Here is a 57,671-nt window from a genome sequence, read left to right as displayed (position 1 = left end):
TGTTACGCCTCATCTGAGAGCATATTATAGTTTTCATTCGCGGGTATGACGGACTCCAGAGTCGTTATTTGGGCTATTTCGAGTCCAATTTCGATTTATCGGACTCCATGTACGTTATTAGCTGCAAATGTTCTCCAAAAGGTGGTTTTTTAAGTGAATAAGGTCTTTATAGTCCGCCTAACCCAATAAGATGTGCAATTTGCTTAAATAAGGTCATTTCAGTCCGCGCCTTCGCTTCCGGCCACGTTCACTTATAGAACGTTAGCTCGGGGCGTTTTTTAATTATGGGATGAAGTATTAATTGTGTGAAATAGACAGGGGATTAAGTATCGTATTGATTTATGAAATCAAATAATTTCACTTAATTTTATTTTCAGTAAATTCATGTTTGTTTTCAGTGTTTTCAACGATGTATCCGCTTTATTTGGGCTCTAAATCTCTAATTTTCACCTGATTTTAGGTCGAATTTATAGGGTACTGCAATCGCTTACAGAGATTTAGAATATAGACATAGAGAGGAGGGGCTTTATGAAAGCGGACACAGTAACTTCTCAAATCCCGCCGGATACCCGAACACGCAACAAAAAGCCTGCTTCAGGAGGACGGTTTTGGAGAAGCTTTAAGAATCAAAAGTACTTATGGTTGATGTCGATACCTTTTGTGATCTGGGCATTCGTCTTCAGTTATCTCCCGTTATGGGGCTGGACGATGGCTTTTCAAAAGTACAAGCCCGCACGTGGCTTTTTTGAACAAGAATGGGTAGGTTTTGAACACTTTAAGACACTGTTCAGTGACTCGCAATTCCTTCTGGCGCTGCGTAATACGCTGGCGATGAGTGGAATGGGCTTAGTCGCAGGATTTATCTTTCCAATAACGTTTGCAATATTGCTCAATGAAGTGCGTCTTGGCTTCTTTAAAAGATTTGCTCAAACAGTCTCGTATTTGCCCCACTTTGTATCATGGGTGGTTGCAGCGGGGATTGTAACTAAAATGTTATCTGGTGAAAATGGTCTTGTAAACGATATCTTGTTAGGAATAGGATTCATAGACGCACCTATCCAGTTTATGGCCCAGGGCCATCTCTTCTGGGGAATCGTTACCTTATCGGATGTCTGGAAAGAGACCGGATGGAACGCCATCATCTACCTTGCAGCTATCGCAGGTATTGGGCCTGAATTGTACGAAGCGGCCCGGGTAGACGGTGCCAGCAGGCTTCGTCAGGTATGGCATATTACACTTCCGGGTATTCGCCCAACAATTACTGTACTACTCATTATGTCGGTGGGTAATTTGCTCAATATCGGCTTTGAGAAGCAATTCTTGCTCGGAAACAACCTCGTTACCGACTATTCTCAAGTGCTAGACTTGTATTCACTGAAATACGGACTGGGCATGGCGAGATATTCCTACGGTACTGCGATCAATATATTCAACTCAGTAATCAGTGTAATTCTACTGTTTACGATTAATGGAATCTTCAAACGTACAACAAAAGAGAGCCTTCTGTAGCACAGAAAGCCCTTCTACCCAATCGTGGCAGTAAATTGCCCTTTTCATGAAAGGAGAGCGTTACAGTGGGAAATTCAGCTATCACCGGAAAGTCATGGTCAGACCGGATCTTTGATTTCTTTGTATATTTTGTAGTACTGTTCGTGGTTGTAATCACGATTTATCCGTTTTTGAACGTGCTTGCCATCTCACTGAATGATTCAGTGGACAGTGTGCGCGGTGGAGTGACCATCTATCCCCGGGATTTTACCTGGGACAATTACCTAAAGATCTTCACTTTCTCCGGATTAATCACCGGGTTTAAAATATCCGCTTTGCGGACAATTATCGGTACTTTGTTCGGACTGATCAGTGCCTCGATGCTGGCGTTTACGATCAGCCGCCCTGACTTTGCAGGTCGCAAGTTTGTCTCCACATTCTTGGCAATGACCATGTATATCTCAGGAGGAATGATTCCAATCTATATGCTGATCAAGGATCTGCATATGATGAACAGCTTTGCAGTCTATGTATTGCCTGGACTGGTTAGTGCCTTTAACGTCTTCGTTATCCGCTCCTTCATCGACGGCCTGCCGTATGCGCTGCAGGAATCGGCGAAGCTGGATGGAGCCAATGACTTTACTATCTACTTCCGCGTTATTCTGCCATTGATGAAGCCAGCGCTAGCAACGATCGCGCTATTCCTAGCAGTAGGTCAATGGAATGCTTGGTTTGATACTTATCTGTACAATGGTTCAAGCCCTAACTTGACCACATTGCAATATGAATTGATGAAGGTTCTACAGACCACAACCAGTGGTAACGGAGGCGACTACCGCTCCAACATTGCTTCGCTGGCTTCCAATCAGGTCTCGCCGGAGTCGCTCAAAATGGCGATTACGATTGTCGTAACCGTACCGATCCTGTTGGTTTATCCGTTCATTCAGAAGTATTTTGTTAAAGGTATGACACTTGGTGCTGTGAAGAGCTAATCACAGTTTAACGGGGGAGCTTAGTCTCCCCTATGCTTAAAACCTATTGTGTATCCGTTTTCTTTTGGCAAGCTGGGTAAAGTATTAACAGGTCTTCACCTGTGATACGATAGATAAACAATTTTAAGGAGGGTTTATTTAATGGGAAGTAATAGAAAGATAAAAGCCAAAGCTACGGCATTAACGCTCACTTCTATTATGCTGCTCGGTGTGCTTGCAGGCTGCGGCGGTAACAATGGCAACAATGGTAATGCTGCAGCTGGAAATACAGGCGGCAACGCAACTAATGCTGGAAATGCGACCAATGCGGCTGAGGATATTTCCCCGCTCACGATGACCTTCTTCAGTGCAGACCCTAACCCGAACTGGACAGGTATGCAAGATGAAGTTGGTAAAGTGATTACGGAAAAAACGGGAGTAACCCTAAATGCTGAATATGCAGTTGGTGATCCTCAACAAAAAGTAGCCTTGATCGCAGCGAGCGGCGAATATCCGGATTTGATCAGTGCTAAGACTGATGTCAGTAAGCTGGTGGATGCAGGCGCAATGCTTGATCTAACAGACCTGATTGAAAAATATGCTCCGAATATCAAAAAAGTATTGGGCGAAGAAGGCATGAAACGTTCACGTTACAGTGACGATGATCATGCGATTTATGCCATCCCTACTTATGCAGGTGTGGACAACAAATATTTTGATGCTGGTGGCGGATTTGAACTACAGCACCGTGCTGTTAAAGAAGCTGGATATCCTGCAATCAAAACTGTTCAAGATTATGAGAACGTAATCAAGGCTTACCTGGAAAAACATCCTACGGATGAAAATGGTAACAAAAACATCGGCCTGACTCTGAATGCAGATGATTGGTACATGTACATTACAGTAACTAACCCAGCATTTATTACTACTGGTTCTCCTGACGATGGTGAATATGCGATTGATATCGACACCCAAGAAGTAACTTATCACTTCCGTCGTCCGGCTGAAAAAGAATATTTCCGCTGGCTCAACCACATGAACGATATCGGATTGCTTGATCCAGAAAGTTTCGTTCAAAAGTATGATCAGTACAAAGCTAAAATCGCTACCGGCCGCGTTATTGGTTTGATTGACCAAGACTGGGGTTATGGCGATGGAGAAAGAGCATTGAAAGCTGAAGGCAAGCTGGATCAAGGCTATGGACACTATCCTGTAACCTTGTCTGAGGAGTACAAAGAAACCTCCTTCTGGCCTACAGGCTTCATGGGTGGTAACGGAATTGGGATCAGCGTAGATGCTAAAGATCCAGTTCGTGCGATTAAATTCCTGGACTACCTAGCTTCCGACGAAGGTCAAGTATTGGTTAACTGGGGTATTGAAGGCAAACACTACAATGTTGTTGATGGCAAACGTGTCATTCCTGAAGATGTGAACGACCGTAAATATAATGACACTACCAACTTCCAAAAAGAAACTGGTTTGGGTAATGTCGGATCAAACTATGCATTGCTGAGCGCTCACTATGGCGACGGTGTATTGGATCCATCTGGTAACTACTACACAACTCGTTTCCCTGAGCAAGTAACCGTAGGTTACAATGCGGTTGAAAAAGAAACACTTGCTGCTTACAAAGCAACAACTTGGAAAGACCTTTTCCCAAGTGAAGATGAGTTCAAAGTTAAACCTTGGGGCGCAGCATGGAACATCACGATTCCTGGGGATAGCGAAATTGTCGTTCTTGACAACAAGCTGAAGGATATCAGTTGGAAACGGATCCCAGAAGCAATCTTGTCTAAACCAGCTGATTTCGATAAAGTTTGGGATGCTTACATGGCTGAGCTTGATAAAGCTGGTGTAACGAAAGCTGAAGATTTGCGTGAAGAGCTGGTTAAACAACGCGTGAAACTTTGGAATGATTAATTATTAATTTTCGTCTAATCCAATAAAAGCATGAAGATGGCGGGAAGTCCGAACGAAAGTCCGGGCCTCCCGCTGATTGCTTTTCACCGGTAATAACAGGACAGGAGGAATATACATGGGAGAGAGCAAGAACTCCGGACGGCATGAGTTATGGTACAAGCAGCCGGCGGCTGTATGGGAAGAGGCGCTGCCCGTAGGTAACGGGAGGCTGGGCGGCATGGTCTTTGGTGGAATCGAAGAAGAACGGATTCAATTAAATGAAGACACTCTATGGTCAGGTTTCCCGCGGGATAAAGCCAACTATGAGGCACTGCGGCATTTGGCTCCAGCTAAACAGCTAGTTGCAGAGGGGAAATACAAGGAAGCAGAAGCACTGGTGGACGCCAAAATGTTAGGCAGCCGGACGGAATCCTATCAACCGCTTGGAGATTTGCGATTGAAGTTTAATTTTGCAGGTCCTGTAGAGGATTACCGAAGAGAGCTTGATCTGGATCAGGCGTTGGCTACGGTATCCTATACTGCCGGTGGTGTAAGGATCGTACGTGAAGTATTGGCCAGCAGACCGGATGACATTATAGCTCTCCATATCCGTGCTGAGGGGGGGGAGGGCCAAGCTACTCTGCCAGATTTCTGGGCGGATCTGGCATCACCACATCCTTTCAACTCGGAGATTACTCCGGATGGCATGCTGATTATGACTGGCCGTGCCCCGTCGCATGTGGCTGATAACTACGTAGGGGATCACCCGCGTGCAGTATTATATGAAGAGGGGCTTGGCATAAGTTTTGCTGCGGTTATGGAGATCCAGACGGAAGGTGGGACTTGTGTAGCGGAGAACGGCTCGCTGTTGATTTCTGGCGCGCACTCCATTACCCTTCGTCTGGCTGCGGCAACCGATTATGCCGGGTATGACCGGATGCCGGGAAGCGGTGGCAAGCTGCCAGCGGAGTTGTGCCTAGTGCAGTTAGCTTCAGCCTCTAAAGGATACGCAGAGCTTAAGCAGCGCCACTTAGAGGATCATCAATCCTTGTTCCACCGTGTGGAGTTGACGCTTGCATCTGCTGCTTCCCGAGGAGAGCTTCCGACTGATGAGCGCCTGGTACAATACCGCGAAGGACAGGCAGATCCTGAACTGGAAGCGTTGCTGTTCCAGTATGGCCGCTACCTGATGATTGCTGGCTCACGGCCGGGGACGCAAGCTCTGAATCTGCAGGGCATTTGGAATCCCTATATTCAGCCACCATGGAACAGCAATTATACGACAAATATAAACACCGAAATGAATTATTGGCCAGCCGAGTTATGCGGATTGGGTGAATGCCATGAACCTTTAATAGATTTTATCACGGAGCTTAGCGTGGCTGGCAGCCGTACAGCGAGTATTCATTATGCCGCACGTGGCTGGACAGTACACCATAATACCGATTTGTGGCGGATGACTTCTCCATCAGACGGTAAGGCGATGTGGGCTTTTTGGCCGATGGGCGGGGTATGGCTCTCTCGCCATCTATGGGAGCGTTACGCTTTTCGTCCAGATGAGGACTATTTGCGCACAGCTTATCCCATATTAAAGGGAGCCGCATTGTTTTGTCTGGATTGGCTAGTAGAGCTGCCTGATGGAAGATGGACCACAGGTCTGTCTACCTCGCCAGAGAATGTATTTCTGACTGCTGACGGCACACCATGCAGTGTCTCGGCTGGCTCAGCTATGGATTTATCGCTTATCGCTGAGTTGTTCAAGCACTGCATTCAGGCTGCTGATATTTTAAATACCGATGTAGAGCTGCGTCAGGAGCTTATGCAGAAACAGAAACAGCTTGCCCACCAAGGGATCGCACCGGACGGAACTGTCCGCGAATGGAATGAGGATTTTGCTGAACAAGAGCCTGGGCATCGTCATGTTTCTCATTTGTATGACCTGTATCCTGGGAACGTAATTAGCCCTTCCTCCACACCAGAGCTAGCGGAGGCGGCAGCCTTAACACTGAAGAAACGTATAGAACATGGAGGTGGCCATACAGGCTGGAGCGCAGCTTGGTTGCTTAATCTTTATGCGCGTCTGAAGGATGGCGAGAGTGCGGTTAGCTGTCTACGTCGCATTTTGCAAGATTCCAGTTTGCCGAACCTGTTCGGTAATCATCCTCCGTTTCAGATTGATGGAAACTTCGGAACTACAGCCGGAATAGCAGAAATGCTTTTGCAGAGTCATCAGGAGGGTCTGGAACTATTACCTGCTCTTCCAGAGGAATGGTCTGAAGGCAGCGTGAAAGGGTTGGTGGCACGTGGTGGCTTTGTCATGACTATAGAATGGAGCGGGGGCTGTTTAACAAGGGCAGAGGTTACCTCGACTCATGGCCGATCCTGCAGAATTGTTCAACACCAGCCTTTGCTCATTCAAAAACCTGATGGTACACAGATTGAAGGAGCGGGGCTGGAATTTGAAACAGTAATAGGAGAGACCTATCTCATTACACCCCTAAAGAAATAATTCATATTGATCTGGCTTAGAGGCTGTTCTCAGAGTAGAATTATTCTACAGAGAACAGTCTTTTTTTGCCCAAGTCTTCATTATCTATTAAATGGAGGGTTTTGAATAAGTCTGTAGGAGCCGGAGGATCAGAATAATTATGTGGAAAAAACGCTTCACGTTGGCAAAAGTCATTCTTGGAGGAGTGATTATTTGCGCAGCCATTCCCCCGACATTGTATTGGACCTGGGGGCATGCTTATGCGGCCACGACTTCACCGACCGTTCGTTCTGTGAGTGAGATTGCCCAGAAGCTAACCGGTGCGATGAATAATCGTAGAGAGACTATCACTTTTACTTATGAGGGGAAAACCTCGAATTTAAAAACACAGATACAAACGGGTCTAGATCAAGCGATGAATAGCGATCCCTATTTGTATTACATCATAGACAGCTACGGATACACTTATCGAGGGAGCAAAAGCTCTGTAAAGGTTACGGTAGAAGTGAAATACTTGGAAACGCTGGAGCAGACCGCTTTTGTGAACAAAGAAGTAAAGGCAACGCTCAAGAAGATCATTACACCGGGCATGAATAATCATCAGAAGGTTAAGGCTATCCACGACTGGGTGGTGCTGCGTCTGAAGTATGATACCTCTTATCGTAAATATACGGCTTATGAAGGCCTGAAGAGTGGCAGTGCCGTTTGCCAAGGGTATTCGCTGTTGACCTATAAGCTGCTCAAGGAAGCGGGATTCAGTAATAAAATCGTCGAGGGCACTGCAAAACAGCCGGGAGGACGCAGCCAGTCTCATGCTTGGAATCTAGTGCTGCTCGAAGGGAGATGGTATCATCTCGACACAACTTGGGATGACCCGACACCTGATAAAGCCGGCGTGGTAAGCACCGCGTATTACTTGAAGACGGATGCACAAATGCGTCAGGACCATAGCTGGACGAAGTCTTATCCGGCAGCTTCGGTTGCCTATTATAAGACCTTGTCAGCACTTGTAGAGCGTGGAGGACAGAACGCCGGGGTGTATAAGCAGCTTCAGAAGGACCTTAATTATGAGCTGTATGCCGAGGAACGGATTGTACGTTCAGCAGCAGATTTAATTCAGCTGGCGAATAAGGCTGTCGCTTCAGGAGAGGGATCTTTATTATTCCGTTATCACGGTAGTGGAACCCAGCTGAAGAATGATCTACAGGAGTTATATAAACTTGGACTAGAGGAAGTGTCTTATTCTAGCACTTCTTTTGATAATACGGGTGATCTAAAAGTGTATGTGACTTGGGAATAGGCAAAGGGCTAAGTAAAATCAGGAGTTGAATATACTAGATTGATTTATATAAAAAGGGATATCCCGCAGCCTTTCAGGCTTCTGGATATCCCTTTTTTGCGGAGTCTATTTATTCTGGGTGAGTACTAAGATCGCATTTTTCCAAAGGAATAATATTACTCTTGCGGAAGAAGCGATAGCCGGCCCAAATCAAGACGAATAATGGCAGGCTGATATAGGAAACGGCAATACCGTACCAGTCGATGTTTCCACCTGAGAAGGCACCCATATTCTGGCCAAGGATGGCTACCGTACAAAGTACTAAGGCAAATATAGGCCCAAACGGGAACCATCTAGCCCGGTAAGGCAGCTCATCAAGGGAATGACCTTGAGCTATAAAGGCGCGTCTGAAACGATAATGGCAGACAGCGATGCCGAGCCAGTTAATAAATCCACACATACCGGAAGCATTAAGCAACCAGTTGTATACAGCACCATCACCAAAGAATGATGCTAAAAAGGCTAACATACCAACGGCTGTGGTCACGAGCAAAGCGCCAACAGGAACACCGCGGCGATTAAGCTTGCCTAGAGCACGTGGAGCCATTCCATCCTTAGCCATAGCGTACAGGACGCGGGTGGAGGCGTACATTCCCGAGTTCCCGGCTGACAATACGGAGCTGAGAATGACAGCATTCATGACGGATGCGGCAATAGCAAGTCCTGCTTTATTAAATACGATCGTAAACGGACTGACTCCGATATCATCAATACCACCGCGCAGCAGATCTGGATTCGTGTAAGGAATCAGCATTCCGATTACTAGTATAGCGAGGATATAAAAGATTAATATACGCCAGAAGACTTGGCGAATAGCAATAGGTACGTTACGGCGAGGGTTCTCACTCTCACCTGCTGCAACACCGATTAGCTCGGTGCCTTGGAAGGAGAATCCCGCAGCCATAAAGACACCGACGAAAGCGAAGAAGCCACCGTGGAACGAGCTGCCCCCGATCTGGAAATTGCTGAAGCCTACGGCTTTTCCGCCCATGATTCCGAAAATCATCAAAACTCCGACAATAAGGAAGGCGATAACAGTAATAATTTTGATAATGGCAAACCAATATTCTGATTCTCCGTATCCACGAGCAGATAGGAAATTAAGACCGAACATCAGCAGCAGGAACACGAGACTCCAGAGAAAGGAGGGACTGTCCGGGAACCAATATTTAATAATGACGGTGGCGGCAGACAATTCTGCTGCAATCGTAACCGCCCAGTTATACCAGAAGTTCCAGCCGATGGCGAACCCAAAAGCGGGGCTGACGAAACGCGTGCCGTAAGTGCTGAATGAGCCCGAATCCGGCAAATAGGTAGCGAGCTCTCCCAGACTGGTCATGAGGAAATAAACCATAACACCAACAGCCGTATAGGCTAGAAGTGCTCCACCGGGTCCGGCTGAAGCGATAGCGCCACCACTGGCCAGGAAGAGTCCAGTACCAATAGATCCTCCAAGCGCAATCATGGTCAAATGCCTTGCTTTAAATGATTTTTTTAGCTCAGGCGGGTTACCTACGTTGCCTTGTGCTAGATTTTGCTGCTTGCCCTGCATGATTTGACACTCCTTATGATCTAATCTTTCAATTCATGAACGGGGAGTGCTGAGCTGCTTCCTCCCGCAGAGCGGGAGAGTGTATTTGGTGGTCTCCATAAGGTTATGGACAAACACTAAATATACAAATTCTGTAAACGCAAAGAAACCGCAGACTATATCTGCGGTTTCCATCTATACAGCTCCGCATCATACTCCCTGTGAAGATAGCGCAACACATTATGACCTGCTGCTATGCAGGTTATACAATGTGACAGTTCCGTGCCTTTCGGCAACGGCCCCAGCCTGCACCGCTGTAAGAGCGACAGTGCAGACTTCGGCAGATATTCCTTTCGACGCGATTCATAGACGGCTCTAACGTCTCCACGCGCGTACTCTTTATATCCGCGACCTCTACCTCATCTTAGTATGACGAGGCTATCTTTACTTCATTCATTTATAAACAACAGGAATTAGTATAAAGCAAGTTCGCAAGTCAAGCAATGACAAAATCCGGTAGGGAATGTTAGCTGCGACGACGCTCTGACATTTGCTGCCAAACGGTACCCGCCGCTGCTTCACCGGAAGCGATACGTTCCAAAGCCATTTTGGCCTGAAGTCCAACCTCGAATTCCGGATCTTCCGCCGCAACTGACAGCGCTTCTTGGGCATCGGATGTGCCCACCTCATAGAGGAAACGAGCTGCGCGCCAGCGGACAAGCTTGCTCTTATCTGTCAGTGCCGCCGTCATCACTGGCGTGGCGGCAGGATCGCCGATGTCGGACAGCGTATCGCCTGCCGTACGTCTCACGGCTGGCGCGCTGTCTGCCATCGCCTCATAGAGCAGCTCCATCGCTTCAGGCGTGCGAAGGTCGCCTAGATACACGACCGCAAGCCTGCGAATATGCAGCTTGGGATCGTGCAGCGCCGCCTTAAGCTCCGGCAGGAGCTCCGCCGTCGGCGTAAGATCCTCCAGCGCGGCGTAGCGCACGCGCCAATCCTCATGCTTCAGGTCTCGCAGCAGCTCATCCTGACTGCGGGTTCGTCTCTGCTCGACGAACTCGCCTTCGGCGCCGTGCGCAATGGCTTGCTGCACGAGAGAGTCGAGGCGTTCCTGCGGATACGCCGCTTCGACCTCTTGCTCCACCTCGCGTGCAATCTCCGCGGGCTCGCCATAACGCACGCCGTAATCAGTGAGCTTACGCTCTTTAATCATCACGGCGCTAGCCACATCCATAACCGCCTTCGTGAAGCGGTTTGCTAAGGAGATGCGCTCTTCATTCGCGCCGGTCTTAACGCGGATTTGCAGCGGAATTCCGCGGAACATCTGGACGAAGACTTGAGCTTCGCCGAAATGAGCGCCAGCGTTCTCATCGGCAAGATTCCAATCGTCATTTAAGCCTTCGCTGTTGCCGAAGCGGTTCTGAACTTCTCTTAGAATCGCTGCCCAATCCGCATTGCCCTTGCGTTCGAGCGCTGCAAAGTCAGCAGCATGATAGATGCTAATAACGCCCGGTATCGTTAACATTTCGCGTGCCCAGGCCGGTGCGGAACGTTCACTTTCTGGTGTATAGGTTCTGCGAATTCCAGGTTCCAGACTTTCGTCCAAATGAAGCTTCATCGTATTTGGACTTGGAGTCGGTTCAATAAAAGTAATCTTCATACGTAGCTCCCCCTTGAACGGTATATGCACCGCCATACTTTATACACATATTATCTCATTTCTGGCGTGAAACACAAAAGGGTACTTAGATATTTTGCGGAAAAAGGGCGCACCATTACCAAGTAACTTGTATATTTTGCAAAATACTCTGCCGTTCAATATAGTTGTATTATATTCGCTAAAGTAAAGCATGCTCTGCAAACTTCTAAAGATGAGGTGCTCTATGGCTAAATTTCGCTACAATAACCTCGACAATGTGAGTACCGATAAAACACTTAAAGAGTTTCGTAAGTGGCGGGAGGAACGTCGACGGAAGAAAAAAGATTATTCATATGTAGTGCCAAGTACGCCGCCGAGGTTAGCTTATCTGGCGGAGAATCGCCTGGAGACCACCATTACGTGGATTGGGCATTCAACGTTTTTCCTTCAATATGAAGGGATGAATATCATTACTGATCCAATCTGGGCGAGAAGACTAGGCTTTGAGAAAAGATTGGGGCAACCCGGGATTCCGCTCAGCGAAGTGCCTCCCATTGACCTGATTCTGATCTCGCACTCTCATTATGACCACTTGCATATGGCTTCTATCCGTAAATTATATAGAGCAGGGACAACCCTTGTTGTTCCTATAGGCTTGAAACGAAAGATGCTCCGCAAAGGATTTCATAACTGCATAGAAATGGAATGGTGGCAGGAAAATACGCTAGGTAAAATTAAGCTTACCTTCGTGCCGACTCAGCACTGGACGCGGAGAACGCCTTGGGACACGAATACTTCTCATTGGGGAGGATACATTCTGCAGCCGATCGAATCGGATAGCGACAAGCTGCCTCCTAACCTGTATTTCGCAGGAGATAGCGGTTATTTTCCGGGTTTTAAGGAGATTGGGAGCCGCTATAAGCTTCATGTTGCACTCATGCCGATTGGAGCTTATGAACCGGAGTGGTTCATGACCTCGCAGCATGTAACCCCTGAAGAGGCTATACAAGCATTTGTAGATGTTGGAGCGGAGACCATGATTCCGATGCATTACGGCACCTATAGACTTGCTGATGATACGGCCCGGGAAGCGCTGGATCGGATGGAAAGTGCCCGGCTTAAACAGGGTATTTCTGAAGAACGAATCCGTACGCTCAGCTATGGCGAAACGCTTATTATACAACCCAAGAATCGCATAACTGGACAATAATTGAAAAAATTCCTCCTAACTGGCGACCTCTGTACAGCAGCTGGAATAACTTTAGTATTGGAGAGAACAGCTGAAAAGGCTATTTTACGGGCTTTTTGCTCTCTATTTATGCTATAATGAGCCGAAACCCTAAGTGAAAAGGATGGTAATGCGTAATGATTAGCACAAGCGGCGTAACACTCCGCTACGGAAAACGCGCTCTCTTTGAAGATGTAAACATAAAATTCACCCCTGGTAACTGCTACGGTTTGATTGGTGCCAATGGTGCCGGTAAATCAACCTTTCTGAAAATTCTGTCTGGTGAGATCGAAGCAAATACCGGTGAGGTACATGTTACACCGGGCGAACGTCTCGCAGTACTCAAACAGAACCATTTTGAGTATGATGAATTCCCAGTACTTGAGACCGTAATTATGGGTCATACACGTCTTTATGAAATTATGAAAGAAAAGGATGCGCTTTATGCGAAGTCCGATTTCACAGAAGCGGATGGCCTGCGTGCAGGGGAGCTTGAAGGTGAGTTCGCTGAGCTTAACGGCTGGGATGCTGAGCCAGATGCAGCTGCCATGCTGATTGGTCTCGGAATTATGCGTGAACTGCATGACAAAAAAATGGCCGAACTGAGCGGCAATGAAAAGGTACGGGTACTCTTGGCGCAAGCCTTGTTTGGCCGTCCAAATAACCTGCTGCTAGATGAGCCTACCAACCACTTGGATCTCGAATCTATTGGCTGGTTAGAGAACTTCCTCATGGACTATGAAGGTACTGTTATCGTCGTATCCCATGACCGTCACTTCCTGAATAAAGTATGTACGCATATTGCGGATATTGATTTTGGCAAAATCCAGATGTACGTCGGCAACTACGACTTCTGGTATGAGTCCAGTCAGCTTGCGCAAGCTTTGCAGCGTGATTCGAACAAGAAGAAGGAAGATAAAATCAAGGAATTGCAGGCATTTATCCAGCGTTTCTCGGCCAATGCTTCCAAGTCTAAACAAGCGACATCACGTAAGAAGCAACTTGAGAAAATTACACTGGACGATATTCGTCCGTCCAACCGTAAATATCCGTTCCTAAACTTCAAACCTGAACGTGAAGCGGGTAAACAATTGCTGACAGTCAGCGGATTGTCCAAAGCGGTTGAAGGTGAAAAGCTTCTTGATGAAATTAGCTTTGTAGTAAATAAAGGGGATAAGATTGCGTTTGTAGGCCCTTACTCCCAGCCTAAATCACTGCTGTTTGATGTGATCATGGGTGAGCAAGAAGCGGATGCGGGCGAATATACATGGGGAGTAACTACAACTCAAGCGTATTTCCCGAAAGACAACTCCAGCTATTTCGATGGTGTGGAAATGAATCTTGTAGAATGGCTACGCCAGTATTCTAAAGATCAGGACGAAACTTTCCTGCGTGGATTCTTGGGCCGTATGTTGTTCGCCGGAGAAGAAGCACTGAAGAAAGCAAGTGTGCTGTCCGGGGGCGAGAAGGTTCGCTGTATGCTGGCCAAAATGATGCTCAACGGCGCGAACGTGCTTGTGTTCGATGAACCAACCAATCACTTGGATCTGGAATCCATCACGGCACTGAATAACGGGCTGATCGATTTCGATGGCACGATTCTATTCACTTCCCATGACCATCAGTTCATCCAAACCATTGCTAACCGCATCATCGAGATTACACCTACAGGTGTAATTGATCGCTCCATGAGCTACGATGAATATTTGGAGAATCCAGAAATTAAGGAAATGCGCCAGCGCATGTATCCTGTAGAAGTATAATATTTAATTTCCGCTATGCGGAAGGAATCCATGAAGCAGCTACACTAATCCTTTTAGGATCAGGGTAGCTGTCTTTATAATTTCAATTTTGAAAAGTTATTAACAAGTAGAATTCTACGGGGTGTATGCGGGTTACCAAGACAGGAGTCTTTAGCCCTTGAGGTTTCCCAAAGCGCATGTTTTCAGCTGGCTAATCGTACATTAAAGAGAAGCAATTATGAATTTGAAGAGTTCTAATCCATCCTATCAGGCAGGACGAACGTATAAACGGCTGCGTTTCCCCGAGGGATTCGCAGCCGTTTATGTTTAAGTATAAGTAAATACTAAGATCCGCCAGTACGACGGCGTTGGTTGTTAGGCTTTTTGTTATTTTGGCTTTTTAGCGGTTTGGCGGAACCGGCCTGAAATGTGGATCCAGGCTTGGAGGAAGATTGTTGCTTCTTCTGTTCCAGTTTTTTACGGATAGCTTCCGCTAAGTTGATTTTTCCTTTATCGTTGCTTTCGCTCATTATGATAACCTCCTTCGAAGCAAGTCCTTACACTTTATTCTAATTGTTTTTAAATGCTGCCACAAGGGCAAGAATAATTGAAAGAATTCTTTTCCGTATTTTAAATAATCGGGGAAAAGAGGGGGAGCCAAGAATGACTGATATTTACGAAGATATACGTAAAGGTGAACGAGGAGCTTGGGTGAGCATAGCGGCTTACCTCATCCTATCATCATTCAAGCTGGTTTGTGGTTATTTATTTGCATCTAGCGCACTCGTTGCGGACGGGGTCAACAATTTAACAGATATCGTAGCATCCATAGCTGTACTGGTGGGGTTACGGATTTCGCGGAAGCCACCTGACTCTGACCACGCTTATGGGCACTTCCGGGCAGAGACCGTAGCGGCGTTGTTGGCTTCTTTTATCATGGCGGTAGTGGGCCTTCAAGTGATTGTGGAGGCGGTGCGTTCCTTTTTCGATCGTACAAAAGAAACGCCGCAGCTCTGGTCGGCAGGGGTGGCTATTGTATGTGCAGTAGCTATGATGGGGGTATACATATATAACAAAAGACTGGCCAAACAAATTAACAGTGGGGCACTTATGGCAGCGGCTAAGGATAATTTTTCTGATGCAATGGTCAGTGTTGGAGCCGCAGTTGGGATTGTGGGTGCACAGTTTGGTTTGCCATGGATTGATTCCGCAGCAGCTGTTCTTGTCGGACTCATTATCTCCAAGACCGCTTGGGATATTTTTCGTGATTCGACCTATCGGCTTACCGATGGCTTTGATCAAGATAAATTGATGGATCTACGCAGTACGATTGCTCGAACGCCGGGAGTAGAAGAGATTAAAGATGTGAAGGCACGGGTTCATGGTAATCATGTGCATGTGGATGTTGTAGTGGAAGTGGATGCGAATATTTCTGTGACGGAAGGTCATGAAATAAGTGATTCCATCGAAGAAAGAATGAGCAAAATGCATAATATTATGAATGTGCAGGTGCACGTGGAACCTAAAAAATAAATCGCGAAATGCTATATTAAGGAAAAATAACACATATTCAAGGAGAAATCGAGACTTTAGACCTGTATGTTACCATAAAGTGGCATGATTATATGTGAAATTTGGAGCATGTTCCAAATCCCGGGCAAGCCTATAATGAGGGCATAAAGGAATAATGTAGCACAATCCTTTATTGAAATCTCATCATGGAATTTGGGGGAACGTATGATCAAATCACATAAGCAAATTACAGCATCTTTGTTAGTATCTGCTGCAATTGTTGCAGGTTTAGGAGTATCTGCTCCTGGACAAGCAGCGGCAGCCTCAAGTTCATCTAATTCAGTTACAGCAGCTTCAGCCATTCAAACAGGTGTGATTGAGGCTAGTGTTCGCCTTCGCAGCACCCCTTCTACTGACGGAGAAATAGTGAAGTACTTGCAAAAGGGAGATCAAGTGCAGATCCTTTCGCAGCCTAACAGCTATTGGTATCAAGTAAAAACGGCTGATGGTTCAGTGGGTTATACAAGTGCAGGAGATAAGTATATCAGCGTATCCTCTGCTTCAGTAACGACACCATCGGCACAAACTGGCACCATTAAGTATGGTGTGAATCTTCGGGTTTCACCTTCAACAAGCGGAAAAGTAATGAAGCTTTTGAATAAGGGAGAAAAAGTAGAAGTTCTGGCACAGTCTAACAGTTACTGGTATCAAGTTAAAGCGGCGGATGGTAGCATCGGATATATAAGTTCAAGTGAACAATATAGTACACTTTCAGGAAACGGTGGGGGGTCTGGAACACCTACACCTACACCTACACCCAATCCACCTATAACAACACCGGGGGCTTCAGCCCAAATCGAACGGGTGATTGCTGCAGGCATGGGATATCTAGGAACGCCTTATGAGTATGGCTCCAGCAGAAATGATACAAGCACCTTTGATTGCTCGGACTTCATCCGGCAAATTTTTATGGATGCAGCCAATCTCAAACTGCCGGCGGATTCCCGTCAACAGGGAGATTGGGTGAAGTCGAATAGTACGGTGGTTACGTCTATTTCCAATTTGAAGCGCGGCGACTTAATGTTCTTTATGGATTATAAGGGGAATTCTGCTTCTGCTTATGAGGGAATCGACAAATCTACAGCTAGAATATCGCATGTTGCAATGTATCTAGGAGATGGACAAGTTCTACAAACTTATTCCGTAGCTTCAGGCGGGGTAAGAGTAGATAAACTAAGCGCTTCTTGGATGAATCGTTTTCTCTACGGAGGTTCGGTCATTCGCTAAATATATGAAAATGCAGGAAGCGACAGCATCGCATGTTTGTGACGGGTGAACGATGGCGGGCGTACGCGCAAGAGGGCTATCCTTTTAGTAGAATTCTCTACTGAAGGGGTAGCTCTTCCTGTTTATCTGTTCAGAATATGTACTCTCCACATAAAAAAAGGGCAGTACCATCGGCCATTTTCTTGGCTCTTGGGACACCCCTTCTTCGCTTATTGATTAATTATGGCAAAATCACATTGGCTGATACAGGAACCTTAACCCATGCTTTTCCTAGCCAAGTGTAAATTTCTCTCCATTCATTACCCCAAGTATCCGAAATGACTTCACCTGTTGTATCAAGAGTCTGAACGCCAAGCCAGCCTGCTGGAATTATACCTCCGACTGAAAAGTAGAAAGGTGTTTTCTCAGTCAGCACTATTTGCGGTGTAGCTGGACTCATATCCGCTGGAGTAATAATGGTTTCAAAAGAATTGCTGTAAGTGCTTCCAGTTACGGTTGCAGGAGCCGTAGTAGTTCCTGTTACTTCAGCTGCTGAAGCTGTAGCTGCAATGGAAGCCATAAGTCCTAAGGCTACTGTAAGGCTGGCGATTTTTTTCATGTTTGGTTCCTCCTGTGGGGGTTGGATGTATTTTTTTCCAAAAGCGCTGTTTGTTAATAAGCTAGTAAACGTAATTGATGCGTGATGAACCACCCATTCAACATTTCTTATTTTCTCAAGTGACATCTGTGCAGGAATGACCTATACTTTCTGCATGATGAATAAGATATATGGATAGATATGGGAGGGATACAACAGTCACACCATTAATAAGAGGGGCTACATAGATCTGCCTCTGCGTCCCGTGAAGAGAGAAATTACAAACAGAACCAGGAAGACGAAGAACAGGATCTTAGCAAGACCAGCAGCGGCAGCTACTAGGTTGAAGAAACCAAAGATTCCGGCGATTACTGCGACTACAAGTAGTATTGCGGACCATTTTAACATTACATATCACCTATCCTTTTTTGATTAATGTAGTCATTGTATAAACGGGGACTTTGATTTTGAAACAAAAGGGAAGAGGGACTCTTGACAACGCTCGACAAGATGTTTCGGCTTATGGGACCAGGGGTAACTATGCAGTATACAAGGCTGATTAGCCGATATTTATGAGATATGGAAGGGGTTATGAATATGATCATTGAACTTAGTGTAGCACTCGTCGCAATTGCATTCGCAGTACTTGTTTTCTTTTTAATTAAAACTTTAAAGTCGGCAAAGGATTCACTCGACAAAGTCAGCCAAACCTTGGTGGAAGTACAGAAGACGATGGATGAGCTTACTTATGAAGTGAAAACGACGGTCAGACACGCAAATGAAATCACTGCCGATGTACAGCATAAGATTCAGAAGATTGACCCAGTCATCGATTCTGTCAAGAATCTGGGTGATGTTATGAATGAGCTAACCTTAACAGTCAAACAAGTGTCAGTCACAGTGATCGAGAAATATCGTAAATCGCGTGAGCTGAAGGAGAAAAGTAAGGAAGTCTCTATAAAAGAAGCTCCGCTAACTCCTGCTGAAGAACGTACTGTTAACTCCTATGATGCCATTTATGCTGAGAAGTCACCGGGAAAAATAGCTACAGTGCTAAAAGGTGTAGACGTAGCTGCAACTCTTTGGAAGAAATTTCGTCATTAAGCATAAGATAGTAAGGCTTCTGTAATCGGTGGCTGCAGATAAGAAAGGTGGGACACAACATGAACATGATGATCCTTTTATTTGGTCTTCTTTTCCCATACTTTGATGCGTCTCCACAGTTGGTGCCTATCTCTACTTTTATTGAACAACCTAAGTCGGTTCTCGCATTTGAACATGCTTCAGAATCCAGCCCATATATAAATCACTTTGATTCTCTGCAAGGTGTCGCTTTATACACCACAAAGGAAGAACTGCTTCTGACCAAAGGCAATCCGCTTGCGGTGACAAATGATCCATTGCTAGAGACAGTGGAGTACCATTACGCAGATGTGACAGTGGGTGTGGGCGAGGGTGTTGTACTTTATGTACATGTTGCACCTCCGCAAGCACAGCAGTTCGGTTTACATGTAGATGGCGTAGAAATCGATCCTTTAACAGATAATCTGCAAGATACTCTGGGCAAACCGTATTTTATAGCCGAAGATGGGGATGTATACCTGAGAGGGAATAACGCACTCAAAATATATCGAAATTTGGCGGGTGAATTTGAAGGAATTGATTTATTTGATAGTATTTCTTCCTAATCTGTTTCATATTTGAGCAAATTGGTTAATAAACATAGGCTGTCTTTAGAATAGAGTAACCTCCAGCCCCACTAGGTATAGTGGGGCTGGAGGTTACTTTGCTGAATACGTAAATTGATCCTATGACTATATTTACATATTATGAAAATAGAAATAACACTGTGAAATAGCGTATGATATAGTTAGTAGGTTTGCAGAATTTTACGGTCGTAATACTACTCGTGTGAGGTGAAGATGATGAGAATCTTAATCGTGGATGACAATCCGACTAATGTTATCATTATCCGTGAAATCCTGAAAAAAGAAGATTACCGAAATTTCGTAACCGCATCCTCTGCCAAAGAGATGCTGGAACGGCTTGGAATCGGTTCGGGGAGTGAAGATGGACGTCCCCGGATGTCAGATATTGATCTGATTTTACTGGATATGATGATGCCAGAAATGGATGGGATCGAAGCATGTCGTGTTGTGCAGCAATACGAACATCTTAAGGATATTCCAATAATAATGGTTACAGCTGTAGGTGATTCAAAGAAATTGGCCGAAGCGTTGGATGCAGGTGCAGTAGATTATGTTACGAAACCTATTAATAAAGTGGAGCTAATGGCCCGGATTCGGCTTGCTCTGCGGTTGAAACGTGAGAAAGATTGGCATAAGGAACGGGATCAGCGGATTCAGGAGGAATTGAGACTGGCTGCACTCGTGCAGAATGCTGTACTCAGCCTACCCCTCCAGGAAGAGAATTTCGAGGTGCATGCTATCTATCAGCCTTCCTCTGAATTGGCGGGTGATTTATATGCCTGGTATCCCCTTGGGGATGGCCGATATGGCGTAATCCTCCTGGACATTATGGGACACGGTATATCGTCCTCTCTTTTTTGCATGTTCCTTGCGTCAGTATTAAAGGATACGGTAACTACCTATGTAGAGCCGGAAAAGGTAATTCAGGAACTCAATCGAAGGTTTAACCAACTTTATATTGAGAAAAAGCTGATTCAATATTATTTTACGACGATTTATCTTGTGATCGACACTCGTATAAAGCGTATTGACTACGTTAACGCCGGGCATCCACCTGCGCTATTTTTTGAGGGCGCAGCTAAGACTCCGGTCTTGCTGGAAAGTAATTGTCACCCTGTAGGCCTGTTTGAACGGATTGATATTCAGCCTCAGAGCTTGACCTACGAAGATGAAGGGCATTTGGTTCTCTATACAGATGGTCTGCTGGAGCTGGTTGAGGGTGAACAGGAAGAGCAGCTGAAGTTTATGATTAAGCATTTAAATGTTGAGCATGAATGGAAGGAAGAAACTATACGGGCTGCTTTTTTCAATGCTGATGTTCCTAAAGAGCGTGACGATGACAAATGTATAGTGTGGATCTCACTGAAGAAGGGAACAGAATGAGGATGAAAATAAAGGCTAAACTCTTAATTGGTTTTAGTGCGATGCTGGCAATTATGCTGGCACTTACTATGATTGGATACGATCGTTTGGATTATATGAATGGTCAGCTTGAGGGTTACCAGGATAGATATATGAAGGGTCGCTCTTCTTCAGGTATGCGTGGAGAAGTGAATGATATGGCGCGCATATTAACGACGACCATGTTAAGCGCGGATACATCAACGGTAGAATCACAAAAAAAAGAGATTGATAAAAAAATAGCTAAGGCGAATGAGCACTACGACAAAATAAAAGAATCAATGACTAGCGCTGAAGAGATGCAGATCGTTAATCAAATTGATGATTCTTATACGATCTATCTAAATTATCAGGAAAAAATATTGAAGCTGCTATCAGCTGGTTATTTCCAGAATGCCAGCACGTATTCTAACACAGAGGGACAAGCGATTCAGAATGCCGTGTTAAATGCTCTGAACAGTCTCTCTGATTATAATGCCTTTATTATGAATGAAGAGAGCGCAAAAGCTAAAGATGCCTATCAAAGCTCTACTCAGATGGTCATCTTGATGATGATTGTGGGCCTGCTACTTGGACTTGGAGTTGTTTTATGGATCATTCCAAGCATTACGCGGGGGCTTAATGTCGTTTCGATGATGATTACCAGCTTTGGCAACGGCAGAATTCGGGCCATAAGGCGCATAAAGGTTACTTCGAAAGATGAGATTGGTGAGGTTGCCCTTGTCTTTAAGAAAATGGCGTTAGATCTTGAAGAGAAACAGCAAATGGAACAGGCTTATGCACAGGCACAGAATGATCAATCCTGGCTGAATGCAAATGTTGCTCAGGTGACAGAACTTCTCCGGGGGGTTAGCTCATTGGATCAGGTCTCACAGACCTTTATCAACGAGTTCACCCCTGTGCTCGGAGCCCAGTTTGGAGCTGTGTATTTGAAGGATGCTAATCGTCCCGATTTTTTACGAAGCAGTGGTTATTATGCAGTAGATAACGATAAGAAACCAAAGGAAGGTTTTTTGATTGGAGAAGGGCTTGTAGGACAAAGTGCGCTTGATATGCACCCAATCAGATTGGAGCGGGCTCCTGAAGATTATATCTCCGTGAAATCCGGCTTTGTGGATTCACAGCCAGGTTATATTTCCATTCATCCGCTTATTTTTGAAGACGAGCTGCTCGGTGTAGTAGAATTCGCTTCATTCCAGCCATTTAGCAGTCTGAAAAATGATTTGCTGCAACAACTTGCGAATAATTTAAGCATTATTTTCAATAATATTAGTCGTCGTCTGATTGTAGAGAAATTACTGCGTGAGTCACAAGCACTTACGGAAGAACTGCAATGTCAGTCAGAGGAGCTGCAGACTCAGCAAGAAGAACTGCGTCGTTCTAATGAGAACTTGGAAGAGCAGACAGATGCGCTTAAACGTTCAGAAGAACTGCTGCAACGTCAGCAGGAGGAACTGGAGCATTACAATACGGAACTCGTCGCCAAGACTCGTGCACTAGAGGAGCAAGTGCAGGAGGTTGAGGAGAAAAAAGATGAAATTGAGCATGCTAAGGTTCAGCTAGAGAAACAGGCTATGCAATTATCCGTGACTAGTAAGTATAAATCGGAATTTATGGCGAACATGTCCCATGAATTGCGGACGCCGCTCAACAGTCTGCTGATCTTGTCCCAGCTGCTTACCGAGAACAAGGATGGTAATTTAACGGAGAAGCAGGTTGAATTTGCCCATACGATTTATATGTCAGGTGCTGACCTGCTTAAGATGATTGATGAAATTTTAGATCTGTCCAAGGTTGATGCAGGAAAAATGGAACTGAATCATGAAGAAATTAAACTGACTGAGCTGAAAAGCTTTGTGAAGCAGAATTTTGCTCCGCAGGCGATCAAAAAAGGACTCTCCTTACGGATAGCCTTTAACGAGCCGCTGCCAGATAGCGTAATTGCCGATAGTCACCGGTTGAAGCAGGTTTTAAGAAACCTGCTTTCCAATGCCTTTAAATTTACAACCGAAGGTTTTATCGAGTTTTCAGTTAGCCCGGCAGATAATAATCTCTTGCCACTAAATCTGCCGAGTGATAATGAATATATTGCTATTGCTGTGAAGGACAGTGGCATTGGTATTCCGGCTGACAAAACAGATATTGTATTCGAAGCCTTCCAGCAGGTAGACGGAACAACCAGCCGTAAATATGGAGGCACGGGGTTGGGATTGTCGATCAGCCGTGAATTGGTTCGTATAATGGGTGGAGCTATTGTGCTCGAATCCCGTGAGGGACAAGGCAGTACCTTCACTTTATATTTGCCGGTGAAGGCAAATTACAGTAAACAACGTGCAGAAATAGAAGCTGCGGTGTCCAAAGAGGATTCCACATATGATGAATATATTGGAGACATGCTTCCAACCTTAGTGCCAGCAGCAGTTAACGTACCCCTTCCACAACTGACAATTGAGGATGACCGTGACAATTTGACGGCGAATGACAAAGTCCTGCTTATTATTGAAGATGATGAAAGCTTTGCGAAAATCTTGTTAGACATGGCTCGTGGGCGCAGATTTAAAGGTTTAGTAGCGCTTCAAGGCGATATAGGACTGCAGATGGCAAAAACTTATTTGCCAGATGCGATCATTCTCGATATACAGCTGCCTGTAATGGACGGCTGGACCATCCTTAGAGAGCTGAAAAGTGCATCTCAGACCCGTCACATTCCTGTTCATGTTATCTCAGTGAACGATGAAGTGAAGCAAGGATTAATGATGGGAGCTATGGCGTATCTTAGAAAACCATCTTCAAGAGAAGCATTGGAGCGGGCTTTCTCACAAATTGAGAACTATACGTCCAGCACAGTGAAGTACCTTCTGATTGTTGAAGATGATGAGATTCAACGTCGTTCCATTATGGAATTGATCGGTCACGATGATGTAGCTATCACCGCGGTATCAACCGGCAATGAGGCACTGATGGAGCTGCGCAAGCAGAGATATGATTGTATGGTTCTGGATCTTATGCTTGGGGATATGAACGGCTTTGAATTGCTGGATCAGATTCGTGATGATGAAGAATTAAATGATCTTCCTATTATTATTTATACAGGTAAGGATTTAGATAGCAAAGAGGAGACACAGCTCCGCAAGTATGCTGAATCCATAATTATTAAGGATGTTCGTTCTCCGGAACGACTACTGGATGAAACAACGTTGTTCTTGCACCGGGTAGAAGCCAATCTTCCGGAAGATAAACGTAAAATTTTGCAGAAGCTGCATAACAAAGAAGAGTTATTCGAAGGGAAGAAAATACTGCTCGTCGATGATGATATTCGTAATGTTTTTGCACTCTCTAGTGTACTGGAAGAATACCACATGGAAGTGAAGTTTGCGGAGAATGGACGTGAAGCGCTGGAAATGCTGGTAGAGCAAGAAGATTTTGATCTCGTGCTTATGGATATGATGATGCCGGAAATGGACGGATATGAAGCTATGCGCCGAATCCGTGAAATGCCGCAATATCAGAAACTGCCTATTATTGCGCTTACCGCCAAAGCAATGAAAGAGGATCGCGCCAAATGTATTGAAGCGGGAGCTTCTGATTATATGAAGAAACCGATCGCAACAGGTCAACTTCTTTCGTTAATGCGTGTCTGGTTGTATTCGTAAACTCAAATTTGGGGTAATACCTTTTTAAGAACTAACATGACTAGAATTACGGTGTGTTAATAAGGGAGTCGGGATAACAATGAAAGCGATAGAACACGGATATGAGGAGCAGCCCGTTATGGTAGGAAGTGACGAGTTGGAGCAAATTGAGATCGAGCTGCTCCTTGATGGAGTACACCGTTTATATGGATATGATTTCCGGAATTATGCGTTGCCTTCTTTGAAGCGACGTATCTGGCATCATGTGCATGCGGAGAATGTACACAGCATATCCGCGCTGCAAGAAAAGGTGCTGCATGATCGTGCCTGTTTTGAACGATTTGTCTATAGTCTCTCCATTCCGGTTACCGAAATGTTTAGGGACCCGGGGTTATTTTTAACGTTTCGCCAGAAGGTAGTTCCGTTGTTGAGGACTTATCCCTATATTCGTATCTGGCATGCTGGATGCTCCACTGGTGAAGAAGTATACTCTATGGCCATCCTGCTTCATGAAGAAGGGCTTTACGATAAGGCTCGGATTTATGCCACAGATATGAATGAGCGTTCTTTACAGCAGGCTAAGGAAGGCGTCTATGATATTAGCAGAATGAAGCAATACACTAAGAATTATTTGGAGGCGGGAGGTACCCGGGCATTCTCTGAATACTATACAGCGAAGTATAACTCGGTTATTTTACAGCCATATTTACGCAAAAACATTATATTCGCTGAGCATAACTTGGCTACAGATACTTCTTTTAATGAGTTTAATGTTATTTTCTGCCGCAATGTGATGATCTATTTCAATGATGAGCTGCGGGATCATGTTCACGGCTTATTTCATGAAAGTTTAAGTCGTTTTGGAATACTTGTTCTAGGCTCTAAAGAATCCATTCACTTTACGAAGTACAGCGATTGTTATGAGTCTTTGGACAGAGTAGAAAAAATATACCGTAACATAAAATAACGCATGAAGGAGGGTGGTCCTATGGGGTTTCAAGAACCAATTCATATACTACTAGTAGATGACCGTCCTGAAAATCTGCTGGCGCTGGAGGCGGTACTTGAAAGCCAGCATTATGAGCTAGTCAAAGCCACCTCCGGCGAAGAAGCGCTGCGGTGTTTGTTAAGGTATGATTTTGCTGTCATCGTACTGGACGTGCAGATGCCAGGTATGGATGGGATCGAGACCGCAAAGTTGATTAAAGCCAGAGAAAAAACAAAGGAAATTCCGATTATCTTTATCTCTGCGAATAGTAAGGAAGCGGAGCATTTATTCGCGGGCTATTCTGCAGGGGCTATTGATTATATGGTCAAGCCCTTCATTCCACAAATTCTGAAGTCTAAGATACAAGGTTTTGTCGAGATGTATATTACGAGCAAGAAGCATCAGACTCAGACCATGCTGCTGCAGCAAAAGACGAAAGAACTGGAAATCATAAATAGTGAGCTCGTAAAGGCTAAGGAAGAGGCGGAGATCGCCTCCAAAGCGAAGTCGGAATTTCTGGCTATGATGAGTCATGAGATTCGTACACCAATGAATGGCGTAGTGGGTATGATTGATTTATTAATGGAGACTGACCTTGCTCCTGAGCAGAAGGAGTATTCCGAGATCATTCGGAAAAGTGCAGACACGTTGATTACGGTGATAAACGATATTCTTGATTTCACCAAAATGGAATCCGGTAAAATGGAAATCGAAGAGCAGCTGTTCGAACTTCGCACATGTATTCAAGAGGTGTTCAGCCTCTTTTCGGTGGAAGCGGGAAAAAAGAACCTGGAGCTTGCTTATTTTATCGATCAGAAGTTGCCTAGACTTTTATATGGAGATATGGCCCGTTTACGCCAAGTATTAATTAATCTGATTGCTAACGCAGTTAAATTTACGAATCAAGGCGGTGTCTATTTAGTCGCTTCCATCAAAGAAACATCTGGGAACAAGGTAGAAGTCGAGTTCACGATCATGGATACAGGGATTGGTATTTCTCCAGAGAAATGCGACCGATTGTTCCAACCGTTCTCACAGCTGGATTCTTCAATGACACGGAAATACGGGGGAACAGGGCTTGGTTTAGCCATATGTAAATCCCTTGTAGGCATGATGGGCGGAGAAATACGGGTAGAATCCATGGAGCAAAAAGGAGCTACCTTTATTTTTACGATACAAGCATCCGTACCTGGAGAAGATTTGACAGGAGGTTATCAAGAAGAGGAATCGCCTCATCTTCTTCTTAATCAGGAGAGCAGAAGCCGAATCCTTGTTGTAGATGACCATCCTATCAATCAGCGTCTGATGGTTAGCATGCTAGATAAGCTCGGCTATGAAGCTGATATGGCTGAGGACGGGAAACAGGCTGTGCAAATGGCGCTTAAGCAGCCCTATGATTTTATCTTTATGGATCTCCAAATGCCAGTAATGGATGGCCTGGAGGCAACCGCTCAAATCCGTCGAGAAGGCGGTCCGGCGGCTGAGAAGACTATTATTATTGCAATGACTGCGAATGTCATGGATGGCATCCAGAATCGCTGTAAAGCCTCAGGAATGGATGACTATATCAGCAAGCCACTTAAGATGAGTAGTATTAAGCAGATTATCTCTCGGTATTCTAGCAGCGATAATCGGATGGTTGAAACAGATACATCTATTTTTCAGGCGTAACCCAAGATTTACTAGTTTATATTTTAATGTTATTTGTTTCAAAGGTAGGACTATGAGGTTATTAATATAGAAAATATTTATCAGGAGAGATCGTCTATGAACACGCATAAAAGTAATAAGTTTCACGCTAAGACAGAGACAAAAGAAAGTGTATGTACGGTTTTCCTGAATGGTGAACTTGATCTATCCGTGGCTTCCGATTTCCGTTTGGTAATGGAGCCGCTTGTAGGTGATACGAAGCATGATTTAGTAATAAATCTTAAAGAATTAAAATACATCGATAGCACGGGTATTGGTATTCTACTTTCGATCCTGAAATCAAGACAAGGTATGGACGTTAAGTTTATGGTTGAGGATGTTCCTCCCCAAATTCAGAAGCTGTTTGACATGACTGGTATTACCAAGTTTTTTGCCTCCCAAGAGAATTCCCACTAGGAAAGGATAGAACAAAGAATGAGTGATGATGTGCAAAAAGTAATTCTTCAGCTGCCGGCTAGCGCAGAGTATGTGGATATTGTTAGGTTGAATTTATATGGTATTGCTTCAAAAATGGGCTTCACCTACGAAGATATTGAAGATATGAAGGTAGCTGTATCAGAGGCGTGTAACAACTCAGTATTGTACGCCTATGGACAACAAGACGGAATGGTTGATGTAATCTTTGAGGTGGGTGAAAGTGCCCTATCCATTACAGTCAAAGACGAGGGGGAGAGCTTTGACGGTTTGGAAGACTCGTCCAGTGAGCGTATGACACTGCATGATAAAGAGTTAAGTGACGTTCAGGTCGGCGGTTTAGGGTTCTACTTAATGCAAGCGTTGATGGATGACGTGAGCGTCGTAAGTGAGGCCGGAAGAGGGACGGTAGTAACTTTGAAGAAGCACCTTAACTTTAGCGAGGAAAAGGTATGAGTGATAAGGTGACTCCCCCCGAGTCCATGAATGAAGCAGTCACCCAAATTTGGGAATATCAGCAGACTAAGGATAATGAACGCGCAACAGTGCTGATTAAGAAATATGAGCCTATGGTAAAAATGGCTGCTGGAAAAATTTCTCGCAACCGCCCCGACTTGTATGAGGATTTATATCAGGTCGGGCAAATGGCGCTCATCCGGTTATTACAGCAATATGATATTAGCCTTGGAATCCCTTTTGAGCCCTATGCGATGAAAAGCATGATTGGACATATGAAGAATTTCCTACGTGATAAATCTTGGTACATACAGGTACCTAGACGGATTAAAGAAAAGGGAGCACTTGTTCAACACGCGATTGACGAACTAACAGTGAAGCTGGAACGTTCGCCTGCGGTGGATGAGATTGCTCATTATCTTGATTTGTCTGTTGAAGAAACTGTAGAAGTACTGGCGGGCAGAGAATGTTATCATTACGTCTCCCTAGACTCGCCCCTTTCTCAAGAGGAGACAGGAGCCACACTAGGCGAGCTGATCAGCTCTGACGCAAATGATTACGAGACCGTAGAGAAACGTATGGATTTGCAACAAGCACTAGGTCAATTGAAGGAACAGGAGCAGCAGGTGCTGCTGTTAGCGTTCCAAGATGGACAATCCCAGCGGGCGATCGCCCAGAAGCTGGGGGTATCACAGATGAGCGTTTCACGCATACAGAAGCGGGCCACTGAGAAGTTAAAGCAGATTATGGCCAACTCTTCCTATTGAGTTCCTGTATGGGTAATATACATTTTCGACGATAAGGACATGCCTCTCTCCGCTGACTGGAGACCCGCATGTCCTTTATTTGTATACTGTTGTAGACTTATTCCCCCGCTTGTCCGTCCAACCTAGAGGATTAGACGGACAAGCGGGGGAAGCGGTCGATAGTTGGGGAATAGATTGATAGTCTTGCGGTTAGCTATTAGCATCAATGTATTTTTTAATTTCGCCAAGATACTCTCCGATTACTGGAACATTAAGAAAAAGACTAAGAATGTAGCCTAATAAACCAAGGACTACAAATGTTCCGAGAGATAGTCCAAGTCCCCGAGATATACCGGCCATCAGGTTTGTGATGATTCTTTTTTTCGGATCTGAATAGTTGTCGAGAATGTCTTTGAATTCTGATTTTTCCAGTGAGTGAGCGATCTTATCAAGACGACTGTTTAAGCGTTTTACTTCATGTCGCAACTCGAAAGGATGTTCATCAATTTCATAAGGTTTTGTTTGGTTATTTGAATCTGCCATGCGCCATCCCTGCTTTCTATAGCCCGAACGGGCATTAATTAAATGTCTAGTTGTATCTGCTGATGTGAATAAAGGTGTAACTAAACAACAGCCAGCTGCGGTCAGCTGGCTGTTGTTTGTTAAAGTGATAGCTGTATGATGCCGCAGATTAGTAATTGGATTTATAGGAGGATTTTACATCCTCTTTCGCATCCTTAGCCTGATTGGCAACCTCTTTAGAGGATGCTTTAGCTTCATCAGCTACGTCTTTAGAGGCGTCTTTAACATCCGAGCTTACATTGCTTGAGGCTTCACTTACAGTGTCACCAATTTTACTCCCAGCCTCTTGAAGAGTGGCGGCAATTTGTTGTTTGCTGTCACTGACAGTGGTATAGATATCAGAAGCTTTATCTGACACCGTACTAGCCAAATCGGTTGCTTTTTCGCCAACGGTTGTCGCAATAGCTTTGGTTTTGTCAGTTACGGCACCAGCAACTTCTTTGGTCTTGTCTGTAGCTTGAGAAAGTTTATCTGACAGATCACTGCGCATTTCACGACCAGGCTTTGGTGCAAATAGCAGGGCTGCTGCGGCACCAATTAAGCTACCAATAAAGATACCTTTTAATAAGCTGCTTCCGTTCTCTACTTCATGTTCTACGTTACTCATCACCAATCACTCCTTATAATTTATCTTACTTCGTATATAAACTTTGGCGTATGGGCTGAAACAGTTGAAGAGCAAGGGAGAGATTACGGGAGTTTAAGGGAGGATACGGTAACCTAGAGGGCTTTAGGTCATATAAACCGCGTTTTTAAGGCTTTATCAACATTTGTTTATGCGCAAAAAGAAGGCGAAGACAGGCTGTGATATGCAGCATATGTCTCCATCCTTCCACGATTGAATTTATAATGTTACGGATTAATCATTAACGGCTTGGAGTACCGCATAGCCGAATTCAGGCAGATTCAGATGCAGCTGGGATGTGGAGGTTTCAGTCCGCTTCTGCGTCTTTAGGTTTACCCATATCGTGTCTGCTCCGGTTACAGGAATGATGACTTCGGCCATAACATCTTCATTGTTCAATGCGATTATGAACCGGCTTTGTTTGTCCCACCGCTCATATACAAGCAACTTTGGATAACCCGGAATCTCCAGCGCTTTAAATCCACTGCTCCGGAATGCGGGATGAGATTTACGAAGGCTGATCGTCCAGCGATAGTATTCGAACAATTCTTGATTCTGTTTCTGGGAGTCCCACTCCATACATTTTCGGTTGTCCGGATCGTATCCGCCATCCATGCCGATTTCATCGCCATAATAAACACAGGGTGCTCCTTGAAAGGTCATCTGGAACAAAACGGCCAGCTTTAACTTCCTGATGTCACCGCCACAAAGTGTCAGGAAACGAACTGTATCATGGCTGTCTAGCAGATTAAAGGCGGCTTCCGTAATTTGCTGCGGATAATTCGCTAGCATAGTAGCAACCGACTGAGAGAATTGTGCAGCATTGATCTGTCCGTGAGCGAAAAAATTAATTTGAATATTCGTTAGCGGGTAATTCATAACGGCGTCAAATTGATCGCCAAGCAGCCACGGCAAGGAATCATGCATGATTTCTCCTACGAGATAGGCTTCTGGATTAATGCTTTTGATCGTACTGCAGAATTGCCGCCAGAACGAATGGGAGACTTCATTTGCGACATCAAGCCGCCAGCCGTCTATACCGATTTCCTCGATCCAATAGCGGCCTGCATTCAGTAGATATTCTATGACTTCAGGATTCTCAGTGTTGAACTTAGGCATGATAGGCTCAAATGCAAAGGTGTCATAGGTGGGAATTCCGTCGATGACCTGTGGCGGCCACTCGCGTACATGGAACCAATCCGCATAACGTGAAGATTGCCCGTTCGCGAGCAGATCAACAAATGGCGGGAAGGTATGACCGCAATGATTAAAGACACCGTCCAGGATGACACGGATGCCTTTGGAATGACAGGAGTCCACAAGCTCTTTCAGCAATGTATTAGTGCCAAAATTAGGATCGACCAAGTAATAATCTTTTGTATCGTATTTATGATTGGTGGTTGCCGCAAATAAAGGATTAAAATATATAGCATTGATGCCCAATTCACAGAGATAATCCAAATGATCTAGTACACCCTGTAAGTCCCCTCCGAAGAAATTCCGAGGACTCGGCGTGCCGCCCCATTCCAATACATCTGTCGGATCGTTGGTGGCATCCCCATTCGCGAAACGCTCCGGGAATATTTGATAAAATACTGCATCTTTCACCCACGATGGAGGGGAGTGGACATCTTCACGATTCAAAAATGGAAAGTCGAACAAGCCTTCATATACAACAGCAGGTGGCTCTGGATAAAAACCTTTTTCCAAAAAATAAAGAACTTCGTCTTTGTCATAAAGCGCAAAGTAATACGCGAGTCTGCGGTAAACAGGACGGACGGAGGCTTGCCAGTAATCGAACAAGCCGTCAGAAGCGAGGCGCTGCATTGGAATGACCTCATGCGTTTTGTCCCAGCCAAATTTATCTCCACAGAAAAGATCGATCTGTGATACGTTGTCCCGCTTAGTTCTTATGCGAATATGAAGTGTAGACTCATCGTAGGCATATGACCAATTTTGTCCCATACGGTGATAAACGGCTTCCGGTTGAATCATACTCATTTTCCATCCCTTCGGGCATGTAAACGCAAAAAAGGGCCAACCTCATGATTTTCAGAGGTTGAACCCTTGGCGGTTTCATTGCCTTTAAATTTGTCTGCATCTTACCATAACCCTCAAGAGCAAAGCAAGAGGTTATTTCACAAGAAATTACAATATGGAATATTTAGTATGTGGTAGGGATAAAGAGAAAATAAAAGAAAAGAAAAGATAAACTTTGTTAAACCGTCTTTTTTGGACTTATACTCTGATTGCAATCAAAATTATGGATATTATAGAATGAGGGCGAACGAACTTGATTTTTCATAACACGCATTCAAATTAAAGGCACTGTTACCTGGAAAGGTACAACCTCGGCACTTTGTGCAAATGAGGTTGTACCTTTTTTATATGCTTTTTTTCAATGCGGGTTAAGTTTAATCACTCATGAACGAAGGGGAGATGAGCAAATGAAGAAGAGTAAACGTTCCAAAATGCAAGCGGTAACATTTAGTTTAGTCCTATGCCTGCTGTTAACTTTGACGGTCACCGCATGCGGTTCAGGCAATGGGAACTCCGCATCAAAGCCGAATTCGAGTCCGAATTCCGCAGTGAACGAGCCGGGGGGAACCACAAATGAGACAAATACTTCCGGAGAGAATACCACCGATGAGGAAATGAAACCAGAAGCAGGGGCCAAACTGATGGTCTGGGAAGCCAAGGAGCAGCTTGAGTACATGAAGCAGGTTGCTGCTGATTTCGAAAAAGAATATGGTGTTCCCGTCACAGTTGAGGAAATGGCAGGTGGTGATCAAGGCGCAAGACTGGCGACGGATGGTCCGTCTAAACTTGCTGCAGATGTGTTGACTCTGCCCCATGACCAGATCGGGCAAGCCGTAAAAGCAGGGCTGCTTTTGCCAAATGATGTTTTTGAGGAAGAAACCAAATCAACGATGGTGGCAACAGCCGTTCAGGCATCGTCTTATGATGGCATTCTTTACGGTTATCCTAAATCGGTAGAAACCTATGCGCTGTTCTACAACAAGGACCTGATTCCTGACGCTCCTAAAACGTGGGATGATGTGATTGCTTTTGCAGATACTTACAACAATCCGAAGGAAAACAAATTTGCAATCATGTGGGAATTCGTCGGATATTACAGCTATCCGTTTATTGGCAGCTTCGGCGGATATATTTACGGAGACAACAATACGAATTTCAAGGATATTGGATTGAACAATGAGGGCACTATCAAAGGGTTTACGTTTCTGCAGAGCCTCAAAAAAATTCTGCCTTTGAATGCAGGAGATATCACTTATGACGTGAAAACACAGTTGTTCCAGGAAGGTAAGCTGGCGATGAATATCGACGGGCCGTGGTCCATAGCGGCGTTTAAGGAAAATGTTAACCTGGGTGTGGCTCCTCTTCCAAAGGGACCTGACGGTCAAGACAGTCTTTCTTTCTCCGGGGTCAAATCGTATTATGTCAACTCATATACGGAATATCCGGTCGCAGGCCGTTTGTTCGCACATTTTGCAAGCAACAAGGAGAATCAGCTTAAGAATTTTGAGATGACGGGAGCGATTCCTGCGAGTATAGAGGCTGGAGAAGCGCCGGAAATCAAAGATGACCCTATTATTGGCGGATTCTTCGAGCAATTCCAAAATTCCGTTCCAATGCCTTCCGTTTCAGAAATTAAATCGGTCTGGGAACCCCTAAAAGCAGCGTTTGTGTCCCTGTGGAACGACTCAAATCTTGATGTTAAACAGACGCTGGATCAGACTGTAACCACGATTCAGGCCGATCTGGAGTCGAAGTAAAGGGCAGGTGATTTAACCATGAGGAAAAAAACAGGCGCAGCGCTACTCTCGGCTATTATTCCGGGACTGGGCCAGTTCTACAACCGGCAGTGGCTGAAAGGATTGGTATTCCTGCTGGTGGGGTCTGCTGGAATCTACTATATTGCTCATGATCTGATGGGACATTTGCATGGCTTAATTACGCTTGGTGAATTTCCAAGCCGTATGGTCAAGGTAGGCAAATTAACCCGGATGGTGGAAGGCGACCACTCCATTTTTATGATGATCAATGGTCTAATGGCATTGCTGGCGCTGCTCTTTTATACAGCTTTTCATTTACTGAACATCAGAGATGCATTCCTAGTTGGAGCTGCACGGGACCGGAAAGAGCCCATTCATTCATTCGCTGAATCGCTCAGAGCTATGGGGCGGAGGAATTTTGCCTATCTTGTCCTCGCGATTCCCTTTGTGGCCGTGGTTTTTCTGACGATATTACCACTTGTTTTTTCGGTGCTACTGGCGTTTACGAACTATGCCGACCCGATTTTACCGCCAGCACATCTGGTAGACTGGGTGGGTTTCGGTAATTTTAATAAAATGCTTAGTCTGGATGTCTGGAGTTCCACCTTTGGTGGAGTGCTGACTTGGACCTTGATCTGGGCGGTTATTGCTACTGCGACGACTTACATTGGAGGTGTGCTTATTGCAGTACTTATTCACCAGCCCCGTGTCCGCTGCAAAAAGCTTTGGCGCACACTTCTGATCGTTCCTTTCGCTATTCCCAATATGATTTCTCTGCTCGTCATGCGCAATATGTTCAATAATCAATTCGGACCGATCAATAGTTATTTAAGAGCCTTGGGACTGGAGGGTGTGGCCTGGCTAACCAATCCTTTCTGGGCTAAGGTCACTGTAATCCTGGCTAATATGTGGATCGGCATTCCGGTGACCATGATTCTGGCCTTTGGGGTGCTGACAACAATTCCGAAGGATATGTATGAAGCGGCAGAAGTAGACGGTGCTGGGTCATTTTATAAATTCCGCATGATTACGCTGCCCATGGTATTGTTCGCAACCGCACCTATCCTGATTATGCAGTTTGCCGGCAACATTAACAGCTTTAATGTCATTTATCTAATGACTAACGGAGAACCGGTTAATCCTAACTACCAGTACGCGGGCCACACTGACCTGCTGGTGACTTGGCTTTATAAACTGGCGCTGAACCAGTCACAGTACAGCTTTGCTTCTGTCATCGGGATTGTCATCTTCCTGATGGTCGCGACATTCTCCATCTGGAGCTACCGGCGGACGCGATCCTTTAAAGAGGAGGATATGATTGCATGAAGCTAAGACTGACGGAAGCGTTAAAAACGTTTGGAAGCCATTTATTGCTGATTGTGCTCAGTTTTATTAGTCTTTTCCCAGCTTTCTGGATTATTATGTCTTCTTTCAAAACAGGAAACAGTTTGTTCAGTGACTCATTGATTCCTAAGAATTTCACCTTTGTTCATTACAAGGAACTGTTTGAGCAAACTAAATATTTGCTATGGTTCATGAATACGCTAAAGATTGCGGCGTTGTCTACGCTGCTCGGCACCTTTTTGCTGCTGCTGACTTCGTACGCCATTTCTCGTTATCGATTTACGGGCAGAAAAACTACACTAACCACGCTCCTAGTTCTGCAGATGTTTCCGGGATTTATGGCTATGATTGCAGTTTACGTGCTGCTGAACACACTTGGGCTACTGAATTCTCATTGGGCACTTGTGCTCGTGTACAGCAGCGGTGCTATTATCACGAATGTTTTTGTGGCTAAAGGTTTTTTTGATACGATTCCTAAAAGCTTGGAAGATGCTGCGCGAATGGATGGGGCGAGTCATATGAAAGTATTTCTTTCTATCATGATCCCGTTATCTAAGCCGATGCTCACCTATGCCAGCCTTATGATTTTCAACGGCTGCTTTGTGGATTTTATATTCGCCGACCTTGTATTGCGCACGGAGGATACAAGAACGCTCGCCGTTGGGCTTTACCGGATGGTGAACCAAAGTAACTCAACCGAGTTTACGTTGTTCGCTGCCGGAGCGGTATTGGTCGCTCTCCCAGTCACGCTGCTGTTCATTTTCCTACAGCGTTTCTTGGTGGATGGCCTGACCGCAGGTGCAAGCAAAGGATAAGACGAACTGCGCTACCCTTGTGAGGCTACGCTGAATTCCATAAAAACCGCTTTCTACTCAGAGATCAAGGTTCTGAGAAGGAAGCGGTTTTTTATATTTTATCCGGTTTCTAAAATCTTCTTGGTGGGGACAGGATTGAAGAATAATGAAAATAGGAGTAGAATTCCTCATGGAACCAACACTTAAGGGAGTTTGTAGAGTACTCAAAAATCCCGGAGCACGGGGTTATTTTCTAGCATTTATTAAATGTGAATACTAATAAGTCCTTGTGAGTTATAGAGCATCTAGTTAAAGAGGAGAGAAATCATGGAAACCGTATTAGTACGAGAGTATCGGGCGGATTTGCTGGAATGTGTCCATAGTGGGCATATTGCCATCGTAGGAGAGAACGGAAATTTAAAGGGGTATGCAGGTGATCCGGAATTTGTATCGTTCACCCGTTCAGCTGCTAAACCCCTTCAGGCTATTCCAGGCGTACGTGGGGGGATTGTGGAGCATTACGGCTTTACACCCGCAGAGGTTGCCCTGATGACCGCCTCTCATCGGGGAGAGAGCTACCATGTAGCTGCGCTAGAGAGCATATCCTCCAAGATTGGCATCGATGAGCAACAAATGATCTGTGCAACGAGTTACCCGCTGGATTATTCCAGCAGGGAGAACGCCATCCGTGGTGCGGGCAAAAGAAAGTTCTATCATAACTGTGCGGGCAAGCACATGGGTATCTTATCTTACAGTAAGCTCAAAGGTTTGCCGCTTGAAGAATACTCACAGCCGGAGCAAACGGTGCAGCGTGAGATTATCGACACCATTGCTTATATGGCCGGTGTGGCCCCAGACAGTATCGGTTTAGGTACGGACGGATGCGGGCTGCCGGTATTTGCTCTGCCTCTGACCGCCTTGGCGACGGCCTATTTGAAATTAGCCAATCCGGATTTGATTGCAGATGAAGCTACTCGCAAAGCGGTTACTACTATTACAACGGCAATGAATGCTTATCCGGAGATGGTTTCTGGATCTGGTCGCCTTGATTCTATTCTTTTGGAAGATGATAATATTATTGCTAAGGGTGGATTTAAGGGTGTCTATTGCTTCGGCTTACGCCGTGAGCGACTGGGGATTGCCTTCAAGATTCTGGACGGATCGGAAGAAGAGTGGGGACTTATTGTACAGGGAATTTTAAATCAAATTGGTTATAGTCAGAAAAATACCTTGGAAAAGCTGCGCAATGCATTTTCAGGCGTGATTTACAATGACGGGGGTACACGAGTAGGCCATGCGGATACCGAGTTCAAGCTTAATTTCATAAAGTAGGATCATATAAAAAGAGCCCTTCGACTACGAATCCATCTTCTGGATACGCAGCAAAGGGCTTTTTTCTACGAGAAGCGGTAGTCATCTTTAAAGGACGGCAACATCGGTTCTTCTTGTAATAGGGAGACCTATTATTTATGACGTAGACGGCCGAGTTCGGAGACGAGTGCTTCCACCTGAGAAATACTTAGTCTGTCGCTGCCCATGGCTACCTCATAAACATCATAGATATCTTCATAATGATCTACTGAAAAAGCGGAGGCTTGCATCGCCGCGGCACTGGCCATTTTTAATTTGTTTTTGATAGCCTCGATCATATACTCAACATTTTCCTGACTAGGCTTTGTTAAATCCATTAGGTTAAAACATCCTCTCTGTATACTGATTCATGTATTTTACCATGTTTGGCAGCTTGACCACCATTTTTTTGTCGGGTTCCCTGAAATCATGTTAAATTAAAGGCATGAGATCAAAAATATCATCGAAGGGAGGAAATGTATTGGCAATCAGAGAACAGGGAAGCGGAAAACGCATTAAAATGGACGATGCTGGATTAGTGTCCTTTTTCATGGAAATAGCTACTCTGCATTCCTCCGAGGAAGTCACGTTCCTGTGCATTGGAACAGATCGATCTACAGGAGATGCACTCGGTCCGCTGACGGGCAGCAAACTTGTGGAACATGGCTTCCGACATGTAATCGGTACGTTGCCGTCTCCTTGCGATGCAGATAATTTGGTGGCCAGAGTGGCTGAGATTCCCTCCGGACATATTGTAGTTGCGGTAGATGCTTGTCTGGGCCCTCCGATCGCGCTTGGATATTACTTCGTTTCGAGTGAGCCACTGCAGCCTGCACAGTCGGTGGGGGCAAATCTTCCGGCCGTAGGTCACTATAGTTTGGCGGCCGTTGTAGATATGAATGGCCCGAAACCCTATAGAACGTTGCAGACCACTCCACTGCATAGAGTGATGGTTATGGCAGAACATATCGCTATAGCGGCAGCAAAAGGATTCCGACTCCAGTAGTACCCATTGGGCACTTAAAAATAAGTTGTCCGTTTCAAGGCGGGCTGTTTTGCTTAATAATAGATATTAGACACATTATCTTAGTATTCTAGAAAGAGGGAAGCAGCCATGGAAAGAGTTCGTTGTGACGGAAGCAATATATGCTACAGTGATCAGGGGAAAGGCGAAGTTATTGTATTGCTGCATGGCTTTTGTGGAAGCGCTGAATATTGGGAACAAGTCATTCCTGTCTTAAGCAGCGGCTACCGAGTGATTGCTCCCGATTTACGTGGTCACGGAGCTTCGGAAGCTCCATTAGGACCTTATAGTATTGAACAAATGGCAGATGATGTTCTGGGTCTGTTAGATTCGCTGGAGATTGCTGAATGCATCATGCTTGGTCATTCGCTTGGCGGATATATTACGCTATCGTTTGCTCAGCGTTATGCCTCTCGATTGAAAGGCTTTGGATTAATTCATTCTACTGCTTATCCAGATAGTGAAGAAGCTAAGGAAAAACGACTGAAGAGTGTCAGCGCGATTCAAAATGAAGGGATTACTCCTTTCGTAGACAGCTTCGTACCAGGATTGTTTGCTGAAGCAACCGCTTCTGCATCTCCACAGCTGCTGGAGCGCGCTAAAGAAATCGGCTACAAAACGCCTCCACAAGGAGCGGCAGGAGCTGCACTGGCGATGCGTGAGCGTCCAGATCGACGGGATGTAATTACGGCCACTACGTTGCCGGTATTGCTTGTTGCTGGCGAGCAGGATGGATTGATTCCTGCTGAACGAACCTTTACTGCGGATAAACCGAATATAACGCAAGCAACGATATCGGGTGCAGGCCACATGAGTCTTTTTGAAGCTCCTGAACGGTTAGCCGAGATCATAAAGGATTTTGTTCAGGCTTCCGTTTTAGACAATAGCCGCGTATAAAAAATCATCTACAAAGAGGCAGCACGGCGCCATTATGGCGTGTGCTGCCTCTTTTTTTAAGGGCTAACTAATGATCTGGTATTCTCCTTAACTGGCATAGAATTCGGCAATGGTTTAAGATAAATCAATAGAATAACTTAAGTGGTCTGAGTCCTGAATTTTTTGCTACCACAGTACGGAAAAGGAGGAATTGCATGTTTCGAAGAGACTATATTGTCCGGATGATCGAAGATATGACGGCGATGGTTGCCAAGGTATTTTCTCTGAAGCAGGAACGGAAGACGACAGAAGCTTTATGGGAAATCGATGAGCTGTTGAACCGGCATTTTCCGCTGAATTCACGTCTTTTAAATTCACTATCTGTAGAAGATATCATAGATATGTCTCGTTTTGGCGGTGTGGTTGAGTCCGATAAGCTTCAAGGTCTGGCCAAACTGCTGAAGGAAGAAGGCAGCATTTATGCGGCAAATGGCGATAAGGATGCAGCATTATTTAGAAGTATGAGAGCTTTACACTTATATTTGTACGCGGATCTTCATGGAGCAGACAGGGAGCTGCTGCATATGACTCAGGAAATTGATGAACTCTTGCAGGATGTGCAGGCCTATCGTCTCCCGTCTAAAACGGAGCGGCTACTGTTGGAGTATATGGAGTCGGTAGGACGATATAGTAAAGCGGAGGACAGCCTCTACCGGCTGTGGGAGCAAGGAGAAGATGTTGTAATAGAAGGGGATAAGCTGTACAATCGGCTGCTGCTCAAATCATCTGCAGAATTGGAACAAGGTGCCCTTCCTCTGGAGGAAGTAGAGCAGGGGTTAAAAGAGTGGGGCAGGGTAACAGCGATACGAAAGGAAGCAGGAACCTGATGAATACGATGAATATCCCTTTATATATTATCGATGCTTTTGCAGAACAGGCTTATTCAGGCAATCCTGCGGCGGTATGTTTACTGGAGCATCCCGTCGATGAAGGTTATATGCAGAAGACAGCAGCGGAAATGAACTTGTCAGAGACAGCTTTTCTCTGGCCAGAGGAAGATGGATATCGCTTGCGATGGTTTACACCTAAAGTTGAGGTCAAGCTGTGTGGGCATGGGACTCTAGCAAGTGCGCATGTACTATGGGAGAGCGGATTGCTAGCGCCTGACATGGAAGCTAGGTTCTATACACGCAGTGGGTTGCTTAGAGCTTCTCGTTCAGGAGATTTGATCTCTCTGTACTTCCCGCCTTATCAGCTTCAACCCTCTCCTCTAATTTCAGGTCTCGCAGCAGCGCTTGGTATTGCAGAAGCGAATGTGGTGGAAACTATGCGATATGCTGACAATGTGCTTGTACGACTGGATCAAGAAGCCCGGGTTCGCGAACTTAGCCCTGACTTCGGAGCTTTATCCGGGCTTGAAGGGAGAGGCTTCGCGGTTACCGCAGAAAGCTCTATCGAAGGTATTGATTGTGTATCACGTTTTTTTGCGCCGAAGGTAGGAGTGAATGAGGATCCGGTAACAGGCTCAGCGCATACTGCATTGGCACCTTTTTGGGCGGATAGACTCAATCGTACGCAGTTGACCGCTTATCAAGCTTCGAAACGTGGAGGTTTGCTTCAGTTAGAGGTAAGTAAAGACGAGATTAAGTTGTCTGGGCGAGCATTAACTATAGTTAGTGGTGAGCTGCATGTTAAGCCCTGCTAGAACAAGGAACGCCCCTTGTTAACACGTGATATAATGAACGATGATGGTTAGGAGACATAGATTCTCCATTTTTAATCCCGAAAGTGAGATGTGCGTTGTGGAATCTTTAACAGCTCTAATTGAACAACTAATTAATGACCGTACTTTGATTACGGCTACCCTAAGTCAAGTACGTTATAAAGGCGAAAATTGTACCAAAGTGCAGGTTAAACCTGTTGAACTAAAGGGGAAGCTGCATTATCAGTTTGCGTCCTATATTGGTACAAAGGTAGAACATCGCAACGTACCCGCAGAGTTAGCGGCGGAAGAAATATCTCTTTTATTTAGAGAAACGTATCGGCAAGGTTTGTTGTGTACAGTAGAAGCCGATTATCAGGTGCTTATTAGTAAGAAATTCAAAGTATCAATCCTAACCAAGTCTCCAAGTAAAAAGGAAGAGCCGGATCTAGCTCACAACCGTCGCAAACGTTATGTGCTGGAGGATGGAGAGCCTGTGCCATTTCTGGTGGAGCTTGGAATCATGAATAAAGAAGGTAAAGTGCTGGCCAAAAGATATGATAAGTTTCGGCAGATCAATCGTTTTCTGGAGATGGTAGAGGACGTGCTTGCCGATCTGCCAACAGGCCGACCGTTGACGATTGTGGATTTTGGCTGTGGAAAATCATATTTGACCTTTGCGCTGTATCACTATCTGACCGTTCGCAAGAAGCGGGAGCTTAATATCATTGGGTTAGATTTAAAAGCAGATGTGATTGAGCATTGTAACGAACTTGCTGCCAAAATCGGTTATGATCACTTGAAGTTCTTCGTGGGTGACATTGCCGAGTATAATGAGCTGGAGCAAGTGGACATGGTGATCACACTTCATGCTTGCGACACAGCTACCGATGCTGCCCTTGAAAAAGCAGTACGTTGGGGAGCGTCTGTTATTTTGTCCGTGCCTTGCTGCCAGCATGAATTATTCGCACAAATCGAAAATGAAGTAATGAGCCCTATGCTTTCGCATGGCATATTGAAAGAGCGTTTTTCCGCCTTGGCTACAGACGCCATTCGCGCCAAATTGCTCGATATGATGGGCTATAGCAGCCAGCTGCTGGAATTCATCGATCTGGAGAATACACCGAAGAACATTTTGATTCGTGCCGTTAAGAGCTCAGCCGGGGACAACTCCGTCAAATGGCGCGAATACACCGCATTCCGCGATTTTCTGGGAGCAAAACCCTACCTCGAACGCGTATGCGCCGATCTGCTTCCTACTGAGAGTTCGGTAGAAGGGTAGAGGATATTAAGGTAGAAAGCGTAGGATGTTGCAGTGAGTGCGATCTAATGGCGAGTTGGTTTAGTTGTACTTTGTGCAATTAAATATGCTCTGAAGCTGCGTTTTAGTGATTTAGTTGCACTTTGTACACTTAAAAACGAACAATACTCCGCATATGGCGGGATTCTCGAAAAACAGTTGCACAAAGTACAATTAAAGTGGAAGTCAGTAGCGAAAGCACGGGAATAGCTGCACTTTTTACAACTATATAGCTTTTTTGATGAGAATTCGGATAGTGCAGCAAGTGTGATCTAATGGTTAGGATGTTGCAGTGAGTGCGATCTAATGGTTAGGACGGTACGGCTAGTGCGGTCTAATGGTGAGTTGATTTAGTTGTACTTTGTGCAACTGGATATGCTCAGAAGCTGCGTTTTAGTGATTTAGTTGCACTTTGTACACTTAAAAACGAACAATACTCCGCATATGGCGGGATTCTTGAAAAACAGTTGCACAAAGTACAATTAAAGTGAAAGTAAGCAGCGAGAGCACGGGATTAGCTGCACTTTTTACAACTATATAGCTTTTTTGATGAGAATTAGGATGGTGCAACTAGTGTGATCTAATGATTAGGATGTTGCAGTGAGTGCGATCTAATGGTTAGGACGGTACGGCTAGTGTGATCTAATGGCGAGTTGGTTTAGTTGTACTTTGTGCAACTGGATATGCTCAGAAGCTGCGTTTTAGTAATTTAGTTGCACTTTGTACACTTAAAAACGAACAATACCCCGCATATGGCGGGATTCTTGAAAAACAGTTGCAGAAAGTACAATTAAAGTGGAAGTAAGCAGCGAGAGCACGGGAATAGCTGCACTTTTTACAATTATATAGCTTTTTTGATGAGAATTCGGATAGTGCAGCTAGTGTGATCTAATGGCGAGTTGGTTTAGTTGTACTTTGTGCAACTAAATATGCTCTGAAGCTGCGTTTTAGTAATTTAGTTGTACTTTGTACACTTAAAAACGAACAATGCTCCGCATATGGCGGGATTCTTCAAAAACAGTTGCAGAAAGTACAATTAAAGTGGAAGTAAGCAGCGAGAGCACGGGAATAGCTGTACTTTTTACAACTATATAGCTTTTTTGATGAGAATTCGGATAGTGCAGCTAGTGGTGATCTAATGGTTAGGATGTTGCAGTGAGTGCGATCTAATGGTGAGTTGATTTAGTTGTACTTTGTGCAACTGGATATGCTCTGAAGCTGCGTTTTAGTGATTTAGTTGCACTTTGTACACTTAAAAACAAACAATACTCCGCATATGGCGGGATTCTCGAAAAACAGTTGCACAAAGTACAATTAAAGTGGAAGTCAGCAGCGAAAGCACGGGAATAGCTGCACTTTTTACAACTATATAGCTTTTTTGATGAGAATTCGGATAGTGCAGCTAGTGTGACCTAATGGTTAGGATGTTGCAGTGAGTGCGATCCAATGGTGAGGACGGTACGGCTAGTGTGATCTAATGGCGAGTTGGTTTAGTTGTACTTTGTGCAACTAAATATGCTCAGAAGCTGCGTTTTAGTAATTTAGTTGCACTTTGTACACTTAAAAACGAACAATACTCCGCATATGGCGGGATTCTCGAAAAACAGTTGCACAAAGTACAATTAAAGTGGAAGTAAGCAGCGAGAGCACGGGAATAGCTGCACTTTTTACAATTATATAGCTTTTTATGGGAATTAGGGCGGTACGGCTCCTTTGTGGAGAGGTATCGTCTTTTTGCGTTCTAGTCTTGTATAAGGGAAATGTGGAAAGGATAGAGATAAATTAACGAATACAGGGGTATCTAAATGTGGCGTTTTAAAAAAGACCGGAGTCTGGAATCATCAATCGCATATATGTGTGGAGCCTTAGTGATAACGGCTGGGGTGGGTGCTTGTTTGTTGCGGGGATTGTTTTTTACTGAGGAGATGTATCCCTTTCTAACTTTATGGTTTGTGTTGTGTTGTGCGTGCTCGCTTTATTATCTTGTTGGGGTTGGCGCAGGTGCAGTAAGTGGTATTACGGGAGTCAATGGAGTTAGTGAAGGTAGTGAAGGTAGTGAAGTTAGCGGAGAAAATAAAGCGTTAAGAATATTATTAAGCGTCCCTTTAATTATTCTATCACTTTATGTGATTCATTGGTTGCGCGGGCCGCTTTCCTCCCAGGGAACTATGAATGAAACGCTGCGGTGGGGCTTGTATGCTAGCTTTGCATTATTGGTTTGTTTTTGTGCGGTGAACCGGGTGGGGCGGCGGATTGTAAATGTAACTTGGTCTATGGCGGGTATGTTTTTGAGCATGAGCGCTTTGTTGGCTGTTTGTGGAGTGGTAAAGTTGCCTTTCGCTGTGGCCTACAGCAATTCATCGGAAGTAAGTGCCACAGGGGTTAGGTTAGCAGGATTGATGGAATATCCGAATGCTTTTGGTGCTGTTATGGCTGTTTTTCTGCTGGAACGGCTATTTGCTGTTGCTGTTTATTACGGGGAGCCAAAAAAGAGCGTGAATATGTTGGGAGCAAGAAGTGTTGGGCTGGGGATGGAGTGCGCAGAAGCAGAACGGAGGAGCAAAGGGGCAGGAGGCGTGGAAGCGGAGCAGGGAAAAGCGGGAAGCACGACCGCCGCGCTGCTGCGCTTGCTGCCGCTGTTCCCGTACACCGCCGCGCTGCTCCTCAGCGAGTCGCGCGGCGCATGGCTGACGGCGGCTTGCGCCTGCGCCGCCGTCTTGCTCTGGAAGCGGCAGCTAATCGCGCCGCTTCTTGCTGCTGGCGCCGCGCCCGTGGCCGCCGCGGCGCTACTCTACCGCCAACTGGCCCGTGCCGGGTTGGCGGTAGAGCCTGTGCCCGGCCTGCTGTTGCTGGCCGGGCTTTGGGCTGGCGCGCTGCTAGCCGGCCTGTGGCTGTGCCGCCGCCAGCGCAGCGCGGCGGGCACTGCCCGAGCCGCCATGCTGGCATTGGCGGCGGCGGGTTGGACGGCGGCGGGGATCGCCGTCCTCCTGCACGTGCGCGAGCGGATTACCGGACCGTCATCGACGGTATCCGCGCGCGGGCTGTTCTACCGCGACGCCTGGCGGCTAGCGGCAGAGGCACCTTGGCTGGGACGTGGGGGTGAGACTTGGCGGCATGCCTACCTTGCCGCCCAATCTCGCCCTTATGTAGGCAGCCAGGTGCATAATGGATACCTTGACATCCTGTTGAACTTAGGATTCGTTGGTCTTGCAGCCATACTCCTTATGCTGTTGGCAACAGGCTGGCTGCTGGCTACTAAATCGCCGCGGTTGCTGCCGCCGTTTATGGTCATCGTCTTACACAGCGTCGTCGATTTTGACTGGAGCTACGGATTATTTTGGCTGCTGCTATTCTGGCTGCCAGCGCTTGCTCTGGCTGAGGATAAGCAGAAACATCAATCTGCGCCAACCCACCCTCAGTCTGAGACCAAGCTGCCAATTCAATCCACATCTACGAATCCGCTCACCAATGTCTCTACACCAGCGAATCCGCTAATTGCTCAATCTTCATCTACGAACCCGCTCACCAATGTCTCTACACTAGCGAATCCGCTAATTGCTCAATCTTCATCTACGAATCCGCTCACCAATGTCTCTGCACCAGCGAATCCGCTAATTGTTCAATCTTCATCTACGAATCCGCTCACCAATGTCACTACACCAGCGAATCCGCTAATCGCTAACTCCACACCAGCGAATCCGCTGATCACTCACTCTACACCTACGAATCCGCTAATCGCTTACCCCACACCCAAGAAATCGCCCCAAATCCGCCTTCGCCAACTAATCGGAACTACGGTATGTTGTTTTTCGCTTCTGCTGGGGGTGCTATCTTTTCACGCCGCTCAAGGAGAGAAGTTCTATCGACAAGCGATTATGTCGGTGGATCCTTCGGTGAAGGTAGAGTTGCTACAGCAATCGCTGGGTTGGAATCCCCGGTCACCTCGAACGGTTATAGCATTATCTAGGCTGCTCTCGGGTGAACAGAGCGTGAGTCTGCTTCGGCAGAGTTTGTTGTATTCTCCCGAGAATGCCAGCTTAAGCTGGGAGCTGGCTGAACGATGGATGAGCAGTGACCATCCGGGGGCAGCGTTATATTGGATAGACCAGAGCTTTAGGCTGGATAAGTACAACAATGCCAAGTGGGTGAAGGCGATTGAAGGGATGCTTCTTATGGGGCAAAAAAAGCTTGCAGAAGGAAATCGAAAGGAAGGCCTAGTCTGCGTCGCCTCTGGGAATGAACTTCTTCTGGAATATAGAAGGTTGGCAGAAGAGGAGGCTAATAAAGGAGGGCAACATAATGATCGTGAGTTCCAAATGACAGAACAAGCCGACGACTTGAGTCGACGGCTTAGTATGCTGGCTTTACGATTTTAGCGGACGTGAAATCATCCAGGAGTAGAGAATGGGCACGATAATTGCAAGTACGAGTGCCGTAATAATAAGAAGCTGAGACAAGGCTCCGCTCAAAAAGGCTCCTGCAAAAATAAGTAGGCCACCGATCATCCACATTATCCCGGATAGACGATGTGTTTTTCGCCATACCTCGGGGTTGGCGAGCGTCCAGGCTGTACGAACCCCAAACAAGTAATTATCTTTTACCTGTGGCATGTAGTTGCCAAGAGCAATAAACATTATTCCAACAGCGCCTATGGCGATCTTCCCAACATTTATATCTTTACCTAGACCGTAAGCAATCGACAGCACCAGCATTAGATTAAAAAGCATCCCAATAGCAAGTCTGCTCATGGCATAGGCATTTTCGAATTTTTTGTAATTGTCCCGCTTAGGGTCGATGCTGCGTGTGAACTGCATGATCAGCGGGAGCACAATGCCTAAGATTCCGAACACAAAAATAGCTATATTTTTGTCCCAGTATCTGTTGACCTTACCCGTAATTCCAAATTGTGCCGGTAACTCCTGCGGAAGCTTGCTGTAATTGATCAGAGCGTAGGCTAATGTAGCTAAACCTAATATTACGATGAGGGTATCCTGCCATCTCCATTTGAAATCTTTCATCATTAATCCGCCTCCTTTTTGGAATCGATATCCTGATGTTGCTGCTTTCCGTCCAGTGATTTACTCTCCGTCTCCGTTTGCTTACCTGTCCCAGTGAGCTCCAATAACCAACCGAGAACCTCTTCGAGGACTGTTGTGTTTAGCGAGTACATAATAAATTGTCCTTTTCGCTCATCCTGTACAAGATCGGCATGCTTCAGCGCATTCAGATGGTGAGAAATGCTTGGCTTAGACATGTTGAAAAAATCTGCGATTTCACCTGCGGTTCGATCTTTCTCCCTTAGTAACCGAATGATTTGGCGACGGGTAGGGTCAGCTAGTGCTTTAAAGGATTCATTCATATTCCACCCTGCCTTTCGATATTTAAATAATTATCTAAATATATAATAGCTCTTTGCTTTGATAGCTGTCAATGCAGTATTCACTCAGCAATAGCGTGTGTAAAAGTGTCACCGAATCTTTAAAATTAAGGACCGTCCAAAGCCTACTCGTGTTAATACTAACGATGGGCATGCATTCTTTGATGCACCGAACATACGACGCAGAGGAGCGGATATATGATACTAACCAATAAAGTCGCAGTTGTTACGGGTGCAGGATCGGGGATTGGAGAAGCGATTGCTCTGCTTTTTGCCCGACAGGGTGCTAAAGTGATTGCTGCGGACATCCATCTGGCGAATGTAGAAGCGGTAGCCAAAAAGGCGGAAAAGGGTGAGGGACACGGAGTCGTCTACCCCGTAAAGGCTGATGTCTCGAAGGAAGAGGACACACAGCGAATGATTGATGCCGCAACCACACAGTTCGGAGGCCTTCATATCCTTGTTAATAATGCCGGAATTATGGATAAAATGACGCCAGCGCACGAGATCACTGATGACTTGTGGGAACAGGTGCTTGCGGTCAACGTAACCGGTCCGATGAGAGCCATTCGTAAGGTTTTGCCGATTTTTATGGCGCAGGAAAGCGGATGTATCATCAATGTAGCCTCTATTGGCGGCTTAGCGGGCTCGCGGGCGGGAGTGGCTTATACTTCCTCTAAGCATGCTGTAATCGGGATGACCAAAAATATAGGATTTCAATACGCTAAGCTTGGAATTCGCTGTAATGCCATAGCGCCGGGCGGGGTAAAGACAAATATTGATCTGTCTGATCCAAGTCCTTTTGGGAGTCAAAAAGCGGGCGAAGGTATGGCGTCGATGCCACGGACAGGAGAGAGCAGTGAGATTGCTTCAGTAGCTTTATTTTTAGCTTCAGATGCTGCAAGCTTTTTGAATGGATCGGTGATAACGGCGGATGCCGGCTGGATGGCTTATTGATTGAGCGCAGATAAAAAGGTGTTCATTTTCCCTTTATTGGTGGAATTTGTTCACCTTTTTTGTTTATGCCTATTACTCAAACTCTTTTTAAGTATGGATTGGAAGATGGAAGCTGCTTGCCGCGTAAGTAGAAGTGATAAGGTTGCTTGTGCTAGAATAGGCTAAGAGAAACTGGAAAATATAGCAGAGCGGCAAAGCTTTTAAAAATATAAGAAAGTATAAGATTAGTATCTATGCTTTTATGTTCTTATATTTCACTCGCTTAAACGCTTAGTGTCTTATAAAGATGCCAAAGGCGATTAGCTTGATACATGTAGCCATATTCTGCGGAAAAGGGAGGAGGAGCACGTTTGCATTTTATTTCTGATCTGATCTCGACATTATTTGAATGGATTCAGAGTCTTGGTTATTTTGGGATTATGATCGGACTGATGATTGAAGTTATTCCTAGTGAAATTGTATTGGCTTTCGGTGGTTTCTTGGTATGGAGTGGAGATATTAATTTTTTCGGCGCAGTATTGTTTGGTACGATAGGCGGAGTGATTGCCCAGATCTTTGTATATTGGATTGGCCGTTATGGGGGCAGGCCTGTACTGGAGAAATACGGGAAATATATTCTTATCCAAAAAAAGCATATTGATCATTCGGAAGAGTGGTTCAATAAATATGGGACAGGCGTAATCTTTACGGCACGCTTTATTCCCGTTGTTCGCCATGCCATTTCCGTTCCAGCGGGGATTTCTCGTATGCCTTTAGGTAAGTTCACTTTATTGACTACACTTGCTGTTATTCCATGGAGTGCTTTGTTCGTATATCTCGGTATGACATTGGGGAATAAGTGGGAAGATATTGACGAGGTAGCAGCTAAGTATACCAACGAAATTATTCTCGTAGCGTTAGCACTAATCATCATTTATTTTGTGTATAAGTGGTTTAAATCCAAGAAGAGGGGGACTGCAAAATGAAACCGAATGTAGCTCATAAATTTGGAAAAGGTCTTACACCGCGCCAATTTGTAGAAAGCATGACGAAGAACCAGCAGGCTTTTGAATCCTGGTATGAGAAGTTTTCTTGGGAAGATGAGAGTGACAAGGAATTTTTTGAAAGCCTGAACCATCGTGATGATTTGCGAGTACTTATCCTTGCCGCTGATTGGTGTGGAGATGTAGTTCGTAATGTCCCTGCGGTATTCCGTATTTTGGAGACTGCCGGAATGAAGACAGAGGTATTCATTTTGGAGGAGAACCAGGAGCTTATGGATGAATTCTTGACCATGGGCGGAAGATCTGTTCCGATTGTGATCTTTGCAGATACCGGCGGATATGTGCTTGGACATTGGGGTCCTCGTCCAGAGCATGTGCAGAGCCTAATGAGAGAGTTCAAACGTGAGAATCCTGATCGCGAGGCCGCTGATTACGACAGCAAAATCGCAGAAGTACGTAAGGCTATGGGGCAAGCTTATGGGGAAGGAACGGAATCACAAGCAGTTATCGCAAAAGAGCTGCGTAGTCTGATTTCCGGATTCTAGACCAATGCTAAATATACGTTCGTTTAATTTAGGTCCTCTTCAGACCAATGCCTACTTGCTGACAGGTGCAGATCCAACGAAGGGTATCATTATTGATCCCGGTATGAATCCTGCGGCATTAGTGCGGAGTATTGAAGGGATGGAGATCGAGGCTATTTTGCTGACGCATGCGCACTTTGACCATATGGGCGGCGTAGACGAAATTCGTAAAGCTAAGAAATGCCCTGTTTATTTACATCCACTAGAGAGTGAATGGCTCAGCAGCCCTAAGCTAAATGGTTCATTGATGTGGCCTGATGTTTCATCTCCTTTAACTACAGATCCTGCAGAATATGATCTGGCAGAAGGACAAGTTCTGCAATTCATCGGACATACCTTCCGCGTGTACCATACACCTGGGCACTCTCCGGGCAGTGTCAGCTTCCTATGCGGGAATGATTTATTCTCTGGAGATGTGCTGTTTAAGATGGGAGTTGGGCGCACCGATTTGCCTGGTGGCAGGGAACGTGATTTGTTCGATTCTATTCGTGGCAAGCTGTACAAAATGGATGATGAAGTGAAGGTTTATCCAGGTCATGGCTCCCGAACAACCATCGGTTTTGAAAAAGTCCGTAACCCTTATATCCCTCAATAAACAATCATTCTAGTAGAACTGACAAGAATCGAGGAATTTTTGATAGACAAAGGGATACAAAAGGACTACAATATTGTTAAATAAATGTAACATTAACCTCGCGAAGCACGCAGACTGCGGAATTAATCCCGGTTTGCGTTCTTTTTTTGTCTACATATAGGTTTAAAAGCATGGGGGGAAATAGATTGGAGAAGAATATATATTACCCGTTGGATTACGGATGGTATGACTCCAAGGAGAAATGGACTAGTTTTTGCAGCAGTAAATGCCGATGTTTTTCAGAATGTTCTGGAAAGGGCGGTTTTTGTACTTCCATCGAACGCAGGGACATACAATCTGAGAATAAGGATGTGAGAATACCAGTGAATTCAGGAGGCGAGCCTAGAAGAACGCCTCTTTTTTGGCATTTCCCTGCTGAAGCAGGATTGCTTCAGCCATGGCGGTGTAAGCTCTGGGAGCTCAAAAAATAAAATTAAAGCGCATTGAACGAATCACTATACATAATCGTATTACAAATAAGAACGAAATCCTGAATGGAGGGGCAGATGAGCGATCAGGCGCTGGAGAAAATCAGACGGGCACAGCAGGGAGATACTTCAGCACTGTCTTCACTGCTGCGAGAACATTATACTTTTCTGTTCAAATATCTACTCAAAGTAACTATGGATCCGTTGCTGGCAGAGGATCTTGTACAGGACACGATGGTCAGATGTATGGAAAAAATCAATACCTATAACGGTTCTTCTTCGTTCTCCTCTTGGTTAATTACGATAGCCACCAGAATATTTATCGATCGAAAGCGGCGCTGGAAACGTGAGGCAGAATGGAAGAAACGGGAACAGCAGGCGCAGGGCACCCGTTCGATTCGTTGGCGGTTTGAGAGCAGGGGGGAAGAATGGAGTGAAGTACTTGATTCCATTTCCAAGCTACCCTCTGCTCAGAGGGTAGCTGTGCTGCTGAAGCATTATTATGGTTATAGCTATGAAGAAATCGGTGTGATCATGCAAATCCCTTCTGGCACGGTCAAATCGCGTGTGTCCCTTGGTCTTAACCAATTGCGAAAGGAGCTGAATGAGGATGGAGAAGGATAAGGAGCCAGAACTGTATTTGCACAAGCTTACTGAAGAGCTTGAACGTTTGGATGCGCAATATGATGACCTCACCCCACCTTCGTTACAGGAACTGGAGTGGTTAATGGCTGATGCAGCTGTGCAGAGAAAGAGAAGGGAACGCAAAGAACTACTGTTATTCTGGGGGGTCTCATTGATCCTGATCTGCGCATTTTTATCCATTCTCACTTCTGCGCCAATGATCTATTGGATTATTCAGGCGATCATTCCTATTGTAGGACTGGGTGGCTTAGGGATCGCCAGGATCAGAAGAAATAGAGAAGGTGTACAAGAATGAATGAGCTGCAGGATGTGCCTCTTTGGTTGTGGTTTGGCATAGCAGTAGCGTTAATGCTGCAGGGGACCTTACTGTTCCGGGACGCAAGACGGCGAGGGAAAAAAGCTTGGTTCTGGGGATTGTGGGCGATTACTACAGTTCCGTCACCCGCATTAGTCTACTTACTTGTTGTTATTCTTCCTGATCGACGTAGACGGAAGAAGCAGTTGTGAAGCTTTAGTAAAAAGCTCGTCCCTTTCATCTTATTACAAGGAGTGGTACTTCATGGAAGAGGTAAAATGGGGTTTAATCATGCCGTTAATTATTCTGCAGGCTTTGCTTGCTATTATTGGTCTGATATCTCTGGCCAAAGCGGATAACGTTCGTGGTCCAAAATGGATGTGGATTATTATCATTATTTGCGGAAATATATTAGGCAGCGTAGCTTATTTCACAATAGGAAGGAAAGATGTCTGATGTCACTCCTTCAAGTTAAGAATTTGCGCAAAAGCTATGGGGCGCATATTTCCGTAAATGATATAAGCTTTGAAATTGAGAAAGAACGGTGCGTCGCTTTACTGGGGCCTAACGGTGCTGGGAAAACGACCACACTTCGTATGCTGGCAGGGCTGCTAGAACCCACCTCTGGAATGATTTCATTTGAGGGGAGCCGTCCTGGAGCCGAATATCGCAGAGGATTAGGATATGTGCCACAGTCCCCAGCTTTTTATGGTTGGATGACTGGACATGAATATGTTGTTTTCGCTGCAAAGCTTAGTGGAATGGGAACTAAAGACGCATCCAGCAGGGCATTGGAATCGCTTGAGCGTGTAGGGCTTAAAGGTGATGCTCGTCGCCGGATTGGTGGATACTCCGGTGGGATGAAGCAGCGGCTGGGTCTGGCTCAGGCGCTTGTGCACCGGCCTCGTCTGCTGTTGCTTGATGAGCCTGTATCTGCACTTGATCCGATTGGCCGCAGAGAAGTAATGGGACTGCTGCGGGAGATACGTGAAGAGACAACTGTAGTTTTTTCTACACATGTGCTGCATGATGCAGAAGAAATTTGCGATGATATTATTTTAATGAATCAGGGCTTGATTGCTGAGAAGGGGTCTTTATCACAGCTGCGTACACAATACAGCCTTCCTGTTATTCGTTTACGTACAGAGAAGCAAGAAAAAGCTATTCAGTGGCTGGAGTCTCTTGCTGCCAAACCGTTTGTACTAGAGACTCAGTTGTTCGGAGATCAGGCAATTTTTAATGTGAACGATGTAGACATGGCCCGATGGACGATTCTGCAAGAAGCGGCGCAGCTCGAAATTCCATTACTGCAATTTGAAGCGGGTTCTTCCACGTTAGAGGATTTATTTATGAAGGTGGTGGGAGTATGAGAAGCGCCTGGGTCCTTTATCGCAAAGAAATGCTCGAAATGGCTCGCAGTTATAAGTTAATCTGGATACCTGTCGTTTTTATCCTATTAGGTATTATGCAGCCGTTAACTACTTATTATTTGCCGGAAATATTAAAAGCTTCAGGTGATGTTCCCCCAGGTCTGCTAGAGGGGTATGAAATACCGAGTGCCGCAGCTGTGATGGCGCAATCTCTGGGACAGTACGGAACGATCGGAATGTTAGTATTGGCGCTTGGCGCGATGAATGTTTTAGCCGGTGAGCGCTATAGCGGAACTATGGAATTAATTCTGGTAAGGCCGGTTTCTCCAGCCGCAATAGTGTTCGCTAAATGGGCAGCGCAGCTGACCCTGTTGATCGTTGCTCTAGGATTAGGTGCAGCGGGGGCGGCTTACTACACGGAGCAGTTGATTGGTTCACTATCTTGGGGAGATGTCATCGCAGCTTCTGGAGTATATGGATTGTGGCTGTTATGTGCTGTCTCAGCTACGTTGTTGTTTAGTGGATTTTTAAAATCTCCAGTTGCCGCCTTTTTAGCATTGGCGCTAATGGCAGGATTATCATTAGGCCAAAGCTTATTACCTTCATGGTTTGAATGGGCACCTGCGGGTCTTTCCGGGTTATCGGCTGGAATTCTTATGGCTGGAGAAGGCTTCAGGGTTGGACCCTATCTTTCAGCAGCTATTTTGATCTTGATTTGTTTAATGGGTGCTGCACTTTTGACAAGGAAGAATAACTTACCCGCTTGAACCATAAGTTATATTTTTATTAAATATAGTATATTTTCATAGAATTTGTAGGATCGGCCAGCCTTCAACTAGACAGTTCTATCTTTTTTTAGTAGACTGTTGAAACAAGCAAAATCTTGAAAGATTTTGGGGTTAGGAGGTAGGGCGATGCTGCGTTTAGGAGAGAAGATTGTCATTGTTGCGGACGCTTTCGAGCAGAGTCTTCCTATCGGGGAATACGGCTACCTAATTGCTTACGACCGCAATCCCGATAATGCGTTTGACTATGTTATTCGTGTACCAGAGGCTAATAGGAACTTTTATGTTCCGGCTGAGGACATTGAGGCGGAAGAACATTTATTAGTAGCTGAGGCTGAGAGAGCAACGCATGAAGCGTTGATTGATTATGCTTTGTCCACGTACAATGAGAAGCTGTTCCATCATTTGATGAACGGTGAAGATATGGATATAGAAGAGACGGAATCAACGTCAAGCGAAAGCATGTCCCAAGCGGATTTCATCAAACAAGTGAATCTTCGAGCTTGGATTTAAGGAAGGCCGGCGCAAGCCGGCTTTTTTGTTTTGTCATACCGCTGCTAAATGCTGAGAAATCACTGACTGTCAAAACCCTTCTCTATGAATATACTAACGATACGCTCCTTTAAAATGTGTAGGAATCTCCTTCACTTTGATAAAGGAGCGTTTGTTTTACAGCCCATCATTGAATTGTCCAAGCTTCTACAATATAATTAAAAACGTTATCCGGGCGCTTTAGCCCTTTAAACAGGAGGGATTTTTCTTATGAGCATTACCGTTAAAGATGTGCAGCATGTGGCCAAGCTGGCTCGTCTGCAGCTGAGCCCGGAAGAAGAGGCAACCTTTACAGAACAAATGAATGCTATTTTACAATATGCCGAGAAATTAAATGAGCTAGATACGGAGAATGTAAAGCCGACAACGCATGTGCTGCAAGTCAGCAATGTAATGCGGGAGGATGTTGTGAAGGATAGCCTTACGCAAGAGGAAGCACTTCTTAACGCTCCAGATGATGAAGACGGACATTTCAAGGTTCCAGCTGTTTTGGAATAACTACATAATTAGAAAGGGGGAAGAATCTTGAGCCTGTTTCAAAATCGATTGCCTGAAGTACACCGCATGTTAACTGCTAAAGAGGTATCGGTCAGTGAACTGACTGAAGAATCGCTGGCGATTATCGCTGAGCGGGATAAGAACGTAAATGCATTTTTGACCTTGAATGAGGAGGGCGCTCGTAGCACTGCACGCGCTTTGGACGACAAACTGGCATCCGGAGCAGCACGTGGGTTGCTGTTTGGTCTTCCTGCTGGAATCAAGGATAATATTGTAACTAAAGGCCTGCGCACAACTTGTGCCAGCCAATTTTTGAGCGACTTCCAGCCGATTTATAACGCTACTGTAGCTTCTAAACTGCAGCAAGCAGATGCCGTAACGATCGGTAAATTAAATATGGATGAATTCGCAATGGGCGGATCTAATGAGAACTCAAGCTTTGGTCCTGTACGCAATCCTTGGGATTTAGAGCGTGTGCCCGGCGGTTCCAGTGGCGGATCTGCAGCAGCAGTAGCTGCGGGCGAGGTGTTCTTCTCACTAGGTTCGGATACTGGGGGTTCCATCCGCCAGCCAGCTTCCTATTGTGGTGTTGTAGGTCTCAAACCTACTTATGGTCTTGTATCACGTTACGGGCTGGTAGCCTTTGCCTCCTCACTAGATCAGATTGGACCATTAACACGTAATGTAGAGGATTCTGCCTATGTGCTTCAAGCAATTGCTGGTTATGATGCCCAGGACTCTACTTCGGCTAAAGTAGAAATTCCTGATTATTTGAGTTCACTTACTGGTGATGTTTCCGGACTTCGCATTGCTGTTCCTAAGGAATACCTGGGAGCAGGTGTCGATGCTTCTGTGCGTGAGACAGTTTTGTCTGCACTTAAAGTGCTGGAAGGAATGGGTGCTGTCTGGGAGGAAGTTTCATTACCACATACGGAATACGCAGTAGCAGCTTATTATTTGCTGTCCTCTTCGGAAGCTTCATCTAACCTCGCGCGTTTTGACGGTGTGCGTTATGGCGCACGTGTAGATGAAGGCGGAGGATTGCTTGATCTATATCTTAATTCCCGCAGCCGCGGCTTTGGCCCTGAGGTTAAACGTCGTATTATGTTGGGTACTTATGCACTCAGCTCCGGGTATTACGATGCTTACTATTTAAAAGCACAAAAGGTGCGTACTTTGATTAAACAGGACTTTGATGACATCTTTAAAAAATATGATGTGGTCATCGGCCCAACAGCACCAACGACAGCATTCAAATTGGGTTCACAGACTGAAGATCCGCTGACCATGTATCTGAACGATATTCTCACGATTCCTGTAAGCTTGGCGGGTATTCCGGCCGTGAGTGTTCCTTGTGGTTTTGCGGAAGGTATGCCTGTAGGTCTGCAAATTATCGGTAAGGAATTTGACGAGAGCACGATTCTGCGTGTCGCTCATGCTTTTGAACAAAATACAGATCATCACAAGCAGCGTCCACAGCTGTAGTAAAGGAGGGAATGGGATTACTTATGTCTAAATACGAAACCGTCATCGGCTTGGAAGTTCACGTAGAACTTCATACCAACTCCAAAATTTTCTGCGGATGCTCCACTGAATTTGGAGCCCCACCTAACACTCATACCTGTCCTGTCTGCTTGGGTCACCCCGGCGTATTGCCAGTGCTCAATAAACAAGCGGTAGAATACGCAATGAAAGCAGCGATGGCGCTGAATTGCACCATTGGTGATGTTAGCAAATTTGACCGCAAGAACTATTTTTACCCGGATTCACCAAAAGCTTATCAGATTTCACAATTTGATCAGCCTATCGGCCTGAACGGTTGGATCGACATTGAAGTTAACGGAGAGACCAAACGGATCGGCATTACTCGTCTTCATTTGGAAGAGGATGCAGGTAAGCTTACGCACGTAGATGGCGGATTTGCCTCGCTAGTCGATTTTAACCGGGTGGGAACACCCCTTATCGAAATCGTATCCGAACCTGATCTGCGCTCCCCTGAGGAAGCTCGTGCTTATCTGGAGAAAATCCGTGCGATTATGCAGTATTGTGACGTATCCGATGTCAAGATGGAAGAAGGATCGATGCGCTGTGACGCGAACATCAGTCTACGCCCAGAAGGACAAGAGGAATTCGGCATTAGAGCAGAGCTTAAGAACATGAACTCCTTCCGCGGTGTATTGCGTGGACTGGAGTATGAACAATATCGTCAGGCTGAGATCCTGGATGATGGTGGAGTTGTTGTGCAGGAGACTCGCCGCTGGGATGAAGCACAAGGGAAAACATTATCGATGCGCGGGAAAGAAGAAGCGCATGATTATCGTTACTTCCCGGACCCGGACTTGATCGTTCTGCATATTGATGATGCTTGGAAAGAATCCATTCGTTCAACGATTCCAGAACTTCCGGATG

At 45.4% G+C, this 57,671-nt stretch carries 53 protein-coding genes and 1 riboswitch (1 of these 54 only partly in view); of the genes, 42 read left to right on the top strand and 11 right to left on the bottom strand.

Annotated elements, in window-relative coordinates:
• Positions 1 to 528 precede the first annotated feature (528 nt).
• The 5 genes from MKY14_RS17985 (at position 529) to MKY14_RS17965 (ending at position 8,146) form a co-directional block, all read left to right on the top strand.
• Positions 529 to 1,509: an ABC transporter permease gene (locus MKY14_RS17985; RefSeq protein ID WP_076307154.1), complete on the top strand. Its 981-nt coding sequence runs from the start codon at positions 529 to 531 to the stop codon at positions 1,507 to 1,509.
• Between the two features lie 65 nt (positions 1,510 to 1,574).
• Positions 1,575 to 2,480: a carbohydrate ABC transporter permease gene (locus MKY14_RS17980; protein ID WP_076128700.1), complete on the top strand. Its 906-nt coding sequence runs from the start codon at positions 1,575 to 1,577 to the stop codon at positions 2,478 to 2,480.
• Positions 2,481 to 2,621: 141 nt separating this feature from the next.
• On the top strand, positions 2,622 to 4,379 hold the full coding sequence (locus MKY14_RS17975) for an ABC transporter substrate-binding protein (RefSeq protein WP_080742630.1): 1,758 nt from the start codon (positions 2,622 to 2,624) through the stop codon (positions 4,377 to 4,379).
• Positions 4,380 to 4,494: 115 nt separating this feature from the next.
• The gene (locus tag MKY14_RS17970) at positions 4,495 to 6,867 is read left to right on the top strand and encodes a glycoside hydrolase family 95 protein (protein ID WP_076185436.1); all 2,373 of its coding nucleotides are present in this window, start codon (positions 4,495 to 4,497) and stop codon (positions 6,865 to 6,867) included.
• Positions 6,868 to 7,006: 139 nt separating this feature from the next.
• On the top strand, positions 7,007 to 8,146 hold the full coding sequence (locus MKY14_RS17965) for a transglutaminase domain-containing protein (RefSeq protein WP_076128696.1): 1,140 nt from the start codon (positions 7,007 to 7,009) through the stop codon (positions 8,144 to 8,146).
• Between the two features lie 109 nt (positions 8,147 to 8,255).
• On the opposite strand, the gene MKY14_RS17960 is transcribed toward MKY14_RS17965, so the two are convergent.
• Together MKY14_RS17960 and MKY14_RS17955 are read right to left on the bottom strand one after the other, a co-directional pair.
• Positions 8,256 to 9,737 (bottom strand): amino acid permease, encoded by a 1,482-nt coding sequence (locus tag MKY14_RS17960; protein ID WP_076128694.1) that lies wholly within the window; start codon positions 9,735 to 9,737, stop codon positions 8,256 to 8,258.
• A gap of 199 nt (positions 9,738 to 9,936) precedes the next feature.
• Positions 9,937 to 10,141, bottom strand: a riboswitch (Lysine riboswitch).
• Between the two features lie 101 nt (positions 10,142 to 10,242).
• A complete protein-coding gene (locus MKY14_RS17955; RefSeq protein WP_076128692.1) occupies positions 10,243 to 11,379 on the bottom strand; it encodes a virulence factor in 1,137 nt (378 codons plus the stop codon).
• Positions 11,380 to 11,602: 223 nt separating this feature from the next.
• Between MKY14_RS17955 and MKY14_RS17950 the strand changes: the two genes are divergently transcribed.
• Together MKY14_RS17950 and MKY14_RS17945 are read left to right on the top strand one after the other, a co-directional pair.
• The gene (locus MKY14_RS17950) at positions 11,603 to 12,568 is read left to right on the top strand and encodes an MBL fold metallo-hydrolase (RefSeq protein ID WP_076128690.1); all 966 of its coding nucleotides are present in this window, start codon (positions 11,603 to 11,605) and stop codon (positions 12,566 to 12,568) included.
• A 155-nt stretch (positions 12,569 to 12,723) separates the two neighbouring features.
• Complete coding sequence (locus tag MKY14_RS17945) at positions 12,724 to 14,349, top strand: ABC-F family ATP-binding cassette domain-containing protein (protein WP_036680232.1); 1,626 nt, start codon at positions 12,724 to 12,726, stop codon at positions 14,347 to 14,349.
• A 323-nt stretch (positions 14,350 to 14,672) separates the two neighbouring features.
• Here MKY14_RS17945 and MKY14_RS17940 read toward each other — a convergent pair whose 3' ends face one another.
• Entirely contained in the window at positions 14,673 to 14,858 is a 186-nt protein-coding gene (locus MKY14_RS17940) for a hypothetical protein (RefSeq protein ID WP_036680230.1), read from the bottom strand.
• Between the two features lie 133 nt (positions 14,859 to 14,991).
• On the opposite strand from MKY14_RS17940, the gene MKY14_RS17935 reads away from it, so the two are divergent.
• Positions 14,992 to 15,861 (top strand): cation diffusion facilitator family transporter, encoded by an 870-nt coding sequence (locus MKY14_RS17935; RefSeq protein ID WP_076128688.1) that lies wholly within the window; start codon positions 14,992 to 14,994, stop codon positions 15,859 to 15,861.
• Positions 15,862 to 16,065: 204 nt separating this feature from the next.
• On the top strand, positions 16,066 to 17,127 hold the full coding sequence (locus tag MKY14_RS17930) for a C40 family peptidase (RefSeq protein ID WP_340976992.1): 1,062 nt from the start codon (positions 16,066 to 16,068) through the stop codon (positions 17,125 to 17,127).
• A gap of 220 nt (positions 17,128 to 17,347) precedes the next feature.
• On the opposite strand, the gene MKY14_RS17925 is transcribed toward MKY14_RS17930, so the two are convergent.
• A complete protein-coding gene (locus MKY14_RS17925) occupies positions 17,348 to 17,725 on the bottom strand; it encodes a hypothetical protein (RefSeq protein WP_076128684.1) in 378 nt (125 codons plus the stop codon).
• 219 nt (positions 17,726 to 17,944) lie between these two features.
• Entirely contained in the window at positions 17,945 to 18,112 is a 168-nt protein-coding gene (locus tag MKY14_RS17920; RefSeq protein ID WP_036680225.1) for a DUF1328 domain-containing protein, read from the bottom strand.
• 189 nt (positions 18,113 to 18,301) lie between these two features.
• Between MKY14_RS17920 and MKY14_RS17915 the strand changes: the two genes are divergently transcribed.
• The 9 genes from MKY14_RS17915 (at position 18,302) to MKY14_RS17875 (ending at position 28,781) form a co-directional block, all read left to right on the top strand.
• A complete protein-coding gene (locus MKY14_RS17915) occupies positions 18,302 to 18,808 on the top strand; it encodes a DUF948 domain-containing protein (RefSeq protein WP_036680224.1) in 507 nt (168 codons plus the stop codon).
• A gap of 59 nt (positions 18,809 to 18,867) precedes the next feature.
• Complete coding sequence (locus MKY14_RS17910) at positions 18,868 to 19,392, top strand: hypothetical protein (RefSeq protein ID WP_340976991.1); 525 nt, start codon at positions 18,868 to 18,870, stop codon at positions 19,390 to 19,392.
• A gap of 237 nt (positions 19,393 to 19,629) precedes the next feature.
• Entirely contained in the window at positions 19,630 to 20,796 is a 1,167-nt protein-coding gene (locus MKY14_RS17905) for a SpoIIE family protein phosphatase (RefSeq protein ID WP_076128679.1), read from the top strand.
• Positions 20,797 to 20,798: 2 nt separating this feature from the next.
• The gene (locus tag MKY14_RS17900) at positions 20,799 to 24,467 is read left to right on the top strand and encodes a response regulator (protein WP_076128810.1); all 3,669 of its coding nucleotides are present in this window, start codon (positions 20,799 to 20,801) and stop codon (positions 24,465 to 24,467) included.
• Positions 24,468 to 24,546: 79 nt separating this feature from the next.
• Positions 24,547 to 25,413, top strand: coding sequence for a CheR family methyltransferase (locus MKY14_RS17895; protein ID WP_051491113.1), 867 nt, complete (start codon positions 24,547 to 24,549; stop codon positions 25,411 to 25,413).
• A gap of 21 nt (positions 25,414 to 25,434) precedes the next feature.
• On the top strand, positions 25,435 to 27,105 hold the full coding sequence (locus MKY14_RS17890; protein WP_076128677.1) for a response regulator: 1,671 nt from the start codon (positions 25,435 to 25,437) through the stop codon (positions 27,103 to 27,105).
• A 96-nt stretch (positions 27,106 to 27,201) separates the two neighbouring features.
• On the top strand, positions 27,202 to 27,540 hold the full coding sequence (locus MKY14_RS17885; protein WP_076128675.1) for an STAS domain-containing protein: 339 nt from the start codon (positions 27,202 to 27,204) through the stop codon (positions 27,538 to 27,540).
• Positions 27,541 to 27,558: 18 nt separating this feature from the next.
• Positions 27,559 to 28,014 (top strand): anti-sigma B factor RsbW, encoded by a 456-nt coding sequence (gene rsbW, locus MKY14_RS17880; protein ID WP_036680217.1) that lies wholly within the window; start codon positions 27,559 to 27,561, stop codon positions 28,012 to 28,014.
• Positions 28,011 to 28,781: a sigma-70 family RNA polymerase sigma factor gene (locus tag MKY14_RS17875; protein ID WP_076128673.1), complete on the top strand. Its 771-nt coding sequence runs from the start codon at positions 28,011 to 28,013 to the stop codon at positions 28,779 to 28,781. The genes rsbW and MKY14_RS17875 overlap by 4 nt, the downstream gene beginning before the upstream one ends.
• 189 nt (positions 28,782 to 28,970) lie before the next feature.
• Here MKY14_RS17875 and MKY14_RS17870 read toward each other — a convergent pair whose 3' ends face one another.
• The 3 genes from MKY14_RS17870 to MKY14_RS17860 all read right to left on the bottom strand — a co-directional run bounded on the left by MKY14_RS17870 (position 28,971) and on the right by MKY14_RS17860 (position 31,968).
• Positions 28,971 to 29,303, bottom strand: a complete 333-nt coding sequence (locus MKY14_RS17870) for a DUF5665 domain-containing protein (RefSeq protein WP_036680215.1) — start codon at positions 29,301 to 29,303, stop codon at positions 28,971 to 28,973.
• 148 nt (positions 29,304 to 29,451) lie between these two features.
• Positions 29,452 to 29,949, bottom strand: a complete 498-nt coding sequence (locus tag MKY14_RS17865) for a YtxH domain-containing protein (protein WP_076128671.1) — start codon at positions 29,947 to 29,949, stop codon at positions 29,452 to 29,454.
• A 252-nt stretch (positions 29,950 to 30,201) separates the two neighbouring features.
• The gene (locus MKY14_RS17860) at positions 30,202 to 31,968 is read right to left on the bottom strand and encodes a glycoside hydrolase family 13 protein (RefSeq protein WP_445254881.1); all 1,767 of its coding nucleotides are present in this window, start codon (positions 31,966 to 31,968) and stop codon (positions 30,202 to 30,204) included.
• A 446-nt stretch (positions 31,969 to 32,414) separates the two neighbouring features.
• Here MKY14_RS17860 and MKY14_RS17855 point away from each other — a divergent pair, with 446 nt between their 5' ends.
• The 4 genes from MKY14_RS17855 (at position 32,415) to MKY14_RS17840 (ending at position 37,234) form a co-directional block, all read left to right on the top strand.
• Positions 32,415 to 33,764 carry a sugar ABC transporter substrate-binding protein gene (locus tag MKY14_RS17855; RefSeq protein ID WP_254847769.1) on the top strand — a complete coding sequence of 450 codons (1,350 nt, stop codon included), beginning with the start codon at positions 32,415 to 32,417 and terminating at the stop codon, positions 33,762 to 33,764.
• Positions 33,765 to 33,782: 18 nt separating this feature from the next.
• Positions 33,783 to 35,090, top strand: coding sequence for a carbohydrate ABC transporter permease (locus tag MKY14_RS17850; protein WP_076128669.1), 1,308 nt, complete (start codon positions 33,783 to 33,785; stop codon positions 35,088 to 35,090).
• Entirely contained in the window at positions 35,087 to 35,923 is an 837-nt protein-coding gene (locus MKY14_RS17845; protein WP_076128667.1) for a sugar ABC transporter permease, read from the top strand. Before MKY14_RS17850 ends, MKY14_RS17845 begins: the two co-directional genes overlap by 4 nt.
• A gap of 306 nt (positions 35,924 to 36,229) precedes the next feature.
• Complete coding sequence (locus MKY14_RS17840; protein WP_076128665.1) at positions 36,230 to 37,234, top strand: asparaginase; 1,005 nt, start codon at positions 36,230 to 36,232, stop codon at positions 37,232 to 37,234.
• A 131-nt stretch (positions 37,235 to 37,365) separates the two neighbouring features.
• Here the strand turns inward: MKY14_RS17840 and MKY14_RS17835 are convergent, their stop codons facing one another.
• Complete coding sequence (locus MKY14_RS17835) at positions 37,366 to 37,590, bottom strand: DUF1128 domain-containing protein (protein WP_036680203.1); 225 nt, start codon at positions 37,588 to 37,590, stop codon at positions 37,366 to 37,368.
• Positions 37,591 to 37,733: 143 nt separating this feature from the next.
• Between MKY14_RS17835 and yyaC the strand changes: the two genes are divergently transcribed.
• The 6 genes from yyaC to MKY14_RS17805 all read left to right on the top strand — a co-directional run bounded on the left by yyaC (position 37,734) and on the right by MKY14_RS17805 (position 46,530).
• Entirely contained in the window at positions 37,734 to 38,258 is a 525-nt protein-coding gene (gene yyaC, locus MKY14_RS17830; RefSeq protein ID WP_256717533.1) for a spore protease YyaC, read from the top strand.
• A gap of 108 nt (positions 38,259 to 38,366) precedes the next feature.
• Entirely contained in the window at positions 38,367 to 39,173 is an 807-nt protein-coding gene (locus tag MKY14_RS17825; RefSeq protein WP_076128663.1) for an alpha/beta fold hydrolase, read from the top strand.
• Positions 39,174 to 39,367: 194 nt separating this feature from the next.
• Entirely contained in the window at positions 39,368 to 40,039 is a 672-nt protein-coding gene (locus MKY14_RS17820) for a DUF6483 family protein (protein WP_340976990.1), read from the top strand.
• Complete coding sequence (locus MKY14_RS17815) at positions 40,039 to 40,857, top strand: PhzF family phenazine biosynthesis protein (protein WP_254848856.1); 819 nt, start codon at positions 40,039 to 40,041, stop codon at positions 40,855 to 40,857. Before MKY14_RS17820 ends, MKY14_RS17815 begins: the two co-directional genes overlap by 1 nt.
• A gap of 88 nt (positions 40,858 to 40,945) precedes the next feature.
• Complete coding sequence (locus MKY14_RS17810; RefSeq protein WP_076303094.1) at positions 40,946 to 42,136, top strand: class I SAM-dependent methyltransferase; 1,191 nt, start codon at positions 40,946 to 40,948, stop codon at positions 42,134 to 42,136.
• 1,823 nt (positions 42,137 to 43,959) lie between these two features.
• The gene (locus MKY14_RS17805; protein WP_340976986.1) at positions 43,960 to 46,530 is read left to right on the top strand and encodes an O-antigen ligase family protein; all 2,571 of its coding nucleotides are present in this window, start codon (positions 43,960 to 43,962) and stop codon (positions 46,528 to 46,530) included.
• Here MKY14_RS17805 and MKY14_RS17800 read toward each other — a convergent pair.
• Both MKY14_RS17800 and MKY14_RS17795 read right to left on the bottom strand, forming a co-directional pair.
• Positions 46,519 to 47,175 (bottom strand): SdpI family protein, encoded by a 657-nt coding sequence (locus MKY14_RS17800; protein ID WP_052097330.1) that lies wholly within the window; start codon positions 47,173 to 47,175, stop codon positions 46,519 to 46,521. The two genes, MKY14_RS17805 and MKY14_RS17800, sit on opposite strands and share 12 nt — an antisense overlap.
• Positions 47,175 to 47,513, bottom strand: a complete 339-nt coding sequence (locus tag MKY14_RS17795) for an autorepressor SdpR family transcription factor (RefSeq protein ID WP_076179758.1) — start codon at positions 47,511 to 47,513, stop codon at positions 47,175 to 47,177. Before MKY14_RS17795 ends, MKY14_RS17800 begins: the two co-directional genes overlap by 1 nt.
• Positions 47,514 to 47,729: 216 nt before the next feature.
• Here MKY14_RS17795 and MKY14_RS17790 point away from each other — a divergent pair, with 216 nt between their 5' ends.
• The 14 genes from MKY14_RS17790 to gatB all read left to right on the top strand — a co-directional run.
• On the top strand, positions 47,730 to 48,488 hold the full coding sequence (locus MKY14_RS17790; RefSeq protein ID WP_076128654.1) for a glucose 1-dehydrogenase: 759 nt from the start codon (positions 47,730 to 47,732) through the stop codon (positions 48,486 to 48,488).
• Between the two features lie 350 nt (positions 48,489 to 48,838).
• Positions 48,839 to 49,453 carry a DedA family protein gene (locus tag MKY14_RS17785; protein ID WP_036680184.1) on the top strand — a complete coding sequence of 205 codons (615 nt, stop codon included), beginning with the start codon at positions 48,839 to 48,841 and terminating at the stop codon, positions 49,451 to 49,453.
• Complete coding sequence (locus MKY14_RS17780; RefSeq protein WP_076128653.1) at positions 49,450 to 50,016, top strand: thioredoxin family protein; 567 nt, start codon at positions 49,450 to 49,452, stop codon at positions 50,014 to 50,016. The genes MKY14_RS17785 and MKY14_RS17780 overlap by 4 nt, the downstream gene beginning before the upstream one ends.
• A gap of 4 nt (positions 50,017 to 50,020) precedes the next feature.
• Positions 50,021 to 50,650, top strand: coding sequence for an MBL fold metallo-hydrolase (locus MKY14_RS17775; RefSeq protein ID WP_076128651.1), 630 nt, complete (start codon positions 50,021 to 50,023; stop codon positions 50,648 to 50,650).
• Between the two features lie 545 nt (positions 50,651 to 51,195).
• Positions 51,196 to 51,741: an RNA polymerase sigma factor SigY gene (gene sigY / locus MKY14_RS17770; RefSeq protein ID WP_076179762.1), complete on the top strand. Its 546-nt coding sequence runs from the start codon at positions 51,196 to 51,198 to the stop codon at positions 51,739 to 51,741.
• On the top strand, positions 51,728 to 52,057 hold the full coding sequence (locus MKY14_RS17765) for a YxlC family protein (protein WP_076128645.1): 330 nt from the start codon (positions 51,728 to 51,730) through the stop codon (positions 52,055 to 52,057). Before sigY ends, MKY14_RS17765 begins: the two co-directional genes overlap by 14 nt.
• Positions 52,054 to 52,269, top strand: a complete 216-nt coding sequence (locus MKY14_RS17760; RefSeq protein ID WP_036680176.1) for a hypothetical protein — start codon at positions 52,054 to 52,056, stop codon at positions 52,267 to 52,269. Before MKY14_RS17765 ends, MKY14_RS17760 begins: the two co-directional genes overlap by 4 nt.
• 52 nt (positions 52,270 to 52,321) lie before the next feature.
• Positions 52,322 to 52,513 carry a PLDc N-terminal domain-containing protein gene (locus MKY14_RS17755; protein ID WP_036680175.1) on the top strand — a complete coding sequence of 64 codons (192 nt, stop codon included), beginning with the start codon at positions 52,322 to 52,324 and terminating at the stop codon, positions 52,511 to 52,513.
• Positions 52,513 to 53,427, top strand: coding sequence for an ABC transporter ATP-binding protein (locus MKY14_RS17750; RefSeq protein ID WP_340394623.1), 915 nt, complete (start codon positions 52,513 to 52,515; stop codon positions 53,425 to 53,427). Before MKY14_RS17755 ends, MKY14_RS17750 begins: the two co-directional genes overlap by 1 nt.
• A complete protein-coding gene (locus MKY14_RS17745) occupies positions 53,424 to 54,194 on the top strand; it encodes an ABC transporter permease subunit (protein ID WP_340976985.1) in 771 nt (256 codons plus the stop codon). Before MKY14_RS17750 ends, MKY14_RS17745 begins: the two co-directional genes overlap by 4 nt.
• A 147-nt stretch (positions 54,195 to 54,341) precedes the next feature.
• On the top strand, positions 54,342 to 54,725 hold the full coding sequence (locus MKY14_RS17740; RefSeq protein WP_036680170.1) for a hypothetical protein: 384 nt from the start codon (positions 54,342 to 54,344) through the stop codon (positions 54,723 to 54,725).
• Positions 54,726 to 54,974: 249 nt separating this feature from the next.
• On the top strand, positions 54,975 to 55,262 hold the full coding sequence (gatC, locus tag MKY14_RS17735) for an Asp-tRNA(Asn)/Glu-tRNA(Gln) amidotransferase subunit GatC (protein WP_036680166.1): 288 nt from the start codon (positions 54,975 to 54,977) through the stop codon (positions 55,260 to 55,262).
• 27 nt (positions 55,263 to 55,289) lie between these two features.
• Positions 55,290 to 56,747 (top strand): Asp-tRNA(Asn)/Glu-tRNA(Gln) amidotransferase subunit GatA, encoded by a 1,458-nt coding sequence (gene gatA / locus MKY14_RS17730; protein ID WP_076128638.1) that lies wholly within the window; start codon positions 55,290 to 55,292, stop codon positions 56,745 to 56,747.
• Positions 56,748 to 56,758: 11 nt separating this feature from the next.
• Positions 56,759 to 57,671, top strand: partial view of an Asp-tRNA(Asn)/Glu-tRNA(Gln) amidotransferase subunit GatB gene (gatB, locus tag MKY14_RS17725; RefSeq protein ID WP_076179766.1) — the 5' portion only. The gene runs 533 nt beyond the window's last position; 913 of the gene's 1,446 nt are visible here — the first part of the coding sequence; its start codon is at positions 56,759 to 56,761; its stop codon lies beyond the right edge, outside the window.

Source organism: Paenibacillus sp. FSL R5-0887 (assembly GCF_038002305.1).
GTDB classification, from domain to species: domain Bacteria; phylum Bacillota; class Bacilli; order Paenibacillales; family Paenibacillaceae; genus Paenibacillus_AQ; species Paenibacillus_AQ odorifer.
Note: the sequence above shows the minus strand (reverse complement) of the source record. Positions and strands in the feature narration are given on the sequence as shown.

What these genes read in the sequence shown, in the direction of transcription:
- MKY14_RS17795 (WP_076179758.1), bottom strand. Translation starts at nt 47,513, where the DNA reads ATGAATGAATCCTTTAAAGCACTAGCTGACCCTACCCGTCGCCAAATC.
- MKY14_RS17875 (WP_076128673.1), top strand. Translation starts at nt 28,011, where the DNA reads ATGAGTGATAAGGTGACTCCCCCCGAGTCCATGAATGAAGCAGTCACC.
- MKY14_RS17845 (WP_076128667.1), top strand. Translation starts at nt 35,087, where the DNA reads ATGAAGCTAAGACTGACGGAAGCGTTAAAAACGTTTGGAAGCCATTTA.
- MKY14_RS17970 (WP_076185436.1), top strand. Translation starts at nt 4,495, where the DNA reads ATGGGAGAGAGCAAGAACTCCGGACGGCATGAGTTATGGTACAAGCAG.
- MKY14_RS17745 (WP_340976985.1), top strand. Translation starts at nt 53,424, where the DNA reads ATGAGAAGCGCCTGGGTCCTTTATCGCAAAGAAATGCTCGAAATGGCT.
- rsbW (WP_036680217.1), top strand. Translation starts at nt 27,559, where the DNA reads ATGAGTGATGATGTGCAAAAAGTAATTCTTCAGCTGCCGGCTAGCGCA.
- MKY14_RS17915 (WP_036680224.1), top strand. Translation starts at nt 18,302, where the DNA reads ATGATCATTGAACTTAGTGTAGCACTCGTCGCAATTGCATTCGCAGTA.
- sigY (WP_076179762.1), top strand. Translation starts at nt 51,196, where the DNA reads ATGAGCGATCAGGCGCTGGAGAAAATCAGACGGGCACAGCAGGGAGAT.
- MKY14_RS17790 (WP_076128654.1), top strand. Translation starts at nt 47,730, where the DNA reads ATGATACTAACCAATAAAGTCGCAGTTGTTACGGGTGCAGGATCGGGG.
- MKY14_RS17835 (WP_036680203.1), bottom strand. Translation starts at nt 37,590, where the DNA reads ATGGATTTAACAAAGCCTAGTCAGGAAAATGTTGAGTATATGATCGAG.
- MKY14_RS17740 (WP_036680170.1), top strand. Translation starts at nt 54,342, where the DNA reads ATGCTGCGTTTAGGAGAGAAGATTGTCATTGTTGCGGACGCTTTCGAG.
- MKY14_RS17900 (WP_076128810.1), top strand. Translation starts at nt 20,799, where the DNA reads ATGAAAATAAAGGCTAAACTCTTAATTGGTTTTAGTGCGATGCTGGCA.
- MKY14_RS17870 (WP_036680215.1), bottom strand. Translation starts at nt 29,303, where the DNA reads ATGGCAGATTCAAATAACCAAACAAAACCTTATGAAATTGATGAACAT.
- MKY14_RS17975 (WP_080742630.1), top strand. Translation starts at nt 2,622, where the DNA reads ATGGGAAGTAATAGAAAGATAAAAGCCAAAGCTACGGCATTAACGCTC.
- MKY14_RS17965 (WP_076128696.1), top strand. Translation starts at nt 7,007, where the DNA reads ATGTGGAAAAAACGCTTCACGTTGGCAAAAGTCATTCTTGGAGGAGTG.
- MKY14_RS17890 (WP_076128677.1), top strand. Translation starts at nt 25,435, where the DNA reads ATGGGGTTTCAAGAACCAATTCATATACTACTAGTAGATGACCGTCCT.
- MKY14_RS17865 (WP_076128671.1), bottom strand. Translation starts at nt 29,949, where the DNA reads ATGAGTAACGTAGAACATGAAGTAGAGAACGGAAGCAGCTTATTAAAA.
- MKY14_RS17805 (WP_340976986.1), top strand. Translation starts at nt 43,960, where the DNA reads ATGTGGCGTTTTAAAAAAGACCGGAGTCTGGAATCATCAATCGCATAT.
- MKY14_RS17945 (WP_036680232.1), top strand. Translation starts at nt 12,724, where the DNA reads ATGATTAGCACAAGCGGCGTAACACTCCGCTACGGAAAACGCGCTCTC.
- MKY14_RS17855 (WP_254847769.1), top strand. Translation starts at nt 32,415, where the DNA reads ATGAAGAAGAGTAAACGTTCCAAAATGCAAGCGGTAACATTTAGTTTA.
- MKY14_RS17810 (WP_076303094.1), top strand. Translation starts at nt 40,946, where the DNA reads ATGTGCGTTGTGGAATCTTTAACAGCTCTAATTGAACAACTAATTAAT.
- MKY14_RS17895 (WP_051491113.1), top strand. Translation starts at nt 24,547, where the DNA reads ATGAAAGCGATAGAACACGGATATGAGGAGCAGCCCGTTATGGTAGGA.
- MKY14_RS17765 (WP_076128645.1), top strand. Translation starts at nt 51,728, where the DNA reads ATGGAGAAGGATAAGGAGCCAGAACTGTATTTGCACAAGCTTACTGAA.
- MKY14_RS17885 (WP_076128675.1), top strand. Translation starts at nt 27,202, where the DNA reads ATGAACACGCATAAAAGTAATAAGTTTCACGCTAAGACAGAGACAAAA.
- MKY14_RS17905 (WP_076128679.1), top strand. Translation starts at nt 19,630, where the DNA reads ATGAGAATCTTAATCGTGGATGACAATCCGACTAATGTTATCATTATC.
- MKY14_RS17840 (WP_076128665.1), top strand. Translation starts at nt 36,230, where the DNA reads ATGGAAACCGTATTAGTACGAGAGTATCGGGCGGATTTGCTGGAATGT.
- MKY14_RS17860 (WP_445254881.1), bottom strand. Translation starts at nt 31,968, where the DNA reads ATGAGTATGATTCAACCGGAAGCCGTTTATCACCGTATGGGACAAAAT.
- gatC (WP_036680166.1), top strand. Translation starts at nt 54,975, where the DNA reads ATGAGCATTACCGTTAAAGATGTGCAGCATGTGGCCAAGCTGGCTCGT.
- MKY14_RS17950 (WP_076128690.1), top strand. Translation starts at nt 11,603, where the DNA reads ATGGCTAAATTTCGCTACAATAACCTCGACAATGTGAGTACCGATAAA.
- MKY14_RS17930 (WP_340976992.1), top strand. Translation starts at nt 16,066, where the DNA reads ATGATCAAATCACATAAGCAAATTACAGCATCTTTGTTAGTATCTGCT.
- MKY14_RS17760 (WP_036680176.1), top strand. Translation starts at nt 52,054, where the DNA reads ATGAATGAGCTGCAGGATGTGCCTCTTTGGTTGTGGTTTGGCATAGCA.
- MKY14_RS17780 (WP_076128653.1), top strand. Translation starts at nt 49,450, where the DNA reads ATGAAACCGAATGTAGCTCATAAATTTGGAAAAGGTCTTACACCGCGC.
- MKY14_RS17800 (WP_052097330.1), bottom strand. Translation starts at nt 47,175, where the DNA reads ATGATGAAAGATTTCAAATGGAGATGGCAGGATACCCTCATCGTAATA.
- MKY14_RS17775 (WP_076128651.1), top strand. Translation starts at nt 50,021, where the DNA reads ATGCTAAATATACGTTCGTTTAATTTAGGTCCTCTTCAGACCAATGCC.
- MKY14_RS17755 (WP_036680175.1), top strand. Translation starts at nt 52,322, where the DNA reads ATGGAAGAGGTAAAATGGGGTTTAATCATGCCGTTAATTATTCTGCAG.
- MKY14_RS17815 (WP_254848856.1), top strand. Translation starts at nt 40,039, where the DNA reads ATGAATACGATGAATATCCCTTTATATATTATCGATGCTTTTGCAGAA.
- MKY14_RS17985 (WP_076307154.1), top strand. Translation starts at nt 529, where the DNA reads ATGAAAGCGGACACAGTAACTTCTCAAATCCCGCCGGATACCCGAACA.
- MKY14_RS17750 (WP_340394623.1), top strand. Translation starts at nt 52,513, where the DNA reads ATGTCACTCCTTCAAGTTAAGAATTTGCGCAAAAGCTATGGGGCGCAT.
- MKY14_RS17960 (WP_076128694.1), bottom strand. Translation starts at nt 9,737, where the DNA reads ATGCAGGGCAAGCAGCAAAATCTAGCACAAGGCAACGTAGGTAACCCG.
- MKY14_RS17935 (WP_076128688.1), top strand. Translation starts at nt 14,992, where the DNA reads ATGACTGATATTTACGAAGATATACGTAAAGGTGAACGAGGAGCTTGG.
- MKY14_RS17850 (WP_076128669.1), top strand. Translation starts at nt 33,783, where the DNA reads ATGAGGAAAAAAACAGGCGCAGCGCTACTCTCGGCTATTATTCCGGGA.
- MKY14_RS17955 (WP_076128692.1), bottom strand. Translation starts at nt 11,379, where the DNA reads ATGAAGATTACTTTTATTGAACCGACTCCAAGTCCAAATACGATGAAG.
- MKY14_RS17825 (WP_076128663.1), top strand. Translation starts at nt 38,367, where the DNA reads ATGGAAAGAGTTCGTTGTGACGGAAGCAATATATGCTACAGTGATCAG.
- MKY14_RS17920 (WP_036680225.1), bottom strand. Translation starts at nt 18,112, where the DNA reads ATGTTAAAATGGTCCGCAATACTACTTGTAGTCGCAGTAATCGCCGGA.
- MKY14_RS17910 (WP_340976991.1), top strand. Translation starts at nt 18,868, where the DNA reads ATGAACATGATGATCCTTTTATTTGGTCTTCTTTTCCCATACTTTGAT.
- MKY14_RS17940 (WP_036680230.1), bottom strand. Translation starts at nt 14,858, where the DNA reads ATGAGCGAAAGCAACGATAAAGGAAAAATCAACTTAGCGGAAGCTATC.
- MKY14_RS17925 (WP_076128684.1), bottom strand. Translation starts at nt 17,725, where the DNA reads ATGAAAAAAATCGCCAGCCTTACAGTAGCCTTAGGACTTATGGCTTCC.
- MKY14_RS17820 (WP_340976990.1), top strand. Translation starts at nt 39,368, where the DNA reads ATGTTTCGAAGAGACTATATTGTCCGGATGATCGAAGATATGACGGCG.